This window comes from Deltaproteobacteria bacterium (assembly GCA_017302835.1).
Taxonomy (GTDB): domain Bacteria; phylum Bdellovibrionota; class Bdellovibrionia; order Bdellovibrionales; family Bdellovibrionaceae; genus UBA2316.
This window is the reverse complement of sequence record JAFLCC010000009.1, coordinates 1-57,671: the sequence shown is the minus strand read 5'-3', so window position 1 is coordinate 57,671 and position 57,671 is coordinate 1. Positions and strand designations below refer to the sequence as shown.

Below are 57,671 nucleotides of genomic sequence, written 5' to 3'. Positions count from 1 at the left end.
CAGTTGGAGATTTGGGATTGATTTCCATGGCAGGAGAAGGACAACAGCATCATGCCCAACATTCCTTTATTTATCTGTCTGAAGAATTTGTTTATGAAAAACCAAATCAGAATAAAGAAAGTCCGTTCACCATAGCATATAAAAGAAATACTTTATCGGAGTATGGTTTAAATGAACATGAAACTGCTAATGATAACCCCTCTTATAAAGGAATAGATAGAAAGGTAACCTATTATCACTGCATTTCCACAAATGAGTACCTTGGAGAAAATCCAGATGTACCTCAATTATTAATTAGACTTTGGGATGATATGGATTCTGCTGAAAAATGTCTCGAAAGTTTTACAATGTCCATCATTCCTCTATCTGAAATGGCAAAAGAAAATATATTAAATATTGCAAAGGCACTAACGATATATCTGAAAACCGAGAGAACCCAAGAAGCCAGGTATAATAAAGAAAAGTCCCAATTTATGATTGCCTCTCTACAAATGAAATTGAAATCGATATCGGAAAACTTACCGCCTAATAGATACATTAAAAAAACAGATGATGAATTAGTAAGATTCTCAGAAAATCTTAGCAAAGTACTAAAAGAAAAATAAAAAATAGTTCGTGCCAATTTTTGAAATTTTCATTGACCCGACTGATCAATGTTTGAATCCCAGCTTGATCAAATTTGTAAACCCAGTCCTAATTATCGCTTAGTAAACAATCCACATTTAATTATTTCTGCAGATAAATTTATAGGTTTAGAAAATACTGAACCAAGACCAACATTACCAAGGGTAACCGTCATCAAATTTTGATTTGATAATAAAGGATGCTTCATCAACTGAAACGATTCTTCTAATTTTACGACCCAAAATTATTTGATTACTCCAATCCTTTTATGCGATTTGGTGGTTTCATAGCCATAGCACTTAACATGAACTATGTGTGAAATGACAATATGAAAACACAAACTGCCGTTGCTTTTTTCGATGGAATCTGTCTATCTTGTTCTGCGGAGATCAATCATGACCGGAAATTACCCAGTGCTGGCAGAAAATCTCTTCAGCTCAGGTTTAATTATTAATTCATTAAAAACAGAGATGGCCATGGAGGTTCAAATTGTTTAAGCTTATTTTCTTAATCTTCTATTCTGGAGTAGCCATGGCAGTCACCGAACCAAAATATAGCGTTGAAAGCAAAAATGATCATTTCGAAATCCGACTTTACGAATCCACAACCGTCGCGGAAACTGTGGTTGAGGCCGATTTCGACGAGGCCGGGAACAAAGCCTTTCGAATTTTAGCCGACTATATTTTTGGCAAAAACAAATCGAAGGCGAAAATCAATATGACGGCACCTGTGGCTCAACAACCAACTTCTGAAAAAATTGAGATGACCGCTCCTGTTAGTCAAATCCAAGATTTGCGCGGACAGCTGGTTCAATTCACTATGCCGGACAGCTATACATTAGAGACACTTCCCGAACCTAATGATCCTCGAGTCCATTTAAGAAAAATTGAACCTCGTAGAGTCGCAGTTTATAGCTATTCAGGCTCTTGGTCAGAGAGTCGGTTTAAATCAAAACTTGCCGAATTTACATCAGAACTTTTAAAAAATAATGTAAAAACGATTGGCGCGCCTATCTTTGCCCGATTTAACTCTCCCTTTCAGATATGGTTTTTAAGACGAAATGAAATTTGGCTTGAGGTCGTTCGTTGATTTCCAGTCCAAATATCCTTATTGCTGGCGCCAACGGATAACCAACACAAAAAAACTTGGACCCCTTCGAAGATCAAAAAGCAGATGGTAGTCACCACCTGAATTTTCATTTTTAGAAGGCCTTCTTTGAACGCCATATCCTTTACAAACACAGCGATTTCTAATTCTTTAAATTTCCTATGCTCCCAAGCCACTCTTTGCCATGGACACCATCATCTCCAACGAAAAATAATTTATTTGAGCTTGTTGAACGCACATAATATGGATCCGAGCTTCTAATCCCTGGATTAGTATCATCAACCATATAGGTTCCTGTCGAAGAGCCGTCAGTTATCCAAAGCTCATTACCATGAACTCCGTCATCTAAAATCATTAGCATATGAGTTGGAAAAACGGCTATTGAGGTCGGTGCTGACTTAGCACTCGCTGAACCAGGATTGACATCTTTCACCATCACTGTGCCAGGAATTGTGCTAATTGGTGTTTGTCTTTTAACTATTTTTTTACACCCCTTGGAAGCATATTTCCATTCTCACGACAAAGACGGTAAACCTTCTTTTTGTTGATCTTAACTCCATACATTCTTCTCAAGTAGTGGGTGAGTTTTCGATATCCTCCACCATTCTGAATAAGCAACTCAAAAAAAATCAAGTGAGGCTCAACAAAAAACATGTAAAGCAACTAAAATAATTCTAGAAAATTATCTCGCAGACTGAAGTAAACTTGAGCAGATTAGATCGTATGAATAGTCTCTGACATCGCCAGATACCACTGCTTTAGCTTGTCGATTTCTGAAATCAATGCTTACATTGATTTCCAAATCAAATCTACCAGATATTGATTTTCGGATACCGCGAATTCTAAGAAAGTCCCCGTCAATTGTTGTACTAACCAATTCAAATTGACGACGCCATTGCTCAGAACCAGTTTTTTTGTCGTAATACCCAAGCTGTAAAACTCTTTCTGACTGAGATAGAAAACCTGGCTTAGACATAAAACTGAATACACGAAATACACTCCCAGAGCCGTCTAATTTTGATGTACAATCCAATTCCGATGCATGAGCAAGCATACCAAAAAACATAACTAAAACGATGGTCAAAAAATTTCTCATAAGTAACTCCCTAAGTTTATCCTTGGAGTTCAAATTTTTTTGAACTCCACCATTAACTATTGTTAAATTGCAAGGTGCTTATAACAGTTTTTTTTTGTGGCTGGCTATGAAACTGATTTGATTGAAATAATTTCCCACAAAGGCGTACAAAAGTTTGCCACCGAAACTTAATCCCGACCGTCCCACATAACAAATAACTGAAGGACAATTCTATGCTCGATGCCGTCGGATTTCCAGAGTTCAGATCCATGCACTCCATTGTCAGCTAAAAACAAAAAACCATTCGGCAATGACACTCTGAATTTCCACAATCCTTTAATCACGACACAACGACAACTAATTAGAAAAGCTTATTCAAAAAAATGGGATTGGACATATTCATTAAAGCTTGGAAAAATCTATAAATGATGAATTAATGGAAGATAACTATTTAGCTGAGGAATCTTGCGTGGCAATCATTATTTTATTTTCAATTTTTTTTAGGTATTCAAATTCAAATGAGTTAAACTTAAATAAAGAAACAACTCTTAAAAGAAGTCAAATGGAGGTCTCTTTGAAAGAAAAAGATGGAGAAGTTTGCTCACTACCTGAAAATGATGAAGCATTGAGAAAGATTTTATCCCCTGAGCAGTTTAAAATTACTAAGCAAAATGCAACAGAAGCACCGTTTAGCAATAAATATTGGAACAATAAACATCCTGGATTGTATGTAGATGTTATCTCTGGCGAAGCCTTGTTTAGCTCCAATGAAAAATTTGATTCTGGTAGTGGATGGCCCAGTTTTACTAAGCCATTACTTGAAGAAAGAATCCTAGAAAAGAAGGATGTTACTCATGGCTTAGAAAGAACAGAAGTCAGATCGAAAAAAGCAGATTCTCACTTAGGACATGTTTTTAACGACGGTCCAGGTTCTAATGGTCTGAGGTATTGTATTAACTCAGGATCTCTAAAATTTATTCCCTTAGAAAAGATGGAAGAAATGGGTTACAAGAAGTATGTTAAGCTTTTTTCAAAAGAAGAATTAGATAAAGCACTTAAAAAACCTTATAAGGAATAGTCCTAATATACGAAACAAAAATGTATCCTTTGTGGATTCAAACGCCAAACTTGAAGCCACAGATTTCGATGTAAATGATGGTATGGTAGGTTTTTCGTTATCTTAAAAAGGGCGGACTTCCCGGAGTATTCGTTGTCAAATCAGAACTTGAAAGAAAATCCTTATTAAAAGACTGGATCGACCTCACTGTGACCAGAGACATATTTCAGTTTTCTGATAAAAAATTAGATTCAGATATTGCTGAGGGTATTTTATTTCAAATAGCACACCTTCAAGAGGCCTCTGCGATAAACTTATCCCGGGCCCTTGGTAAAACCACAACAGTGATTCACCGTCACCTGAAGGCTTTACAAAAACTATTTGTAATTAATGAGGTTAAGCCCATTTCAAAATCTGCTGGTAAACCCATCTTTTATTTATGTGACGTCGGGTTGCTTGATTTTCTGAATGCGCCCTTGGCAAAAAAAATTGAAACTTGGATTTATCTAGAACTGAAATCTCAATTGAGTTACAAAGGAATTTTTGATGATAAGATTTACTTTTTCAAATCTTTACGAAGTCAACCAGTTCATTTTGTCAATCAGTCAGGACAATCATTGACCGCGGTTAAGGTGATTTTCTCAGAACATGTTGATCAGCGAGACCTACTTATTTTCGATTCTCTGAGAAAAAAATTTCCGACTTGTCAAATTAATCCGATCATTTTATTTGGTGGGGAAAACCGCTTTGTCTTAGAAAAAGTTCCCATTTATCCTTGGGAAAGTATTGTTTAAAATGGACCCAAGAACCAATCCCTATTCCCCTGGAGCTGGTACGCTCATGCCAGAGCTTGCTGGTCGAGATGAGATTATTGAAAAGATCAGAATTCAACTAGACCGATGTCGCGAAAAGAGTGATCTCTGAATGAAATTTATTAAATCAACAACCTCAAGAATTTATTTTCTTTTTAAGAACCTGATCCGCTTCATCAGTGCGATCCTGCTTGAGTAATTTTATGTGTTCGACCATAAGGTCAAGGGCTTGAAACAAAAAATTGAAATCAAATTTTTTTTTCGACTCTGAAATTCGAGTTTCTAGATGATGTGTAAAAATAGCGAGCGATTCAAACCCTACAGCTCGTGAACTTCCTTTTATTGAATGCAAGTTTCTTAATAATGTTTTTTGGTGTTCAAGGTTTTCAGCTTTCTCCATTTCCATTAAGCATATTTCCGTGGAAGCAGATAAATCGTTGAATTCTTCAAAAAATTGTTCTTGAAGCTCTTGAATTATTTTTTTATCCTGCTCGCTCATATAGATTTCCAATCATTTTATTAATAGTATTCGTATCTAAAAATAACAAAGTCCCGTGGCTTCCAGAAATGGCGGCCTTATTAAAAAAACCAATATTCATTGCCCATTTGTCCAATTCACGTATGACTGTTTCCTCTGTGGACTCGATATTATCGACAACCACTGCAAATCGCTGAATCTCTTTTTGTAATAGAATAATAATTGCCGTAGGAGAAATCTCGGACAGCTGTAGGGTAGAAATAAACTCACCTTCATAGAGCACATGAGCTTTTCCTTGACGATTAAGAATTCGCTGATCGCGGATGACATCTTTGGCTTTTTCCATAGTAAGGACTTCTTCAAAAGGAATTGTAAATCTACCGATCCCTGCCGAACTCGCGATGATCGTTTTGATAATTCGCAAAGATTGATTTTTAGGTATCTGAATCTCAAAGGTAGTGCCTTTACCCATTTCAGAACTGACAAGGACGCTGCCTCCGATCGCCTGAATGGATTTTTTTACCATGTCCATACCAACGCCTCGGCCAGATACTTCCGTGACGGCTTCTGCGGTGCTAAAACCTGCCTCAAAAATCAATGCATTTATTTGCTGAACACTCATTCCTTTAATTTGAGCCTCTGTTTTTAACTGTTTTTCAATGGCTTTTTGACCTACCCTCACAGGGTCGATACCCTTTCCATCATCGGAAATGGTAATTATGGATTTTTTATCGACCTCTTTGATTTGAATTATAATTCGACCTTCCTGGGACTTGCCCTTCGCTACCCTTTCGGCGGAGTGTTCAATTCCATGATCTACTGAATTTCTGAGCAAATGAACCATGGAATCAGATAGGGCCTGCAATGCGTTGTGATCGAATAAGGCGCTTTCACCAATCACATCGACACTGACTTTTTTATCAAGCTTCATGCTCAGGTCCCTTACATTACGCCTTAGAGAGGGCAACAGGCTATCAAAGGGTATCTTTAATAGCTCCGTCGCATTTTTTTGCATGCTCGATTGGGTCTTGTTCATTTCGCTCAAAATGCTAATTAGAAATCTCATATTTTGTTGGCTTTCCTTGTGGGAATTGCCCATAGCTTCAATTTTCTGCAGAAGAAGATTTCGTAGAATGGTCAGTTCACCAACCCCCTCCAAAAAGCTATTCAAAATGGTAACATCAACACTTATTTTACTAGCGTAGGCAGCTTCCCCCTCTAAGGGGGTTTGATTTGCCGTCGCTGTGCCTTTTAAAAATTCTTCGAAAGGTGTTAATTCGACTAACTCGCCCTGCTTTAGTTTTAAAAAAAAGTTTAACAAATGTGCTTGGGCAGACAAAAAGTTAGTGACTATCAGAGGTGTCATCTCCTCCATTCCATCACGAATTGGCAACAATCTCGCTTCGAAATCGTGATTAAAAATTGCCAAGTAGGCAAACCCAACACTGGCGGCTGTTCCTTTTAAGGTATGAAGAATGCGATAAATAGCTTGTATGTTTTCAATATTTTTAGGTGAGCTTTCAAGCTGTAAGAGTCGTTTTTCCAACTCAAAAACTTTCGGTATGGCCTCATCTGCGAAATCACGACCCATTTCCAATTTTTCTATGTTGTTAATCTTCGTTTTAGAAACTAAATTTGTTACCGCTTCAAGAATTGATTTTATCTCTATGGGTTTTGGGAAAAAACCCGAAATTTTTTCTCCAAATTCTTCTAAGCTTTGCTTTTCAACATTTCCTGATACAAGTAAAAAAGGAATATTGCCAAAACGTGAAGAGATTTCTTTCAACAAAGAAAGGCCATCCATATCTGGCATCTTATTATCACAGATGATGGCTCCGATATTGTCAAAATTCTTTTCAACATACGCTTTAGCTTGTAAAGAAGAACTGAAAGTAACCACTGGCCACTGATGGTTTTCCTCCAAAATATATTTGTAGAATTCCAAGATATCTGGTTCATCATCGATGCAAACGACTTCAAGGGTTTTAGATGGATCTTTTTTGCTGTTCTTCACAGTCTAATTCCTCGGAATGACTTTCAAAAATTTAAAGTCGAGGAATTTAATTTCCTGGTAAAAAAAGTTTACGATTTTAAATCGAATTTACTTTTTTTTTCGAAAGCTCCTAAACTTGGTCATGGTCTTGCCCTTGGTCATGTCCTTGTCCTTAGTCGTGGTCTTAGTCGTGATCTTGGTCATGGTCTTGCCCTTGGTCGTGGGGACTTTCGTCAGTTTATCTATTAATCGTTGGTCTCTTTCAGTAACAAGATTTACGACCAAACCTGGACGGCCAGCACGCGCCGTTCGACCCACTCTGTGTAAGTAGTTTTCCATTTGCTGTGGTAAATGGTAATTAATGACTCTTCCCACGTGTTCGAGATCAAGTCCTCTTCCTGCTAAATCCGTAGAAATAAGTAAATCGATTTTACCGTCGCGAAATTTTTTATAATTGGCCCGTCGTTCACTTTTGTCCATTTCACCACGGTAAACAGCGCAGAGGAAACCTTTATCTGTCAGCTCTTTAGCTAGTTTATCGCACTGTTCGCGGGTATTGACAAAAACCAAAGTTCCACCATTAACCGGCAGTCTCATCAGTCGATCAAACAGTGGCCACCGCTTTCCATCTTTTACCATCATGTTTTTGGTAACTAGGCTCGTTACGACCTTTCCACTTCCTGTGCTTCGATAAACTTCTGCGGAAGAAAATAAACTGTTCATCAATTCCTGAACAGCGGTAGAGATCGTTGCCGAGTACAAGGCCATTTGAACCGATGAGGGACAATTTTTTACAATCAATTTCGAGTCAGGTAAAAATCCTTGATCCATCATTTGATCCGCTTCATCAAACACAATCACCCGCACATCAGACAACTGAATTAATTTTCTATCGATAAGCTGAGCTAACCGACCAGGTGTCGCTAATAAAATCTCGAATTGTCCTTCTATATTTCGTCTTGCATGTTCAAAAGTCATTCCTCCCAGGGCTGGACGCACCCGTAAGCGCGTTTCATGGGTGAGGGATTTAAAAACCTTGGCCACTTGTTCACCTAATTCCCGAGTCGGTACCATCACAATAGCCCGAGGAGATGCTGGATTTTGAATAGGGTTCCCTTCTTCTGTTTCAATGGTTTTTAATTGATGTAACAAGGGCAGAGCATAGGCTAAGGTTTTTCCACTCCCCGTTTCTGAAACGCCAACTACCGATTGTCCTCCCATCAACATAGGAATGGTGTAAGCTTGTATCTCAGTGGGAGTAAAAATGAGTTTGGTTTTAAGAGTCTTGAGAAGTGATGGCAATAAACCTAAGTCAGTGAATGATTTCATAGAAATTCCTATTTTATCTAAATTTATTTTTTAAGATTATCTTTTAACCTTTACTTTAATTATCATTTTCATTTTCATTTTCATTGTTATTATCATTATTTCTTTAATTGAATTCCATTTTCTAAAACCTCAATGGTTCTCGTTTTATAGAGAGCTCCCAAGGCTATTTTAAATTTCTTTTTGCTCACACCAAAAAGTTTATAAATTTCATCTGGCTCGGTTTTATCCGTTAAAGGATAGAACCCATTATGACTTGATAATAACTCTAAAATTTTATCTTTAACATCATCAGCACCTTGATGACCCATTTGATTTAGTAACAAATCAATTTTTCCATCGTCTCTGACCTTGCTAACAAAACCGACCATCTCGTCGGCGTAGTTTAATTTTTTGAAAACCTCATTGGCATAGATTAAACCGATATGCTTTTGATTAACCACGGCCTTAAATCCTAAGGGAGTTCTATCAAATAAAATAAGATCTACTTTCTCATTTACTTTGTAGTCTGAAATCGTAGCGGTTTTTTTTAATTTTTTTTCCAACCTCATCGAGGCCGTAGTTCTATCTGCCTTATCAAGATAAACAAAAACCACAACCTTTTCTCCTGGCTTCACTTCCCAAATCTGCTCTGAAAAAGGTAAAAATAAATCTTTAGGCAGACCCCAATTTAAAAAAGCGCCCACGGACGTTGCACTCACGACCTCAAGAACCGCCACGCTACCTATTTTTATATCAGCCAAATTAGTCATGGCCCTATATAGCTTTCTTAGGTTCTCGACGCAATCCCTAATTACTTGATCCATCTGTTAAGGGCCCTTTTAGCCAACCATGAATAAATTGCTGAACGCTGGGATTTTGGCTGTTTTTTGTTTCCTCTGCAGAACCTGTTTCGATAACACTCTTATTGCCAATCAAAAATATCCTTCCGGCAAATTGATAGGCTCTCATTATGTCATGGGTCACAATGATCAGGGTGGCATTAATTTCATTTTTAATTTTTAAAATAAGCTCTGCCATTTCATCAGAGTTAATGGGATCTAGGCCCGCGGTGGGATCATCCAAAAATAAAATCTCTGGTTTGAGCGCGATAGAACGAGCCACTCCTAATCGAATTTTCATACCACCAGAGAGTTCAAAAGCCTCTAAGTCCTTTGCCTTTTCCAAATTGACCATTTTCAAACATTCCAAGGCCCTCGCTTGAACTTCTGCCTCATTCATTTGAGTGTGTTCTCGCAATGGATAGGCCACGTTTTCAATTGTGGACAACTCGTCAAAGAGGGCACTTTTCTGAAATTGCATTCCCACATGACGGGACAGATCGTGTCGTCCCATGACTGATAACTCATTCCATTTTTGACCGTAGCAGGTCACATAGCCTTCTTTGGGCTCAATTAATCCAGCCAGAGTTTTTAATAAAACCGTTTTCCCACCACCACTGGTGCCAATCAAAACGATGATTTCTCCTTCAAAAACAGACATTGATATATTTTTTAAAATAATTTCACCACCTAACTCGATAGTGACATTTTTGGACTCAATAATAGGCCGATTCATTGGTAACTCTACTTTCTTTTGACGTGTAAATTTTCTACACTCGCTTGCAAACAAAGAAAAGAAGACTATGATGCAAAATTATGAAAACTTTAGTCGGTTTTAGCTTCACAGAATGTATGATTCAACATCTTGAGACCACAGGCTTACATTTCATTAAAAATAATTTAACTCTAAAAAATGGCTATGTCGAGTACCTCTGTTTGCTAGATACTGAATTAGAAAATTTTCAAGGACTTAAAATTCAAGGTCTTGAAATCAGAGAAGTTCATGATGAAGTCCTCTACTTTTCGAGCAAAGATAACTCTCAAAAGAATGACCCAAAATGCTTCCAAGAATCCTACAAAGAGAAAAGAAATTTTACTCCCTTTGAACATGAATTCCCTTCTGATTACCTTGTTCCGCCCCATTACATGACACTTAATCCTAAATTTAAATTAATATCGATCTTAAATGAGTCTATGGCGGAAAGTGAATTAAAACTTTTCTTAAAACTGAGAAAAAATCATTCTCTCTGGGCGCTGGAACTGCAATGTCCACACTTTCAAAATTTTATCGAACAACATCCCAACGAACTTTTATTTCAATGGAAAAACAAGCCTGCCGTCCTCATTCATCTTGGGTCCACCTGTTTTGATTTGTTGATTACTTAAGTAATAAAGTTATCTTTTTAGCATCCCTACTGAAACCATCCACTGGTAACAGTCTTGAAGCATTTCTTGAAGACTTGATGGTTGATAATTCAATTCTTTAATGGCAGCGCTTGAATCAGAATAAACATGTTCACTTAAGATATCAATCGTATGGGGGGTTAGTGTCGGCTCCCTTTGAATGAACGTTGAAATCCAAAACTCAAGCGTTCCATAGGCTCTAAAAAGAAACTCAGGAAGTGCTGCAATGGGGCCTGGTTTTTTTAAGATTTTAGCAATCTCCTGAGCCACTAAAAGCCAAGAAACATCTGGGCCTCCTAGAATATAATGAGCCCCTCGCCGTCCTTTGTAATAGGCTTCAACATGAGCCCGAGCCACCTTCCTAGCATGACATACGCTCCCTCCACCCGGAGGCGCAAAGGGAAGAGGCAAACCTCTTTCTATTTCGAGAAACATTTTAGACCAAGTGGATTTATCATAGGCGCCAAAAACAGCTGAAGGGTGTAGGTAAACAATATCCAAACCTTTCTCTAGACCTTTATCAACTTCATCCTCTGCCAATTTTTTAGAGTGAACATAAGCATCTTTACACCAATTATTTTTTGGAAAATTTTCGGTTATTTTTCCAGGTTGGTGAAAATCATAGGTCACCACTGTTGACGTATAAATAAATCTCTTCACTTTCTTTTCTAAACAAACATCAATTAAATTCCTTGTTCCATCTTGATTGATTCCATATCTAGAATTTTCTTGTGAATGCGGCAAATGTGCCACGGAACCCGCTACATGAAAGACAGCATCTATGCCTTCGGGAATGGCCCTTCTTAAAGATTCTATATCTGTGATATCACCCAGTGCAAACTCAACATGACGGCATTTTCTAAGCTCACTTAAATTGGAATTAGACCGATGCAATGCTCGTATTTCCCAACCATCTTTATCTAGCTCTTCAATGACATGAGTCCCTATAAATCCCGTAGCTCCAGTAATAAATGCTTTCATCAAAATCCCTTTGAAAAATGGCTCCCTTTTTTAAGGGCTCACCACTGGAATCGTACAATTTTCTCGAGTCAAAAACAATTGTCATTTTTAACTTAATTGTCGGGTTATTTTGTTTCTATCAATGCGATCAGGCAGTATTTAACATTTCTTTTATTGGGAGCGATTTCTGATTGGAAAGGCCGACGGCCTGTATTATTGCTTTAAACTTCCTATGCAAAACTTTTTCCAGAAGAACCGAAAATGGTGGGCTCCTTCAAGGCTTGGAAAATGCCGTCACTGAACTTTGTTCCACTCGTTTACGAGTCCCATTTTTTTGATCCAATGTTGTAAATACTCTTCATCCACTGCAACATTCATGAGAATATCACGGATATCGCTCAGATGTTTTTCTGATTCACCCTCTCTGTAAAAATCAAGCTTCTTAATAATCAGATCTTCTGGAGAAGCAAGATAGACCTGAAGGTCCTCAGATATTTTTACTTTTTTTCTTCGTGCAAATTCAGAGATGTAGAACTCAGTTTCCTTATCAATAACAAGATCCACTTTGATTCCAGATTCTTGATGAATAAGATTAAAACTTCCTTTACGCTGAACTTCATCTTGTATAAGTTCGATGGGAGGGCAATAAAACTCAGAAAGTGGGAATAGCTTTTCAAAACCCAAAACTTGACGAGCACGAAGGCGTGCCACAAGATCTAAATCTCGCGTGAAGCGGGGTTGGCCATAATACATAGTCGCCATTGATCCCACCATAAAGTATTCGATTCCTGCTTTTTCAAATTTTAAAACGACCTCTCTTAAAACATCGAGCAACCCTATCATTTGGACTTTTCCTCATTCAGCTTTTTGAAATACTCAGCAGTCAATTTAAGAAGTTCTTTCTCTGACCGCTCCGGGTATAGATGTGAAAAGCGAGCTTTTTTAACTAAAAAGGCATCTTTAAACATTTCATTGGCTGTCTCAAGATTAGTTTGTTTTCTTTTTTTAAAAGATGAAGAAGAGCTTTGCATGTATTCAGTTCCATCGGTTTACTTAGTTCTTGACTGTAACTTGAAAAACAGTAATGGGGCAATAGAATGGTGTCAAGAGTGATTAAATTTGCCATTATACTGACTTCTTGCAAATAATCTCATTTCCGAAGTCAGTGATCCATTTTAGATTTATGTTGCCATCGAAGGAAGTCACCCAATGGTTGAATTCTCCATAGGCCACATTCACCTGGTCAGGCCCCCGCAAAAAATAGAATCTGTCCCAAAGTAATGAAACAAACTGCCTAAAATAAGACTTTGGTCAAAATCTTGGGGACTTTGGCTGTTTCAGAGATCAAAAACGAGTACCCTATTTTATATGAAAAAATTCTTTTTTTTAGGGATATCGAGTTTGTTGGTTCATGCCGCAGACAAACCGGCATGCGACGTTTCCGTTCTAACTCGCGATTGCCGCATTTTTGACTCATATCCAGCAGAAATCAAATTATCAGATGGAACATCTTTTCCAAATCCTCGTCATCCAAAAACAGATCCTCAAGGGATGGGGATGGGGATGGGGATGAAACCGGATCCAGCTAAAATGGCAGAGTATGATAACTCGTCAATGAGATTAATCCAAGCACGCAGGCAATTGGCTAATGTATTAAGCTCAGAAAAAAAAATGACTAGTGAATTTCAAATGAATGTTTTGACAGATCCTCATCTTGTTTTCTTCTCTTTCATCAACTTCGAAAAAAGCGGAAAATTATCTAAAAAACAATATTTGCTGGATATGCCTGTAAAGTTTTTCTGGCCACCTAACGGGAATCAACAAAAGTATCAAACTGTTTCGATAGATGAAATGGTTGAATTCATGAACTCTGAAAACGTCAGTCCTCAAACAAGAAGGGCTTTAAAGGATGTCATCGAGCTTCAAATAAAAACAAATTCGATATTAAGTGGCGCCTATAGCAATCCTGCCAGTAATGAAGCTCTGAATAGTCAGCAGGAACAACAAAAAGCCCATATGCAACAGCGCCGAGACAAGGCGAAAGAACTTTTTGACGTGGCCAAAAATTCCTTCAAAAAAAATTTTGAAAGAAATGCATCCAATAAAAATAAAAAAGCGCTTGATCAAACAATAGATGACTTAACGATTAAGTTTGAGGACGAAATTCCTCCAGACCTAAGAAAACCGTGTCAGAATGGGCCTAATGCTTATTACAATCCACCAACACACACCTTTGTTGTATGTGATTCTGTTTTAAATTACCCAGACAATCAGTTAGTTGGAATTATCGGGCATGAAATGGGTCACAGTATCAGTGCATGTAGCTTAAGTTTAGGTTTGGATAAAGTCGATCCTCAAATGCTGGATAGTTTGCTTTCTAAGAAGTCCGCGAATGCTAATCGAATTGATAATGAACTTCTAGAAGATCTCAAACGAGCGATGCCGCAAAATCATACCGTCCGTATTAATAATGACTACTTTATGAGTGAATCATTTAGAAGCTACACGGATAAAATTAAACTCTTCACGCCGATTGTGGAAAAGATTGATAAAGAAGACTATCCATTTGCAAAGGTCAAAGAGTGTATCGTTAAAAATTCAAATTTTCGAATCGTTTCAAAAGAAGATTCAACAAAGCTAACAAGCACAACCTCTCAAGTTTTTCAATCCCAGGGTTCGCCACTATCTGTTGAAGATCAAAGACAATTGCAATCAAGAAACGAACACTTTATCGAATGCCTAGGCGGATTTGATAAAGCCGACGAATCAGACGAAGCCATGGCTGACATGTGGGGTGCCTTAGCCATGGATGAGTACCTGACTGAACACCCACCCAAATCAGATCTTGAAAAAATCAGTTTGTATTCGTTTTTTGGAATCAGCTATTGCAACCACCACCAAGAAGAAGTTAAATACACCTCAAAAATTCGTCCACAACAGTTGTCGCTCTTCAGTCTTAAATCAATTGCAAAATCAGGTAAGATGCAAGATCAATTGCGTTTGAGTTTGGTTCATCCACCTCATGAAGTTAGATTGAACGACCTGTATTTTAGTCTTCCTAAGATCGCTGAGAGCTTAGATTGCAGTCCTGGTAAAAACACTCAGTGTTTCGATAAATTAAAAAACTTCTCACATCCGCATGAAACAGGAAATGACAATGCAAAAAGGGAGGGACAAACAAGATGAAAATATTTTTAACTATCTTTCTTCTGTCCTTGTCAACACTAGCGATTCATTTTCAAATTACAAACAATCGTGGCTATTTTAAAAACGGCTACAGTTTGTCAGATACGCCCTCAAAAATTGATAAGACGTATTTGTTGAATCATATTTCAAATGGAGAAGTTCTGAAGTTCACGGTCCTAACAGAAAAAACATTTCATTCGATGGAGTCTGATTTTCTTCAAATCGTGGAAGCATTAAAAATCGCCAATAAGCGCAAAATTGCAAATTGCAGCGAGTCCGTGACGATCAAAGTGCAAGGGAAAGAGAAATGGTTTTGTTCTAGCTTGCTCACAACTACCGATAGTAAAAAACTGGAGAGATGGTTAGATAGAGCGCGTTTCTACTCTGGCCTGAAAAATAATTTGCACCGGTAACAACGGCCTGTTAACTAGATAGAGATGTGTCGGACTGAGGTATCCCATTACAAAAATTAGAACGAATTCAATGGTTTAATTTTTTATCACTCTGGCCTTGTGCAGACAAGCCGGGCATGCATGCCTGGGTTGAGGCCGAAATTGAACCTAACCGATGGCAAGTGATAGAGCCGCAGATGGCGGATGGCCTGACCCAGACCCTTCCTCGATTTTATTTCCCTCTATCGCGAGCGACATTTCTGGAAAATAAAAATACTGAATTCGCAGAATCTATCTTGGCATTGATCGATCTGAAGTTTATCGCCTTACCAGCGCCCTAAGAGCAAGAGTCCGTCTTTGTCGATGCTAAAGACGCCGCTTTCTAGAAGCGTCCAGGAATCATTGCTCTGAAGCGGAAATAAATTCTAGAGGGCTGAAAATAGACATTGAATAAGGTCTAGATTATTGCTTTAAATTTCCGATGCTTTAATCTTGTTTATTCAGCTGATAGGTTAATTTAAAAGTTGAACCTAACAATCCCAAGTGCAGCTCAAGTTCTAGTTTTCTGTTCTGGTCAGTAAGAGTCGCCTTGGCCAGCTGGATATTTTTTCTAGAGTAGGTATGAGATTTATTATCACAACTAGGAGAACTAACGATTGCCGAGTCTCCATTCGAGCTAGGAATAATCGTACGAAAAGGAACCATTGCAGTTTCTGCAGGATTATATTTCTTTGGAATCGTTTCTTCACATTTTCCAACAGCGACAGGACTCAATTCAGCCACTATATATCTGCATATCGGGTTTTTATTTTTTGTAAAGTCAGCATGGTGACGGTATGAAACAGTACTTTCTCCTTGGGAAAAGTCTTCAACAACTTCTGGAAAAAATCGAATATCTAAGTCTCCAGAACAATTTGTTAACGGACCAAGACCATGAACTTGAAAGTTACCTTTCCAATAAGTATCACTTATTTTTGCAAGTACCGATTTAAAATTTTCTTGAGGAATCACCGATGAACTCACAGACGCATTTGCAGATGAACTCATCGCAGAAATAGATGAAATCGATTTGGGTAGTTTACTTCTTTTGTCATCAGCAGGATGAGGAAAATGCAAACGTCGATCACAACTATAACTCAAATAGGTTTGGTCAAAGGTAAGAACACCAATAGGTGTCCATCCAGAGCTAGCAAATCTATCCTTGGTGGTATCTGAAACCTCAATCATGAATTTTAGGACACCATTTTCTTTCATCGCTTCGGATATTTCGCTTCTAAAATCACTTTGACTATTTTTAATTGTTTCTTTAACAGGGCGATAACGTATAAAAATGGGAGCAACAGCAGTTTCATTTTCCAAGACTCCAATTTTTGCGAATGAAGAAATAGGTCTATAGGTCGGAGACGAGTCTGCTGTTAAAAAAGCTGGTCCAATTTTTGAGAAAACACCTAAAAGTTTGGCATCCAAAACCAATGGAGGACTATTGGTCAGTGCGACATCTAAAAATCGATCTGAATGGCTTCCACTTAAAATATCGACAGTGAATAGATTAGACGTTTTAATTTTTTCATTAGAATTCAGGGTAGGAAAAAGTTTGACAGCCAATCCAAATCCGCGAGAAGAATTTTTAGTGGTTCCATCTAAAGCCACGGAAGCCCTGGCGATCACAAGTCCATGACTGGCATTTTTAAAATAACCCGTATAAGGTGTATCTTCCGTTATATCCCAAGTACCAGACAAACAAATTCCATTTGCATGGACGAATTTTATAAAACCTTGAGGGTAATAATCATAACGATCTTTAAGCGTTCTTTTTGAAACTGAATCTAAATTATTTTTTAATAGTCCCCCTAAGGATTTAAAAGAAACTTCATAATGAGGTAGGTTTTGACTTTTATAAACATCGAACTCTTTGCTTTGTTCGGAAGTGCTTGGCACAAAATTTTTGTCTTGAATGACATCTATTAGCTCTTGAAAACTTGTACCTGTATATTCTGAAATCAGACCCGTATCAGAAGCATTTGTTCCGAGGGGTTCTGCAGAAGTTAGTTGGCTTGCTCCTATTGCTAAGAATATTAAACATAACAGCGAGTTTTGAAAAACTAATCTTTGAAAGAAAGGCCATGGAAAGAAAAATCTGTTCTGTTGGGTCGTCATATTAATTCTCCAAACAATGATATAGTGATTTAGATATAGTAATTTAGCGGCGTTCGAAGTCTATACTACAGAAAAATTATTTTTACCAATTAAATATAGTCACCTACACCAATATGAAATAAATGCCTATAAGAGTATGTTTGAAAAGGCTTGAAACACGTTTTAAGATTAATTTCTACAGCTGGAAATTAATTTCAGTAGATTTGGTTTGGTGTTCATCCACCTGACGACTTCAAACTTAGATCGTACAGGAACTGCGTGTTCTGTGAATTGCTTCCATAGCAACTCCCTCAACCGTATCATTTCCTGTTGAGTTGAATCAACTATGACTTCTTTCCCTTTCACATAAATACTTGGCAGTGGACCTTGCGTAAAATTCTCATCTTGGCCCAATGTAAAAAAAAGTTTTTTACTGGGTTGACTAATGTTTGCTAGTATTTTTTCCAATTTCTTATCGTTTTTACATTTCTTTAAAAATTTAAAATAGCCATTTTCAACGAATAAATCATCAACTAAATATAATAACATGTACAAAAATTCCCCGTGAAAATAGGCGTACATTTCCGATGGAGCGCTGTTGCGATCAAAATAGTTATAGTTAGGATGATGTAATTCTAAATAATTTTTAAAATCATTTTCAAGAAAATGAAAAAGTTCTTTATCAACTTCATTTTCTGAATTTGGTAACCAGTCATATTCCGCATGCGCTAGCTCATGAAAAATGGTTCCCATTCTTATCGTCCAATTATCTGGATTTGTTTTTCTAAGTTCATCCCAATTTTTAAGACGTCTTTTGTTCGATTTTTCATCACGAATTAAGTTTTCTGGTTTCACAACAAGGGCATTAAATATTTGAAAAAAGGCAGCTGCATTTTCCGAATTAATCAGACCCCATTGTTCCAACTTGGAAGGGGTCGCCAGCTTTGTTCCATGATTTTTTAAAACCCATTTTAAAAAATCTGTATTCACTGGAAGATTTTCTTGAACGGAATTTAAAAAATTATCATACCTCTGCGCATAAACCTCAGAGATAAAGAAGATGATGATAAAAAACAATTTAATAAATTTCATAAACATAAAATAGAAAACATTGCGAAAAGCTTGCCAAAGTTGGCCCCTCAATTGCCCTATGATTTCATATGAAAAAATAAGACCTTCGGAGGTTTATATGAACTTTTTTTCTGTAAAAAGAATAATCAGATGCATGACAGTTTTACACTTTGTAGTGGGACAAGTCACCTATGCAGGAGCCTTCAGTTCTACGATGAACAGTGGCAGCAGCATCATTGCCCCTGATCAAATACATAATGGAAATTGGTCACCTTCTAAATATATCGCTTCTGGATGGAGTGGTTACCATATCGTCGTGAAAACTCTGAAACAACGAGATTATATCCCCTACTATAGCGGTGAATCCTGTGATAGTAAGGGGAGCTGTAGCAGAGACAAAGCTTATCTTGGCCCTCTATGCAAAAGTGGCGACTGTAATTTTGAAAAAGAGGCTCAAATTTTTAAAATCGATGCTGGTACTGACCAAAAGGGGCAACGAGTGGCTCAAGAAACCATTATTGGTTTGGTTAAGTCATTTGATCATGGAAGTGTTGAGCAAACTTTAGTACAAAACCCCCAAGGGATCAACCTTCTGCGATTAGATGAAATTGAGGCCCAAGCTAAGTTACAAATTGATGAATCTCAAGTTCAAACTTTTTTCGGCTTCGACAAAAAGGGAACTCCTCGTCAATTGGGGCATATCGAGGAAGCTGATGCTCCTAAAATGTTTAATCAACCAGAATCAGTTTACCGGCACATTGATAATAAAGATCAATTTGTGACAACAGTTATTGAAAGAGTTATTCCGACAAATCAAACTGATACCAAAACTTCGGAAGGGATGCGGCGTGGAACTATGTGGTGTGACTCTGATTCGGTAAGATTGACTAAAGGTTTAGAAAAACTTTTTTTATATAATGACAAATATGACTTTCGTGACTGTAAAGGCATTGTTAAGCCCATCGATTCCATCACCACCACGGGTGGAATGTTTAAGCAGGCATTCACAGATAGAACCAGCTCTGTCGTCGCTATCAGAGACCCTGAAACGCGTGCCACCGGTTTATCATATAAATCTATCACCGATGTCTCCATCATTTCGGCAAATGGAACAGATTACAAAGCTCAATATAAGAAGGACGATAAGGATATCAATTTATTTTATTGGAACTCAAAACGGTTTAATTTGAATGAAATGCAAAATTGCCCTAGCACCCTCACACGACAAAGTGGAGAGTGCAACTATCCAAGGTCCAAGCTTTTGAGCTTTAATTGGCGCTTGGATCCTGACTTTGAGGGAATTTCAGATAGCGATTCTTGGTTTCTCGAAGTGTATTCAAAAAAGAGAGGTATGCTTTCATCAGAAAAAATTGAACTGGCTTCACAGCGTGTGGCCATGGTGGCTTACGAAAAAGTAGGTGAGGTCTACACTCGTGCTAATGGAACTGCCTGCGAAGAAAAAACGATTAAAACAAGTGGTTGGGGTAATGCAACCTATAATGAATATGTTAATCCCCAACATGAAAAAGGATATCATGGATATGGACCCATCAACTTAAATTACAATAAAGAATGCAATCCCTGGGTCAGCTCGACTCTTCACCTCTATATTTTAGTTCCACCAAAACTTAATGGCATCGAAGTTCCTGAGCTTACAAAACTAAAACTCATTGATAAAGCTTTAGCTGCCATCCCAGATCAAGCTCAATTGTCCACGGAGTTAGTGGAGATTGAAGATTATCTTGATAAGATTTTTATTATTTTAAAGAACAATGCAGCAAAGGATCCCGGTGTGATCACGTTGGAAGATGCTGTGGATGTGGGAACCGAGGAAGATCACCTGACCGCGCAACAAAAAATTTGGGATCTATTTGGAGATCTTAAAATTGTGGCCTCAAGTAAAACCCGAATTCCAGATACTTTTCCATCAGGAAATTCAGCTGTTATAATTAAAGACCATGCGAATAAAGGAGTTAAAAGTGAAACAGATTTATAGAATTAAAAATTGGGTCGTTGTCATAGGAATATTTAATTCAGTGTTTGGCGTCGAATTTAACGCCAGGGCTGGAGGATTAGACAAATCTACGGGCTCTTTTGGTCAGTTTTCACCGAAAGCTTTTGTAGAGGCCCCAAACCCTTGGAAAGTTTATCGCTTTAGCGGCCCTCATTCTAAAATGAATTTCCCGTGTGATTCTATGGGAAATGCTTGCACTCGAGAAAAAAATTACGGGGTTTTTGATGTGGTAGCTCAGAAAAGAAAATCCAGCATTGATGTTGGCGTAGGTACCCCCATGGGCGATATTTCTCGCCGCAAATCGGGAACTGAAACGAAAATTGAAATAAAACTTCCTAATAATCTAGCCGTTGCCAGAATTGACGGAACAAGCGCCTCGTCAAGACTTGGGTTTGATGCAGCATCTTCTTTAACGATGTCGATTAATGAAGGGCTTTACGGTGGAAATTTCACACTAGGTCATGTGGAAGGAAAAGATGCCGCTTGGGCCAGAATAAATCCCCATTCCTTTTATTTTCACCAAAATGACCAAAGCTATCTGGGTTTGACGATTGTAGAAAAACAAATGTTGTTAGGACAGGTCAGAAACTTTCTAAATAAAACCCCTATGACCCAAAATTTGCGTGAAGGCACCTATTGGTGCCTAAGCGATGAATGGAAAGTGAGTCGATCTACAATAGAGAAAATATTTAGTAATGATGAATTTGATATTGATAAGTGTAAAGGACAAGCCTTACTCAGTTCCAATACAAAACACTTTTTAACAGAGAAAGTTGGCTCTATTGAAGGCATTTCCTCCACTGCTCAGCACTATTTTTTAAATCGAGCCGACTCCATAGTGAAAGTTCAAGAACCCAATCTGTCCTATCATATTTCAACAAATACGGAATGGTTTTGTCCATTTGACTGTGATGGATCCCAATACAGTATATCAATGAACTCGGTGCAAACAAAGCCAGTTGTTAAGATTTCTTCAGATAAATGGAATTTCCAATCTTCATCTAAGTTCAAATTAAAAGTCGTTAGATTTAACAAAAAAGGGGTGGACGTGACCTCTCATTTAAGCTCGCTTACCTTAAAACAATTGGCCGAAGAGGCTCGCAATTATCAAGATGTGGTGGCGGTGCTGATTTCAGAGATTACCGACTCTCAAGGTAATGGATTCTCAAATGGACAGTGGACTCAACATACTTATGTCATGTTACCTCCGACTTTTAACAACGACAATATCCCTGAGAATTTTAAGAATATAGAAGATGGTCGAGTGATCTATAATTTAAAACTACTTGATGGTATTTTAGCAATGATGCCAGATCAAATTCAGTATTCGCCAGAACTTTTCGATGTTGAAGAAAAACTCGATGAGCTCATTTTATTTTTAGCCTTAAAACAAGGACTAGCGAAAAATAAACCGATTAAAGAAATTATCACAGCTCATCGTTTATTTGATATTTATATGCCAACTGATCCCACATCGGCGATCAACTGGAAAAACGGAGGCGATGGTCCAGGACAAGATGCTGGCAAAATTAATTGGATTTTGAACCAGCTAAAAGAATAGGCTTGAATGAAATATCTTTTTTCTGCATTCCCTGCATTACTTGTATTTTGCTTATTTTATAGGGAGTCGGAAGCAACCCCAACGATTTCACTTCCTCTCCTTAAAAAAAGCCTTAATAACGAGAACGCTCAACATAGTATAGGGCTCTTTATTGAATTACAAAAATGTTATGATAGCTTAAAAAAAACAGACCCTAAAAATGCCGCTTTCCTCGAAAGAGCCGTTGAAGAAATCACCGAAACTGTTTACATGGAACAATCTGGACAAAAAGTAACTCACTTTGATTTACTCAATCGAAAGCAAAATTTTGTTGAGACGGTACCCGTAAATGTGTTCAGCGAGATGGCAATGAAACTTGAGTCCATTCATAATCAATTTCAACAAATTTGTAAAAAGCCAGCACCCTTTAATATCGGTCATTCTCGGACAACGGATGCCATGATGTTTTATCAAAAACTTGTTTCTGATGACTTATGGTCGACGCAATTTTTAATGATTACCAAACTTTTAAATAATTCAAATTCTCCTCAACCTCCCATTATCAGAATTTCTCTAGAGAAACTTTTAAAATATTTTTTTTCTGAGTCAAACCAAAAGACTATTGAGTCCTATCTGAACATTGGCCTGGCTCTCATCGAAAAACCAATTGTTCGCTGGTCATTAATTCAATTTTTTAGCCTACCGAAAGAGGACCGCTTAAAACTTTTAAATGACACCTTTCAAGATATCAACCCCTATCAATTTTTATATCCATCCAGTGCTGATGAAAATGAAATTTATCCATTTGTAAATTTAAATATTAAAAACTTAAGCCATAAATCTTTTAGTTGTTTAGCCGGGCAGCCATTTAATTTTAACCCAACCGATAAACCTTTGAGTCAGATTTTTTCATTCTTATTTAATCAGCTCTCATCAAGATGTCCTGAATTTAATTTTACAGAAAAAATACTTTTACTTAATCAACATGATCGATTCAAAGATTGGACTCTTCCCTACTCCCTCAGAACCCAAATAAATGCAGCGTTGTTAAATGCGGAGGTACTGAAGCCTAAACTGATAGACTCAGAAAAGGCGAATACCGTTTTGATGAAATTTCTACCATGGATTGAGTTTAACACCTATCTAGTTAAACGACTAAGAGAAACAGATTTTCACCACTATTCAACAGCTGCCTTAACCTCTTGTTTGAGACTTCAAAATAAAATAAAAAAAGAATCGGCTTTAAGCATAACGATTTTAGCTGGCCTTGGTTACCAGATGCTTGATATCCAGTCTAAACTCAATGCAAATATTGGAACAAAAGAAATTATTAAAAATGCAAGCTTAGATTTAGACCTATGGGACCAAGGCGCCCGGTTTTGTTGGTAAGTAGTATCTGCTTTATTCAGCATTAGTACAACTCGAGACAAAAAAATTTCCGAGCTAACCTTGACCCCTTAGTATTTTCATCGAATACTTTTTATTACTAATAACCAAGAGGAGAATTCATGAACTTTAAATCGACTGCAATGTGTTTGGTTATTAATTGTTTTTGTTTTTCTGCATTTGCTGCAGAAGGTATTTCTTTTGTCGAACCCAAGAATTAGAGTGTCGTTGGCACCAAGTTTCATGTGAAAATGGCTCTTGAAGGGCGAAAGATTTGTGAAGCTGGAAAAAAGACCGCCGACAAGACCTGTGGCCACCATCACATTTTAATTGATAGTAAGCCAGTAGCCACTGGAGAAGCCATTATTAATGATGCTACCCATCTACATTTTGGTAAAGGGCAAACCGAGACAGATGTCACATTGGCTCCTGGAAAAAACATTACTCAAGGTGGATTAAAAAGATTGACAACCCTAATGTTCATTTGTGAATAGACGAATAGACCAATGATTTATTGTCGTAGGTAATTTAGAATTGAGGACACTCTCATGAAAAAGAAAATTAAAGTAGGAATCATCGGGTTTGGTCTTTCGGGAAAGTTTTTTCATACACCACTGCTTCAGGCCCATGGCGGTTATCAAATCGACATGGTCTGTTCCTCTGATACAGGCAAAGTAAAATCATCCCTTCCCGAAGTTCGAGTGACTCCAGATCCCTGCGAACTTATCGATCACCCTCATTTAGATCTTATCATTAATGCGGCCCCCAATTCTTTTCACTTTTCCTATTCAGAAGCAGCGCTAAAGAATGGAAAAAATGTGGTCATTGAAAAACCCTTTGTGAATTCTGTCAATGAAGGAAAACATTTAATTGAACTAGCCCAACGCACTGGAAAAGTCTTATCCATTTTTCATAATCGCAGATGGGATTCCGACTTTCTAACTGTGAAGAAATTAATTAAAGAGGGAAAATTAGGGCATATAAAACATTTTGAATCTCATTTTGATCGTTGGCGCCCAACGGTGCGTCCAGATCGTTGGCGAGAACAATCTTTAAAAGGCTCTGGTATTTTGTATGATTTAGGAACTCACCTTATCGACCAAGCTTTAAATATTTTTGGAAGTCCTGATCATTTGACTGCTGATATTTGTAACCAAAAGGATGGCTCTGTTAATGATGATTTTTTTCATATCATCTTAAAATACGGATCCACCAGAGTCCTGTTGCAGAGTTCATCCTTTTCCTCTTCAACGCCTCGATTTCAAATTTTTGGAGATCAGGCATGTTTTACCAAATTTGGACTTGATCCACAGGAAGAACAAATGAAACATGGGGTATCCGTTTTAAACTCCTCCTTTGGAATTGAAGAAGAAAAATATGATGGCCAGTTGGTCTTTCCAAACAATCAAAAAATTGAAAAAATTAAATCTGAAAAAGGCTCTTATCTCTGTTTCTATGATCTCCTCTATAAAAAGATAACCACTGGGCTCGGAGAACTTCCCGTTTCACCACAAGAAGCCTTAAGCGTCGCCAAAATTATCGAATTAGCATTTCAAAGTTCAACTGAAGGAAGAACTATTAGACTGCCTATAGAAGATAGGCTTGGCACAGAGTTGTCAGTTGATTTATAATCGCCTGGTGAAGCCTGCCACATACAAATTACGGGGCGACAAATACGTGTTGAAGCATTTTATGCCTCTTCCTTTGAATCATTTTAAAATTTTAATTTTTAACTTAATTTATTTTTTCTTCTTACTTAGTAAGAGTTTTGCTGGTTCAGCACCTGAAGAAAGTTTTAGCTGGAATGAATTTAAGATTAAACCTGTTATTTTAAAAAGCGGAAGATTCACTAAACATTGTTTTGATTTAAATCAAGATAGAAAACTGGACTTCTGCCAATTTGTTGACAAAGACAATTATATTTCGAGGATCGAGAAGGATTCCAATTTTACTGGAACCATTGACTGGATTGAAGAGTATGGATCAAATAAACACCCTCGGTTTGAAAGAAGAATTTATAAAAGCTCTAACCTTTCAGAAAAAACTGTCTTAAAATCATTCGCGGAAATTTCTTATTTGGAAACTCAACTTTTTACAAATAACAAATTAATTGAAACCCATGTTAAGCTCATTGTGACCCAAAATTCAGAATCGTGTTCAAAATCTCAATTACAAACTTTCTTTCAACAGATCTCCTCGCTTAATCAAAATTTAGCGTATGACAATGCTGGCTTTCTTAATACAAAATATGGACTTCGTATTCATAAATCTTGCATCGATGCACGAGGAGGGGCCCAGATTGCTTTAAAAGAGTACTCAGAAGCACTTCACTCAGGACTCCAGTGTCTTCAAAATCTGAACACCTCAAAGTCTAATGAACATGTAGTCAGATTCTTTGGTCTTTTTAATTCCCAACCAAAACCAAAAGTTGTATGCAACGAAGATAGTTTTAATTGGGCAGGTGCTAATGCACATGCAACTGCGAGTCCAGCCGATCAAGATCATCCTTTAATTTCAATGAATCCAAAAACCTGTAAGGAATGGAAAAGCAAATCTGCAAAAAATACTTATTTCCATGAACTCTTTCATAATCTGGGCTGCAAAGACATCGATATTTACTCATCGCAGCCCTACAATAAAGCTCTCTATGATTCTGCAAAAATTATAGTTGATGCTGAAGACTCTTCGATCAAACCAGCGATGGCGCCCTTGCTGGCAGCATAGAAAGCTCTATTGAAAATAGCAGATTAATTAAACGGAGTTGTGTTTGCTAATTCGTAAATTTTCGTTTCAGCAAGCTTTAAATCACGACGAAATTCTAAATTTCTAATTCGAGAGGATAAAAGCCTTTCAGAGGCACCTACCATATCTGGAGAATTTTTAATACCTCGCTTGTACTCACCCAATGTAATTTGGTAATACTCTTCAGAACGTGAAAGATTTTTTTCTTCAAGATCTAGCCGTTGGGATAAAGCCTCAATGAGGCTATAGGTGTCTTCAAATTCAGCCATTACCGCTAATTTTCGTCTTTTAAAGTCAATTTCTTTTTCTTCCTTTGCCAAACTTTTGTATCTGGTTAAGTTTTGAGTTTCCAAACCTGAAAATAAAGGTATTGAAAACTTGAGAACCAATAAATAATTATTATTCTGAGAATAGGCTTTCTCTTCGTTGTATAATTTACCATATTTAGCTTCCAAATCGATTTTTGGGAAATAGGCGGATTGAGCCATTCTCAGCTCTTCCTCTGCCGCAGCTACTTGTAAATTGGCTTCAACAAGTTCTATATTTTTTGATACCATTAAAGCTGATAGCTTGTCTTTAAGTCGTAATTCCTTTTTCAGTAACTTTTCCTCCCTAAACAAATGCCCCTTCACTCTCAGAGTTTTAGATTCACTTACAGAGAGCGCGGCATCACCTCTAGCTACTAACAAATTAAGCTGTCTGGATTTAACTTCGATTTCCTGATTCAGAAAAACAAGATCTGATTTTAAAGTAGATTCTCTGAGCTCAAATTCAATCACATCTCCCATAGAGGTAAAACCAGAATTTTTTTTTATAAGGGCCAACTTCATTTGTTCGGCATTCATAACCAGAGCTCGTTCTTTTAACGAGATGCTTTCAAGTAAAAATTGCAACTCATAGTAAAGACGACTAACTTCGCCTTGCAATTTAGATTGCAAAGACTCAAATTTCTTCACTTCCAACTGATGAAGAAGTTTTTCCTTATTAATTTCGGCGGAGTCGAAATTTCCTCGATATAAATTCCATTCAGCTTTCCCATAGACAAAAGTGTCCGATCTTTTTTCATCTTCAAGCTTGGCAAAAAGAGGCCCCGCTTCTAAAAAGAAGCTTGGCAATAAGGCCCCATATTTACTTTTTAAAAGAGATTCTTTACTTTGCAATGACTTTTTAGCTTGCTGTAATTCTAAGTTATTTTCCTCAGCCCAATGAAGCAATTGATTTAATGGCAAGCTCCCCTCATTTGGATGATCTGCAAATGAAGAAAAGATCCAAAGAAAACCAAACAAAAAAAACTTCAGAAATATAATTAAGTTATCTACTCTAAAATTAATTTGCATAAATACCCCCTGGCATCTTATTCAGGCTCGACAACAAAACTAAGTTTTTCTGTTTTTCCATTTCCCTTAATTTTTAACTCTAGGGTATAACGATGAACTCCCTTGGTATTAACTTTGGCTTGAAAAAAATCCCCAACCGGTTCCAGCTTTATTTCCAGGGGCTTGCTTTTTTTTGGAAACATGACTAAAGCCTCCAAATGAATATCTTTAAGTGGCAAAGATTTGAAATCATGATCAAAGGGGTAAAGCTTAAATTCTTCTTTGGTGGCTACCAATTCTAAATATAAATAATCCGTCCCTTTCACCCTCCCACCGTGAGGAGCCAAAGTATCTCCTGGAATTTTTTGGTGCCCCTCATGAGACCAAGAAATCTCTAAGGACGCCATGAACACTCCAAAAATTAAAAACATTAACAAAAAGGGCTTTAACTTCACAATTAATTTTTTCAAGATGACTCCTTTAAATTTAATTCTTCATGTACTACTTCAAATTTACTTCCTCAAAATGAATGTTTTTCTCTGCAGACTTTTTTCCAAATTTATAAAAAAAAGTTGGTGTTACAAACATGTCTAATAAAGTAGAACTCATCAGACCTCCAACAATGACAACCGCCACAGGATAAAGTATTTCTTTTCCTGGGGCACCAGCTGAAATCAAAAGAGGAAAGAGCCCCAGAATTGCAGTCAGGGTTGTCATCAAAACAGGCACCAATCTTTCCAAACTACCTCTAATAACCATTTCTTTGCTAAAAGTTTCGCCTTCAAATTTCATAAGGTGCAAGTAGTGAGAGATCATCATGATTCCATTTCTGCTAGCAATTCCACACAGCGTGATAAAGGCAACCATGGAGGCAATTGAAAAAATACGATCCGTAAAATACACAGCCAGCAGACTTCCAATCAAAGCCATGGGAATGTTTAATATAATTTGGAAGGCAATAAAAGCTGACTTAAAATGGGCATACAAAACTAAAAATGTCCCTACCATTGATAGAATTCCTAAAATAAAAATCAATCTACTGGCTGATTTTTGACTCTCAAATTGCCCTCCATATTCAAGATAATATCCCTCAGGTAACGGCACCCGTTCTTGAACTTTTGACTGAATTGCCTTCACCAAACTATCCAGATCCTTTCCCTTCGAGTTTCCTGAAACAACGATTCTTCTTTGTGAATTCTCACGGTGGATCTGATTTGGCCCTTCGGATTCATAAATATCTGCGACTTTCTCTAAGGTGACTTTACGACCATCAGGCATTATTTTTAGAACTGTTTTCTTCATGAGTTCTAAATTAGCTCTTGAAAAATCATCAAACCTCATCAAAACATCAAAAGTTTTTTGTTGTTCAAGAACTTGAGCCACCACTTCACCGTTCAAGGCTTTTTCTAAAGTTCCTGACAGCTCACCAAGAACAATGCCGTACTCTCCGGCGGCTTCTCTTAAAATTTGAATTTTAATTTGCGGAATTAATACTTGTTGTTCTATCTGAAGATCGGCGAGCCCCTCCGTCCCTTCAAGCGTTCGGTAAATCTCTGCGGCCTTGGTTCTAAGAACTTTTAAATCAGGACCAAAAATCTTAATAGCAATTTGGGCTTTCACCCCTGAGAGCAAATGATCCAACCGGTGAGATATGGGCTGACCCACATTTGTAAATACACCCTTCAAGCTTTCTAATTTATCTCTTAATTCAGCAATCACAACATCCTTGGATCTTCCACCGGTCTTAAAATCGACATCCAGTTCAGAATAATGAACTCCCTCTGCATGCTCATCTTGTTCTGCTCGCCCTGTTCTTCTGGATACAGATTTCACTTCAGAAACACTAAGAAGTAAGGTCTCTGCTTGGGTACCCACTTTATTTGATTCTTCTAGAGAAATCCCAGGCCGAGCCAGCACATTAATCGTCGCGGTTCCTTCATTAAATTTAGGCAAAAAATCTTTTCCTATATGGGGAATCAGAGCCAAAGACCCAACCAATAATCCGATAGCCAAGGAAAATACAATTTTGGGGTGATCCAAAGAGTGAACCAAAACAATGCGATCCCATCTCTTTAGTTTTTTAACAAGCCACGAATCTTCAACGCGAAGAAATTTTTCGTTGCCTAAAAAAAAGGAACACAGAATGGGGGTCACTGTCAAAGCCACAATGAGTGAGGCTATTAAAGAAATAATATAAGCAAGTCCCAGAGGAATAAAAAGTTGTCCTTCAATGCCACTGATGTAAAAAAGAGGAACAAAGACCAGAACCACGATCACTGTTGCAAACACAATAGAGTTGCGAACCTCCAGGGAGGCTTGATAAACCACCTGCCTGGTCGGTAAGGGTTTGGCACTCCTTCTATTTTCTTTTAATCTGCGAAAGACATTTTCAACATCGACAATGGCATCATCAACAACCTCTCCAATCGCAATGGCTAAGCCTCCCAAGGTCATGGTATTTACGGATAAACCAAAGAAATGAAATACGAGAGCTGTCATTAAAAAAGATAATGGAATTGCCGTGAGCGTGATGATGGTGGTTTTTATATTCAATAAGAAAACAAAAAGTATGATCATTACGAAGAGCGTTCCATCACGCAGAGCCTCTTTGACATTCCCAACAGCTGCCTCAATAAAATAAGCTTGTTTAAATAAATCTTTACTTAACTCCGCTCCTCGAGGAAGTGACTTTTCCAACTCTACCAATGCCGCATCCATTTTTTTAGTCAACTCGATGGTGTTGGCTCCAGGTTGTTTCTGGATACTCAAAATAACAGCAGGTTTGCCGTTCACGCTACTATCCCCCCTCTTCGTCTGGGCGCCCAACCTAACCTCGGCAATGTCTTTTACATAGATAGGACGACCTAAATGAAGTCCCACCACTGAATTCAAAATATCTTCTTCTGATTTGATGGTTCCGATATTTCGAATGAGATATTCCTTTTTATCCAGATCAATATACCCACCGGTCGTGTTCAAACTCACTTTCGCTAGATTTTTCTCGATCTCTTCTAAGGGAAGTTGTTTTTTTTGAATCTTTTCTGCAGATAAAAGAATCTGGTACTGTTTCACCCCTCCACCCATGGTCACCACCTGGGCCACTCCGGGAATGGCAAGAAGCCTAGGTCTTATTGTCCAATCAGCAAAAGTTCTTAATTCCAAAGGATTTACATTCCCTTTTGGGGAAGACAATCCAACCAACTGAATTTCACCCATGATCGAAGAAATAGGGCCCATAATGGGAATCACACCCTTCGGTAATTTTTCTTTTATGAGCTGTAATTTTTCTGCAACCAACTGACGATTTCTATAAATATCTGTCTTCCATTCGAACTCAACATAAACAACAGATAGGCCAATCCCAGAGGTAGATCTAACTCTTGCAATTCCAGGCAAACCATTTAGCACTGTTTCCAATGGCAAAGTAACCAAGGTTTCCACTTCTTCAGGCGCCAGTCCTGGAGCTTCCGTCATGAGACTCACGGTGGGCTTATTTAAATCAGGAAATACATCTACTGGCATTTGATTCAGGGTGAACAAACCATACCCTGCCATAAGAAAAGCTATGGATAAAACGAACACCCGATAGGTTAAGGAAAATCGTATTATTCTATCCAACATATTCAGATTCCCTTAATGATGACCACCATGATTTTTTTCTGTTTTTTCTATTTTTTTTAACTGAAGAGGCAACTCATAAACCGCAGTCCCTTTTAATTTCTTTCGCTGAGCTTTCACTTTCATTGTTCCTGGTTTCAGATTAAATCCCTCTGGCAACTCACAGGAATAATAATTATCAACGATAACACATATTCCCTTGTTCGTTTGATTTGATTGCATAACAGTCACTTCAAGCGCTGAATCTTTAACCGAAGAGTTCTTCCAATTCATGTCAAGAAGGTAAACTCTCATTTTATTCGATCCATCCATTACAACTTCTGTATGAAAAGCCCCTGGCATTCTTATATAGCCCCCATTTGGCCCTAATTTATCTTCACCATGAGAGTGCCCAATGGACGTAAAAAACAAAAAAAGAACGAGACTTAATTTCAGAAATGAACCTGAATACATATTTCCAAATCGATCAACCATGGTGTTCACCTTCATCGTTTCCTTATAGAAATTCATAATCTAAATAGTTTAGCACAGAACATTATAGTACAGTTTTATTGATTACAGTAAAGTGGAAAGAGAACTTAACGTCGCTGGCAAATATGAGGGTTACATGACTAACAGTTACCTCACAATCGATGGAAATACTCTTCATCCGATATATACTTACCCCCAAAACTTTCAAGCAACGGGGTCACCATTTGAATATCCATCCATGAAATACCTTTATTTTTGAGCCAATCAATCAGAAACAACAAACACATTTTGCTGACATTGGTAGTGTGATGAAACATGCTTTCTCCACTAAAAACTTGATGAACCAAAACTCCATACACCCCGCCCACCAACTGTGAACCTTCCCAACACTCTATCGAATGAGCAAAACCTGCTTCATGAAATTCTATATAGGCTTTTTTTAACTCAGGGATGATCCAAGTTCCTGGCTGATTATTTCTTTTCTGCAACTGACAATTCTCAATAACCTGGGGAAAAGCTTCGTTCACAGAAAAACGAAAGCGAAAACTATTTTTCTTAATAAATTTAATCAAACTCTCTGGAATATGTAGGTCACTAAAATCCAAAACACCTCTCTGCTCAGGAAAAAACCACAACAACGGCGCTCCCTGTTGTGGCCAAGGAAAAATCCCCTTTTCATAGGCGGCTAGAAGAGTGCCCACATTCAATTTTCCACCAATAGCCACTATATCTTCATGGCTTTCCAGGTAAGGAATTTGAGGAAAGGAAATAGTGGACTTAAAATGAGCCAACGACCCCGGTTTGAATTTGGTCATCGCAAGCACACATCGCAGTGACCGCACTCAGAATAGGGACCGCCAAAATACTTGTAGATTAAGCCAAGCCGGCACTGATCTTGATTCTGCGCTAACTGATACATTTCCAATAATTTTTTATTTTGATGTTGAAACAAAATCTTTTGATTTTCTTTAATAAAATCTTCGGAGTCCGGAGCTCGCAAAATTAAATCCTTCGGTTCTAATTCATTAAGTAAAGACAACGGCTGAACACATCCCCATCTGGCTAAGATATGATAGGCCGCCTCAACCCGGTAATCTCTTTTGTTTTTAAAGCTTAATTTTTCTCTTAAAAAATCAAAACCTTCTTGAAAGAATTGAGTTTTATAATTAGTTAACAAATCAAAAACACGTTGCAAGTATTCTTTCTCTGGGTAAGCCCACTTGATAAACTCCATCGAGATAGGCAAATCGTTTTCGCTATAAAATAAGAAAACTTGAGCCGGTAACCCATCCCTTCCGGCTCGCCCTATCTCTTGAAAATAAGACTCTATGGATCCAGGCAATTGCATATGAAATACTTGACGGATATTGGGTTTGTCGATGCCTAACCCAAACGCTGGTGTGGCCAGCATCAGCACCCTATCGTTTTTTTGAAAGAAATTTAGATTTTGCTTTCGCTGATCATTCTTTAGGTCTCCATGGTAGACCTTATGGGGAATTTTTCTTTTTTGTAATTCAACCGAAACTTTATGAAGACTTTCTATTAACAAAAAATAAATAATTTGTGAGCCTTCTTCGGTATTTAGTTTTTTTAACAGCAATTCCAGTTTGTCCTCGTTTTCGTAAGCTTCCGTCATTTCAACCTGCAAGTTGGCCCTTTCCATGCCTGCCCAAACGAGTTCAAAATCATTTTGAATACTTAATTTGTTAACGATATCTTTTTGTGTTTCTTCCGTCGCTGTTGCTGTGAGCGCCAAAAGGGGAGGGTTTTTTAAGATTTTGGAAAATTCAGAAATCTGCGAATAATCAGGCCTGAAATCGTGACCCCACTGACTGATACAATGGGCCTCATCCACGACAAGAAGATCAACTTTTACATTTTCAAGAGATTTGACAAAATCAGGTTTTCTAAATCTTTCAGGAGTCACAAAGATGAGCTGGTATTCACCTCTTGAAATTTTTTCATAGCGTTTCTGTTTTTCTTCTGCAGACAAACTAGAGTTTATAAAGGTGGCTCTAATTCCCAGATCTTGGGCTTTTTGTGTCTGATCTTGCATCAAAGCAATCAGAGGAGAAATAACCAATACTAAATCCTTTGTGATCTTCGCCGGAAGCTGATAGCATAAGCTTTTCCCAGCTCCCGTAGGCATGAGGCCCAAGACATTTTTCTTTTGAAAAACTAAATTGAGAATTTTTTCTTGCGAATGAATAAAGCCTAAATAGGGAAAATTTTGCTTTAAAATTTCAATTAATGGAGATATTGATTTTTGTGGCATAAACCTCTCTGTGAATCATTGTATCTTGCATTGGCTAAATCAAAAAATCTATGGAGCTTTGATTGCAAGTTAACGCAAAGTGATAACTTGAGCTATTACAATCTTCTTTTGCCCTGAATTCAATTTGATGATAGCCAGTAACTTTTAACAAAATCATACAAAAGGAACTAAAAAATGGCCAAAAAATGGGATATCAATATTGTCCGAAACATAGGTATTTCAGCTCACATTGACTCTGGTAAGACGACCTTATCCGAGAGAATTCTTTACTATGGTGGTAAAATCCACGCTATCCACGAAGTTAAAGGTAAAGATGGAGTTGGAGCGACCATGGATTCCATGGATCTTGAAAGAGAAAAAGGTATCACCATCCAATCGGCAGCTACGCAAGTTTATTGGAAAGAAAACATTATCAACTTAATCGACACTCCCGGGCACGTGGATTTCACAATCGAAGTGGAACGTTCTCTTCGCGTTCTCGATGGTGCCATTTTAGTTCTTTGCGGAGTAGCAGGAGTTCAATCTCAATCTATCACTGTTGATCGACAAATGAAACGATATGGAGTTCCTCGACTTGCCTTTGTTAACAAATTAGACCGTCAAGGCGCCAACCCATTTAGAGTGAAAGAAGCCTTAGTTGAAAAATTAAGACTAAACGCGGTCATGGCTCAAATACCTATTGGTTTGGAAGAGAATCATAGAGGCGCCGTAGATTTAGTTACCATGAAAGCCTATGTCAACGAAGGCTCTAGCGGTGAGATTGTAAAAGAAATTCCCATCCCTGAAGAATTATTAGACCAAGCTAAAAATTACCGTCATGAACTTATCGGTAAACTTGCTGATGTGGACGATGCTATTGGTGAAAAATTCCTGATGGAAGAAGAACCTACCGTTGAAGAAATGCATAAAGCCATTCGAAAAGGGGTTATTACCTTAAAACTAGTTCCCGTTTTTTGCGGATCCGCCTTTAAAAATAAAGGGGTTCAATTACTCTTAGATGCTGTGGCTCTTTATTTGCCAACTCCAGAAGAAAAAAGAGAAACGGCTCTTGATTTAGATAAAAATGAAGAAAAAATCGATCTATTCCCCAACAATGAAAAACCTCTAGTTGCTTTGGCGTTTAAACTTCAACAAACTCAATTTGGCCAGTTAACCTACATGAGAATTTATCAAGGTACGGTCAGCGTTGGTGACTTTATTACCAACACCACGGATAAAAAACGAGTTAAAGTGCCCAGACTGGTGAGAATGAATTCAGATAAAATGGATGAGATTCAGTCTTCCTATGCTGGCGATATCGTTGCCTTCTTCGGTGTGGATTGCGCCTCTGGTGATACTTTTACTGATGGTACGATTAATGTTTCTATGCAATCCATGCATGTTCCTGATGCCGTTATCTCCCTCGCCGTGGCTCCTAAAGACAAACAAGGTTCTAATAACTTTTCAAAAGCCTTACAAAAATTTAGAAAAGAAGACCCCACCTTTAGAGTTCATAGGGATGAAGAGTCTGCTGAAACCATTATCTCAGGAATGGGCGAACTCCATTTAGAAATTTATGTTGAGCGAATGAAGCGTGAATTTGCCTGTGAAGTGATCGTTGGACAGCCTCAAGTAGCCTACCGTGAGACAATCATGCAAGAAGGCCCTTATGACTACACTCACAAAAAACAATCAGGTGGTGCCGGTCAATTCGCTAAAGTTGTTGGACGAATTGAACCACTTCCTGCTGATGTGAAAGAAGTTTTTGCTTTTAAAAATGAAGTTGTGGGCGGACGTATTCCTAAGGAATTTATTCCTGCCGTTGAAGAAGGATTCCAAGAACAATGTCAAAAAGGTCCATTGATAGGATTTCCTATTGTTGGAGTTAATGTGATCCTGCAAGATGGTCAATATCATGATGTGGATTCAAGCTATATGGCGTTTAAAATTTGCGCCATGGCAGCTATGAGAGAGGCTTATCTCAAAGCTAAGCCTACGGTTCTAGAGCCCATTATGAAGCTTGAAACAACGGTGCCTGATGAGTATCAGGGTGCGGCTGTTGGGCAAATCAATCAACGTCGGGGAGTTATTGTTGGAACTACAAACTTTGAAGGAAACTGCGTGATTGAGGCGGAAGTACCATTAACAGAAATGTTTGGATACTCTACTGATTTGCGTTCAGCAACCAAGGGAAAAGGCGAATTCTCTATGGAGTTTGCAAAGTACTCTCCAGCACCAAGAAACATTCAAGAAGAATTAGCAAAAAAATACCAACAAAAACGTGCCGAAGAACAAAAGAAGTAAGATATAAGATAAAAGCTAGGGACTTTGTCCCTAGCTTCATTAGCTTTTAAACTTTTACTTACTTATTTATTTTAAATTTTTACAATGGTGTTTCTATTCCCAGGGGTTACGCCTAGGCCTCAAATCGAGGCCGCAGGAGGGAGACGACTGAGGCTTGGCAAGGCCAAGTCGCAGGGAGTTCGACCGACGAGAACGAAGAGTTGAGGCCTAGGCGTAACCCCTGGTGATAACTATATTTCTATAGTCTTGAAATCTAAAATCTGTTCGTCGTACTCCCAGAGCTTTCCCTGCTCAAGATCAAAATAGACTCCTAAAATATTGATTTCTCTTTCTATTAAGGCTTGCTTTACAAAAGGAAAACTATGCAGATTCTCCAAAGAAACTTTTATAGACTCTAGTTCGCAATGGCGACAAAGCGTCTCAGTATCTGCATCTGGAAATTTTTCTAAGACTTGGTTTTTGGCTTTTTCTGCAATCTTCATCCAAAGAGATATAAATGTTGTTTCTTTTTTATTATCAAGAAAAAGGGAGCGAATGCCACCACACTGACGGTGCCCCAGAATTAATATATTTTCTACTTTTAAATTCACAACAGCGAACTCAATCGCTGCACTGACTCCATGGACTCCACCTAGTTTTTCAAAGGGAGGAACCAAATTTGCCACATTTCTAACGATAAACAAATCCCCTGGGGAAGCGGAAGAAATAATTGCAGGATCCACACGTGAATCGCAACAACCAATAATTAAGGTCTTGGGGGTTTGGCCATCAGAAGACAATTTATGATAAATTGAGTTTTCGTTATCAAAGTATTTATCCTTAAATCTTTTAAATCCCGCTAATAATTTAATAATATCTTTTCTAGCCATTTTTCTCTTTAGGTTTTAGAAACTAAATAAATAATTCTTGTAATACTTCCAGCAAAAAAAGTTCCACCAAATACTAAAACAAGAATAAAATTGAAGGCAAAATAAACGATGTCCATTGCTTTTCGTGATTCTAATTGTTTAAATTTACTGATTTCTTTTCTTAATCCAAAAAATAAAATTAAACTACTGAAAATTAAAAACAAAATAGGATAATAGAAGTCCCAGAACATAATTCAACCTTTGTTAATCGTTTAATAATAATCTCTATTCTACTCTGACGAAACGTAGTTCTATCATAAATAGTTTTAAAAGTAGGAACATCATTATTCCCATCGCGCACCTGGTCAGATTCATTCTTCGTCATTGTCTGGTTTAATAATTTATTTAATGGCAGGAATTGCTGGTGAAAAATTGGCTTCAAAAAAAAGATAGTTAAAACCATAAACAAATACCAAAGTGAGGAGTGCTAACACTATAAAAAGACTAAACGTTTGAAGGACAATTTTATTTTTTTCTTCCATCCTGGCTACCTTTAATATGAAGTTGACCCTTAACTCCTAATTATTTATCTTACACTGCATCTTTAATACCTTTTTTAAATAGACAAATTGCTACCACCATAAAAACGTACGCAAAATGCAAGGATGAATTATGAATCAAATTATAGACAAAAAGGAACTCGCAAAAAAAGTATTTCAAGCCTGTTATTTACAAGGAACATTCAAACTAAGATCGGGACAAATTTCCCATGAATATTTTGATAAATACCGTTTCGAATCCCAACCCACCCTTCTTCGCTCCATGGCCTTTCATTTAAAAAATATGATCCCATCAGACACTCAGGCCCTTGCTGGACTTGAAATGGGGGGGATACCCATTGCCACAGCCCTTAGTCTAGAGACTGGACTTCCCGTCGTTTTTGTTCGAAAAACTCCCAAAGAATATGGAACCTGTTTATTCGCTGAAGGCATAGACATTCAGAATAAAAAACTTTGCCTTATCGAAGATGTGATCACGACTGGAGGACAGGTGCTCATTAGCACTCAAGACTTGCGCAACTCAGGGGCTCTAATCGATACGGTTCTTTGTGCCATACTAAGAGGAGAAAAAGAAAATTCAAAATTTAGCGAAGCCAAACTTAAAATTCAAACTCTCTTTACCTCTGACGATCTTAAAAACGCCTAGCTGTAAAAAACCATACTAAATATGAAAAAAAGCAAATGAAGCATTAATTTTTTTGTGTCTAGTTTTTTGTGTCTAAAATAATGACATTACAGGTGACTATTTGTCGCAAAATCCAAAAGCAACAAAATCAAATACTACCTCTATTCTTATAACCAAAATCAAGTTAAAATTCTAAGTATTTTCAAAGTTTTAACTCTGTCCGAGAACTCCTAGAAATGGGTCCAGGTAGTTCCATTGGCTTCCTGCTTGCTGATCTTACTTAATAGAGTGAGGTTTAAAATGAAAGTTTCTTCAACATCTTCAACATCTTCAAAACTTGTATTTTTTGCCTATTTCTCGCTCTTGCTCTTGTTCATTTTCCCAAATTTGGCAACAGCAAACAACTGCAGTAATTTGTATAGAAATTTCCATGACAGAGCGCCACTTCCAAGTAAAGATCCTGTTAATTCTAAAATTATTGGTTTGGAAAACTTACTTCTGGAGATTAAAAAGTTAGATTCTGATTTTGATAAGAAAAGTGATCAATCTGATACTGTCGACGAAATTCTCAGATTACAAAAAGAAAGAAAACAATCCAGACTGAATTCACTTAATTCGCGGCTCTCTAAGGTTCGGGCCGCATTTTCAAAGCCAGAAATTGAAGAATCCTATAATTCTAATAGTAGAGAAAACTTTCTTAAGCGTAAAATGAGTTTAGAAAGACAAATTGAAACGAAAGGAATAGAAATTTCAGATGAGTTACGTCAACTTTCTAATAATTTTAACTTGCATGAATCTCAAAATGGGATCGAACGTAAATCATATAGAAATGAACGACGTAACCTTATAAATCAAGTTCATGCCATTATTGATTCCATTGCAAAAGAAACAACGTTTGATGGAATTTTGAAAATGATGAATGATCCCCAGTTTCTAAAGAACATTGGTATTGAAAGGCAAAGTGTCATTCAAAAAATAATATTGAGTAAGATTAAGACCTCTGACTCCCTTGACCGTCCGGAAGAGTTTTATAATCAGATGCTTACTGATCTTAAACAAATGGCAGCCATTGAAACGTTCGACCAGAAATCTATAGCTCACGTTTTTTTAACTCGTATTATCCAGGATAAAAAACTGAATGACCAATCAACTTCTACTCTTATAAATAGGTTACTCGAAGTCATGCAGAAAATTGATACTTCCTACCTTCTTGGTTCTAATTTTTTCTATACTCAAATAGTCAATTTGTTACAAAATAAATCATGGATCTCATTTGGCGTTTTAATCAATAGAACCGTTAATTCGTTTAAGGAAAAACCCCCTGAAGATTCAACAGTTAATGCCATCTTAAACAATTTAAAGCAGGCTCAGTCATCATCGTTCTCTTTTTTAAAAATAGATCCAATAAATATTCTTGAAGCGGCATTTCGTCGCATCCGAACTTTTCATAGTAATAAGGAAATTCAAAATTCAGAAGTTTATTCTGAATTAACGATCCCGCTTTCATCAAGCGATCTTATCAAAGAAAACATTTTTGAAAATTTACAGGACCCAGAAACTGCGGAATTCACGGTTAATTATCTGGTATCGAGAAAAAACACAACATGGGCTGAGTCGTACTATTCTGTTGTATATCCAACGATTAGTTATCGCGTTGAATCCACCATTGAGTTTTATGAATCCGTATTGAAGGCCCGCTCTCAAGGAACCATCGACCAAAGAAGTCTGGTAATTTATGGACGATTTTTTCAATATCTTCATAAATTCTCTCCATTGGATAATCGCGTCCATCAAGGAAACGATGTCTTTTATTCTAATCAACAGAACTGGCAGAACAGGTATGATCAAATCCGCAATTTTTTTATGAGAAACTCTTTATAACCTATATTTTACTTATTTCTTTCTCTCCGACGACGTAGGCGATCCATGATAAGCAAGGTTCGCCTTTTTCAGTGCGGCTAAACAAACCATTTCCTCGGCCTTTTTTATTGGAGCCTTCCCAATAAATGTAGGTTTTTTTAAATCCAACTTCAGTCATGATTTCGCGAATTTCTGGAATTGACCAAATTCTCCAATCATAGGTAAAAACCTTTTCTATTTTCTTGGATCCCACTTTAAAATGAATGTAAAAAAGAGCCTCGTTACTAACCGGGTCATAGCCTGTTTGATCCCAATAATAGGTAAAATTTTTATGAACTATTTTATCGACAATGGCATCGTGGCATTGCCCTCCGCCAAAAACATCTACTAAAAAAATTCCGTCTTTATTTAGAGATTCATACACACGTTGAAAATATTCTTTAAGCTGAGCTCTTGTTTTAAATAAAAAATAAGAAAAATTCAGTGCTGCCGTCAAATCGGCCTTTGGCAATTCCACTCTGAGCACATCTCCCTCAATTAAATGTAATCTTTTCTGCTGCTCAGGTGATAATTTACGATAATAATTTGCTTTTCCGTATTCCATTGGCTCAGGATCCAAATCAACCCCATAGGCTTGATGGTTTTTATGAAGCTTTACCCACTGACTGGAAAGAGCAAAGGTTCCGCAAAAATCTTCCCTTAAAATTTTGGGTACTTTTCCTTTAATTTCTTTATAGGTATCTCGTAAAAACTCGACGTCGCCTTCTGGAGATTGTACAGCCTTCGTGTATAATTTGTATTTATCAAATACAAGATGGTTTTGTTTTTTCGTGACTCTTTTTTTAGTGCCTGATTCGATCATTTTTTTTCCTAAGGAATTTCATTTATTATTTCAAGTAGAGTATTTTTTATTTCACTTTTCTGTGGGACCGTGGCGTCCTCAAGATTTGGATGCAAACCAATTCCTGGAACATTTTTCGCAGCTATCACCCGAGGCCTAGCCAGTAAGTGATAGAACAGCTCTTGAACCACTCGGTACACAAGATGTTCACCAAAATTGGTGACCTCTGTGTCCTCGTTCACAAAAAGCACTCTCCCTGTTTTAACTACAGATTCTTTTACCATCTGCCAATCATAGGGATATATAGATCTTAAATCGATCACTTCAATCGAAATATTTTCTTGTTTTAACTCATCGGCAATCTCATTACATAAAAGCAAATGCCTGCCGTAGCTCACCAAGGTCAGCCTTTCTCCAGAACGAGTGATCTTGCCTTTTCCGATTGGCACTTCGTAATCTTTTACTTGGGGCCACTGGGGCTTCCATTTAGACCGATCCCCAATGGGTGCGTCAATCATTGCTTTCAACTCTTTTTCAGATGTTGGCTCTCCAGGAATCAGCTCTTCCCCCCGAACTCGCATCAAGGCTTTTGGTTTTAGAAATAAAACAGGATTAGGATCCTTTATCGCTGACAATAATAAGCCATAGGCATCCAAAGGATTTGATGGCATCACCACTTTCCATCCTTGCAGACGGCTGGCCCAGGAATCAAAAGAATGAGAGTGATAAATACTCCCACGTATGCCCGCTCCCACAGGGGTCATCACCACCATAGGTAAGTTGTACTGGCCATTTGTACACCACAAGGTGTTTCCCGCAATTTTTAGCAGATCCATCGTATTAAAAATATAATCGCAAAACTGAATCTCGGCCACACATCGGGATCCTGTCATGGCAATTCCCATAGCCATGCTGATAATGCCTCGTTCATCCAAGGGAGCATTCCAAGCGGTTTTCAATCCTTGGGTTGCCGTAAAAACCCCACCCAATGGAGCTCCTACGTCCTGACCAAAAACATCTTTAAGTTCTAAATTTTTCTCTGCATAATGCAGAGCCATTCGAATAGCTTGAGCCATATTTGCCACTAGAATTTTCTCCAATCTGAATTTTCATTGTTCGCATAAACATGATCCCAGATAGATTCAGCTCTGGGGGCGGCTTCACTCCGAGCTTCCTCAGCCATGGCAACCCCTTCTTCTTCATACTTCTTCCAAATATGGGAAATTTCTTTTTTCGAAATCATGCCTGCATCCAATAATTTTTTTTCAAATTCTTTGATGCAGTCTATTTCATTAGCAATGAAATTAGCACCACTTGCCGAAGAATGACCATAAAGCCTTGAAACCTGAGCTTCGATAAAACTAGGTTTTCCTGTGGATCTAATATAATCCATTTCTTCTTTTAAAGCTAAATAACTTTCAATGGGGTCATTTCCATTTACTACTCTAGATCTGATGTTAAAGGCTTTGGCTCTATCTGCAATTTGAGACTCGCCATGCTGGCCTTCAAAGTTCGTTGAGATTCCCCACCTGTTATTTTGAACTGTGATCAACAAAGGTAATTCTTGATTTTTTCTGGAGGCCCAAATCAGGCAACTCGCAAAGTCACCCTCTGCCGTGCCTGCATCTCCGCCAGAAACAATTGAAATTCTTTTAGTACCAGCTTTTTTCTGCGCATGGGCTGTGCCTAAAGAGATGCTATATTGAACTTCAATCGGAGAGGTCACAGGAGCCACATTCCATTTTGGAAAACAGTAATGTCCTGAAAAATTTCTTCCTCCGGTAGAAGGATCTGTTGCTCTATTCATCATCAAGCGAATCGCTTCTTTCATCTCCATCCCCATGGCCGTCAGGGTCGGAGTGCAGCGATAATGTAGGTGTAAATAATCGTACTTTAGGCCCTGTCCTTTTTGCACTAACAAACCTAAAGGTACGCCCCAAGCCTCTTCGCCTGGTCCACCGATCCAAAAATAAGACTCCCCTGCACGGTAAATCTTTATCAGTCGTTCCTCAAGAACTCTTGATTTAACCATTAACTCATGAATTTGAATCATCAAGGCTGGTGGGAGATTTTTAAGCTTTGAAGTGCTTTTTTTAGACGCCGCCATCAAGGCCTCCTTCAGTCTTATTCTTAAGGAAGCATTGAGGTGATGTCTAGTTAATTCTAGTTGAAAATCGAAACCTATTTACTATTTAGGGTTAAATTCTTACCATTTTCAAGTTGAATCAAATCTAAAAGAACCTGTACTGATTCGTTGATGTCGGCTCTTTTTAAGTATTCTTTGTTTCGTTCGTTTTTAGACAACCTTTTCTTGCTCTTTTTTTTCTCTTTTTCATTTTTATCTTTATCTTTTAAGACTTCAGAAACTTTTATTGTTTTTCCTTTTTCTTTAACTTTTTTTAATTCCTCAATAATTTTTTTAAAATCTGCATTTTTATCAACTCGAGCCTGGGATTGTTCTCTTAAAGATTTAATCCATTCTTCTTTTATTTCTTTCCACGCACCCTCACCTTCGGTCACGTAAGCTTCCTTTGAAATAAAGGGATCCACTTTCTTTGGCGGAAGAGAGTAATCTAATGATTTTTCACCAATCTCATCATTGCTGTAAGGACCAGGTAAAGTCACATCCGCAGAAACCCCTCGATGTTGGGTTGAATTTCCACCCGGAATAAAAAACATCCCCACCGTCACTTTGATAGCCCCCAACTGCCCAGGAATAGGCAACACACTCTGCACAGAGCCTTTCCCAAAAGTATGATCACCACCCACAATCACAGCCCGTTTATAATCTTGCAAAGCCCCGCTCACAATTTCTGAAGCCGAAGCACTGATTCTAGAAGTTAACACCACCATGGGGCCTGCCCAATCAACCATCTTATCCGTATCATCTAATACTTGTTCCGTTCCTTCTACTTTAGAAGATTGTTTAACTACATTTCCTGTTTTAAAAAAAAGTCCGGCAATATTAACAGCGTCATCTAAACTGCCACCACCGTTCATTGATAAATCCAGAACTAAACCATCTACTTTATTTTCACGAGCTTGTTTAAGCAATTTCTTCATATCATCAGCAGCACTCTTACCCCCACGTTTTGAATCTGCATAAAACGAAGGAAGATTGAGCAAACCAATTTTCTTTTTTTGCCCATTTATTTCTTTATCTAAATATTGAATCTGAGCGGCATCATCTTCAAGATTCACTTTGTCCCTAACCAAAGTGATATCTACCCTCTTTTTGCCATCACCTTGTTTTCTCAGAATCGTAAGTCTTACTTTAGTTCCTTTCGTGCCGCGAATCTTTTTGACAACATCTTTTAAATCCATATCGATGACATTATCCATGTCACCTTTTTCTTGACCAACGGCAATGATTTTATCTTGGGGCTCCACCAACCCCGATTTGGCTGCAGCACCTCCAGGAACTAACTGCTCGACAACCGTAAAGCCGTTCTCACTTGAAAGCGTGGCGCCGATACCTTCAAGAGACAAACTCATTTGGATTTGAAAATCTTCCAAAACGTCCTTCGAAAAGAAACTCGAATGTGGATCCAGGGATCTTGCAAAGCTATCCAGAAATCCAGAATACAAATCATCCAAGGATGTTTCCTGCATTCTCTTTACTGCTAAGTCATAATTCTTTTTAACTTTCTCTTTAGCCTCTTCTAGTTTCATATCCGTTGATAAATAATTTGAAACTTGAAAGTGGATGTATTTTTTTAAATACTCGTTAGCTTCATCATTTGTTTTGGCGAATTTCTTTTGTTCTGGATCATAAACAAATTCAGTTTTATCATCAAACTTGTAATCTTTTCCAAGAAATTTTTTGGCAAACTCGGCTCTGTCTTTTACCTTTTTTAGAAGTAAGTTCTGCGCTTCAACTAAAAAATCACATTGATTATTCTTAGTTTTATCAAATACATTTTTCATTAATTCGGCGACAAGATTAGAATCTTCTTGGGTAAAATAAATTTTAGATGGATCTAACTTTTTGATATGTTGATCGACAACTCTTTTCTCTAACTCTTTATCTCTTTTATTATAAGTCACATGATATTTTAGAAAACCATCTTCAATCATTCGAATATATCGGCATTCCATACCCTCTTTTTTTAGGAAAGTGATGGCTCCACTCGCAGGCCCCGTAGGACTTGGTATTTTTTTATCATCTTTTTCTAAATCTTTTTCAACTTGAGACAAAACCATCGTCGAAAAACACACGGTAACAATCCATATTGATAGCAGACGCCTCATTTTATCCCCTTTTAATATTCAAAAATATACCAATTCACTGTCGGATCATTTACTTAATTCTTGATAGATAATAAAGTAATTTCAGGATAAAACATAATCCAAAAGAGAAATATTAAAAACTTCTCGTTAAGACCATTGTCAGAATTTATCATTTGATCTAGATTATTGTTTCACAGGTATTACTTCACAGGTCCGGCAAAGTAAGTTGTTTTTCATTTAATGGAATGGTCTCGGCATTCACGCAATTAATCTCATGCTTAATGAATTGTCCATTTTGAGTTTCAATAACAAAAAAACAAATTTCAGGATAAGTTTTCTTTAAACTGGTCATTTCAGAAATAATCAAAGCTAAATTTTTTGGATCATCATCACTCATGCCAAATCGATGATGGGGATTAAAACCATAGATCTCAAATGCCTTTTCTACACTTTTTCGAATAGCCCTTTGTTTTAACTCAGCCGTAGATAAATCCAAATCATCATCACCTAACTCTTTTCTTATTTGGATATTAGAAACAGGATAAATGCTTAAATAATTCGGCTCTTGAGGAAGCCAACCAGAATCGACAAATTTCTTTATTCCCTTAACAATGGTTTCTGGATGGTGACCTCTGGCCGTGATTATAGAAATGGGACGTTGATTAAAACAGGCATGATAAAAACATTCCCAAGAGGGCCCCTTCCATTCATTATCGGCATAACCTAAAATTTGCGCAACATCCCTTACAAAAATTTGATCGTTATGGCCCAGCCTTTCAAGCTCATGGGCCTCGTGATCTCGAAAATGTTTAAAGGTCCCGGACTGATCACAAAATCTAATTTCATAATTCTTATACTTCCCCGTTTTTCCGATGGTGTGATGAACAGCCGCCCACTCTTGACTCGAAAGTGGTATTTCCACTCCACTTTCCTTATGAAACAAAATGAGTGGCGTCATTAAGCAAGCGATATTGTCATCAAAGTCAAAAAAGTAAAAACTCCTTCCACCCCTGGAATAGTTTCTATCCTGTTCTGGTTCTTTTATGATACTAAACTCAAGTTGGACTCGTTTCATCTGGACGTTTTATAGCACATTTATGTTGTTTTTTACAGATGACTAACGATTTTAGAGACTGTCTATTTTTTTGACATAAAAAATTATCATATCTCTATATTTGATTCTCATAACCATTGCTAACTCACTGCTTATTTATCCATTGGCCTTATTGTTGAATCTATGACTATAAAAAGTGAGGCAACCGATGAAATCAATTATGAGATTTTTAACTTTATCAAATATCTTAAATTATTCTCTTGTTTTTCTGTTTATTTCCTCTAACTCCATGGCTTTAGGTAACCAGCTCTATTCAAATAAGAAAAGACTCTTTAAAGAGTCCAAATTCAATCGATGTTTTTACTATGAGCCCGTGAGGAAATCGGCTAAGTTTGGTTGGCTCAACCAAAGCCAAGCTCAAAAAATTGCAAATATAAAAAGAAAACCCGTTTTTGCTCAAAATAGCCCTTCAGATTTAAGGCGAGTCTTTGTTCCCAAAGACTGGTGCAAAGGAAGCTAATCAAATGAGTTCTGGTAGGAACTCACCTTATTTTTTTTTTCTAATAATTATTTTTTTAGCTGGAAGCTCTTTTTTTGACACTTTAGACTCTTTAATTACCTTGGACTCTTTGGAAACTTTAGCGCCCTTGGAACCATTAATTTCCTTATTTTCCTTAAGGCTTTTTTCAGCTTTAGATGCTTTCTTTGGCTTAACCACTTTTGGAGGTTTTACTTTATCTTTTAAAACCTCAATGGCCATTTCCAGAGTGGCTTTCTCTATTTCTACGTTTTCAGGCAAAGAACCGTTTACTTTACCGACTTTAAAATAGGGACCATAAGGGCCATTAAATATCTGCACTTCTTCATTGGTCACAGGATGTATACCTAGGGATTTTACAGGAGTTTTATTGGCCCCTCGACCCTTTTTGGGGGCATTAACTAATTCAAGAGCCTGTTTCATATCTACTTGAAACATATCCGTGCCTTTTGGAATAGATCTAAAATCTCCATCATGAACAACATAGGGACCAAATCGACCTAAACCTACTTTTATATCTTTCCCTGTTTCTGGATGTGGACCTAAATTTATTGGCAAAGAAAGCAAACTTGTAGCCACTTGCAATGTTACGTTTTCAGGCAAAACATTTGGCGGCAAAGAGGCCCTTTTCGGTTTATCATTTTCCTCAGTAATATTTCCTAACTGAACATAGGGACCAAATCGACCACTTAAAACATAAATAGGTAAACCCGTTACTGGATCTTTGCCTAAACTATCCGCCCCATTAATTTTTTGATCGATCAGTTTTTCTGCCATTTCAGGGGTGATATCGGCTGGGGATTCACTTTCTGGCAAAGAGGCTGAAAATTCCTCGCCATCTCTTTTCGTACTTAAATACGCACCATACCTTCCAACATGAAACGTAAATTTATCCATTCCCTCTAGTTTGATAGTGCGCGCTTCTGTTGGATCAATTTTTTCTGATTGATCTTCAACCTGATGCTTTAAACCTTTATTTCCAAAATATACTTCCTTTAAATATTGTTCCCGATCTAAATCTCCACCAGCAATATTATCAAGCGAAGCTTCCATCCCAGAGGTAAAACCCAAGTCCACATATTCAGGAAAATAGTTTTTTAAAAGTTTTGATACGACCATGGCTGTAAAAGTAGGATAAAGAGCATTGAGCATTTTTTTGACGTAACCACGGTCAATAATAGTACCGATAACACTTGCATAGGTTGACGGCCGACCAATTCCCTCTTTTTCCATTGTCTGAACCAAGCTGGCCTCCGTAAATCTTGCGGGAGGTTTCGTCTCGTGAAAAGTGACTTCTGCTTGAAGTAATTTTAGATTGTCGCCTTTAAGCAATTTGGGAAGACGAACTTCTCTTTCTAATAATTCAGCCTCTGGATCATCTGATCCCTCGACATAAGCCCGAAGAAACCCAGGAAAATCAATCGTCATCCCTGAGGCTGAAAAAAGAGCTTCACCAGCTTTGATTTTACTTGAAACTTGTTTCTGACGACAATCCACCATTTGTGAAGCCATGGTCCTCATCCAAATGAGTTCATAAAGTTTAAATTGCGAGCCCGTCAATTCTGAGGCTTCAGGGTCAACAAATTGGGAACCCGCGGGCCTTATGGCCTCGTGGGCTTCTTGAGCTCCTTTAGATTTTTTTGCATCATAAACCCGAGGCCCTTCTGGCAAATACTCCTTACCATATTTTTTTAAAATGCAATCTCGAGCTGCTAGAATTGCCTCTTGAGAAAGAAAGGGAGAATCTGTTCTCATATAGGTAATAAACCCTTGCTCATAAAGCTTCTGAGCCACTTGCATCGTTTCTCTGGAGCTCAAACCTAGTTTTCTATTTGCCTCTTGCTGCAATGTCGAAGTGATGAAAGGCGCAGATGGTTTTCTTAAGACTGGTTTTTCCTCAATTTCATTGACGATCCAAGGCAAGTTTTTTGATTGAATTGTAATCTCTTTAGCTTTGGCTTCATCGATAACAATAACATTTTTATTTTCAATAAGTTTTCCAGTAAGACCATCAAAGTCTTTACCTATAGCTACTTTTTGATTTTTATATTCGGCTAGTTTGCTCTCAAAAGAAATTCCATTCTTTTCTAATTCGGCCCGAACACCCCAATATTCTGACTTTTTAAATTTGATTCGATCTAACTCTTTTTCCACGATCAAGCGTACAGCAACAGACTGAACTCTTCCCGCCGACAGTCCATAAGCCACTTTTTTCCATAGTAACGGCGATATCGTATATCCCACAAGTCGATCCAACACACGCCGAGCTTCCTGCGCCTTCACTAAATTAAAATCGATCTTACGCGTTTCTTTTAAAGATTTTTGAATAGCTTCTTTGGTGATTTCATTAAAGACCATTCTTTTTGTTGGCACTTTTGGATTTAAAACCTCAACTAAATGCCAGGATATACTTTCTCCCTCTCTATCTTCATCCGTTGCTAGAAATAGCTCGTTGGCCTCTGCTAATTTGTCCTTTAAGTTTTTTACCACCTTGATTTTATCTTTAGGAACACAGTAAAGAGGCTCAAAATTTTTATCCACATTGACACCCAATTGGGCCCATTTTTCTTTTTTAAATTTTTCAGGAATATCTTTGGATGATTGAGGAAGATCTCTAATATGTCCCATACATGATTCAACAATATAATCTTTACCTAAAAACTTTCTTATTGTTTTTGCTTTTGTCGGAGATTCAACAATAACAAGTTTAATACCACTTTTAGACTCTGATTTTGATTGAACCATTCTGTTAAGACCCCTTATCGACGTTGACCTAAGTTAAAAATCTTATTCACTTGACGCAAGTTCTAAATTTGACCTTGCGCTTCAATTCCTAGCTCTTTGCCTAGCTCTTTGCCTAGCTTCAAAAAAATTTCAGCTCTAAAACTAGCTCATTAATTTAAACATATTCCTTTCAATTAATCCTCCTATTTTCTACACTCAATTTATGAAATCCATTTTTGAATTTAAAAAAAGTATTTCGATTTTGTTTACGGATATTGATGACACTCTTACCTTAAATGGAAAATTAAATTCTGAAAGTTATCAAGCCCTCTGGAGATTGCAGGAAAAAAAAATCGATATTATTCCCATAACAGGTCGACCAGCGGGATGGTGTGAAATGATAGCTCGATTTTGGCCTGTAAAGGGAGTGATCGGCGAAAACGGAGCTTTTTATTTTAGTCATCAAGATGGCAAAATGAAGCGCGTTTACTTTAACTCACAAGCCGCTTCAGAAATTCATCTCAAAAAGTTAAAAAAGATTAAAAATGAAATTTTAAAAAAAGTTCCTGGATCTGCAGTTTCTTCTGATCAATTTTGTCGAATGCATGATTTGGCTATCGATTTTTGTGAAGACGTAAAACCTTTAACAAAAAAAAATATAGCATCCATCATTTCGATTTTTGAAAAACACGGAGCCACTGCTAAAGCTAGCAGCATCCATATAAACGGTTGGTTTGGTGAGTTTAATAAGCTAAAGATGGCTTTAAAATTTTTAAAAAATGAGTATTCACTAACTTCTTCCAAAAAAATCCAAGATATTTGTGCCTTCGTCGGGGATTCTCCCAATGATGAGCCCATGTTTGAATATTTTGAAAACTCTTTTGCCGTCAGTAATATAAAAGAATTTCTCAATCAAATAAAAAACCACCCGAACTATCTATCAGAAAAAAAAGGTGGTCTTGGTTTTTCAGAAATTGCAAAGGTGCTAATTAAAAATAAGTAAAATCTCTCCCCATTCAAAAAAAAACCTTTAATGCGAGTTCGAATTGTTATTTTTTCTGTCTTTTCTTGATCATTTTCTTCTTTTTAGAGATTCGTTTTGCCTTGTGCTTAGCACTTTTATTTCTTTTTTTATGTGTCTTTATCTTTGTAATCATAGATTCTCCTTAATTTTATTTTTTTAATTGAGTCAAAGCTGCAAATGGATTGTTAAATGGTTTCTGCGCTGGCTTTCCAGCGTTAACATTTTTATTTTGATAGCTTCCACCACCTGCTTGGGATTTTTCATTTCTTGGTTCATATTTATTCGCGACTTGGTCTTTCTTATGAACATTATTTACTTGAGAGCTTGATGACGGGCTCGGCCTATTTGCCTGAGTCTTAACCATGGGGTTAGGTACGGGCTTATTCATTGGTTTAGGCATCATTTTGGCCATTGGTTTCACCGATGTCTGTCTCTCGAATCTAACTTCAGCAGAAGGTGCCTCTAATTTCATAGTTAAAGCAATTTGATTTTTTTCAACATCGATTTTTAGCACACGAACTTTGACTTGATCCCCCGGATTTACAACCTTCCTTGGATCTTCAATAAACTTATGAGAAAGCTCTGAAATATGAACAAGTCCATCTTGATGAACCCCAATATCAACAAAGGCACCAAAATTAGTCACGTTTGTTACAATTCCTGGACATATCATGTCTTCTTTTAAATCTTTAACTTCAAAAATATCATCCCTGTATTGAAAAACTTTAAAGGGATCCCTTGGATCTCGTCCTGGTTTTTCTAATTCCTTAACGATATCATCAAAAGTGTATTCCCCAACTAGTTTGGCCCACTTCGTTCGATGCTCTAAAAGTTTCTTTGCGCCCTCTCCAATAAGATCACCTGTAGAAACATTCATATCCTGAGCCATATCCTTGATGGCCGCATATCTTTCAGGATGAATTCCTGTAGCGTCTAACAAAATCTTTCCACCCATGATTCTTAAAAATCCGGCAGCCTGCTCATAAACTTTGGAAGAGAACTTGGTCACTTTTAACAATTCAGAACGGTCAGAAAAAAGGCCCTTGGTTTTCCTGTGCTCAACAATATTTTGCGCCAATGAGGGGCCAATCCCTGAAACAAATGAAAGCAATGGCGCAGAGGCCGTATTTAGATCCACTCCAACTGCATTCACACAGGATTCCACAACCGCATCCAAGGATTTCTTCAGATGAGTTTGATTTACATCATGTTGATATTGACCAACGCCAATTGATTTTGGATCTACTTTTACTAGCTCAGCTAATGGATCTTGTAATCTTCTGGCAATACTAATTGCCCCTTTAACGGTCACATCCAAATCTGGAAATTCCTGTCTTGCAACTTCAGATGCAGAGTAAACTGACGCCCCCGATTCATTAACCATGATAACGGGGATATTTTTTCCTAATTCTAATAAAATTTTTCGCAAAAAAGCTTCTGTCTGTCTACCCGCAGTCCCATTTCCAACAGCGATGGCATCAATTTGAATTTGCTTTAGAACTTCAGAAAATAATTTCTTGGCTTTAGATTCTGCATCCTCACCCAAAGTATAGAGAACTGTATGAGAAATAAATGTCCCACTTTTATCAATTAGTGCTACCTTACATCCAGTTCTGAGGCCTGGATCTACACCTAAGACACATCTTGAGCCAAATGGTGAACTCAATAGTAATTTTCTTACATTTTCAGCAAACACCTTAATCGAATCCTCATCAGATTTTTCTTTCAAAGCCCGATGAACTTCATTGGTGATTGATGGAATCACATAGACATTAAGAGCGACCTTTGCACAATTGGCCAAGAAATCGCCAATAGGCGCTTCCGGATTGTTGGTAGAAAAGGAAACATATTTTTTTAACAAGAGTTCATCTTCACCCTTTATATCTAAACTTAGCTCTTCCTCTTGCCAGCCCCTTCTCATTGCCATGTATCTATGTGAATTTTTGGTTTCCAATAAACTTTTTACAAATTCTTCAAACTCCTTATACATTTCGTATTTAGAATGAGGTTTATACCCTTTGGCAGATTTTGAAATAATTTTTCCTAAATCAAAATAATTCTTTTGCACTTGGATTCTTAAATCAGCATCATTGGCAATTTTTTCAACAAGAATATCCTGAGCTCCCTTGAGGGCGTCTTCATAAGTTTGAATTTTTTGACTTGGATTTATAAAAGCCTTGGCTTTCATTTCCATAGTCAAACTATCCTGAATGATCCCATGTCCCACTTCCCAAAGCCAATTTGCTAATGGGTCTAGCCCTGCTTCTCTGGCAATCGTTGCTTTTGTTTTCTTTTTCTTTTTAAAGGGTCTATAGATTTCTTCTAGCTCTCCAAGATCCCACGAAATTTCAATTCTTTTTTTAATTTCTTCAGTTAGATTGCCCTGATCTCCAATTTCCTTAATCAAAAAAGCTTTTCTTTTGATAACCTCTTGGCAAGTTTCACTGGCCTCAATAATGCTCCGTATTTGGACTTCATCCAAATTTCCAGTTTTTTCCTTTCTATATCTTGCGATAAAGGGAACGGTACCACCTTCAGCCGTTAATTCTAAAACGGCCGATGCGGATTTTAAACTTATTGTTGGTAAAAATTTTGCGAAATATCCCTGGAGAGCTTGATCCATAATCTCCTCAAAAATGTAATTGTAAAATAATTATTATTTATGCCGGTACATGATTAAACCATGTGTTGGGTCATAGGGAGAAACCCCAACCGTAACTCTGTCCCCAACAACAACTCGAATGTTAAACCTTCTCATTTTGCCACACAACTTCGCAGAAATCTCAACCTTATTATCTAATAAGATTTTATAAATTCCGCCAGCTAAGGCATCCATAACTCTTCCGTCTACTTGTGCTAAATCATCTTTTGCCATTGATTATTTTCTAGGTGAGTTCTCGTTGAATTGCAACAACCTTTTTTATTCTGGCAAAAATATAATTATTACCAGAATGAATATTAAGATTTATAATTACTTATCAGTATTTTCTTTCCGTCTTTAAATAAAACTTCAAGCCTGTCATTTTCACTTGATAAAATCCATCCCCACCCTAAAATCTTGTGCATTAATGGCTGATTGGACTCAAACACGTCTCTCATATTGTAATCCACAGGCTTGACTGCCTTAAATTTTTCAAACAAATCAGCCCATTTTGCATTTTGATCAATCTCGGCCTTTTCTAACTTTGTAAGCTTAGGCTTTTTAGGCTCTACAATTTTTTTAACTTTTTCTGTTTTGACTTTTTCTGTTTTGACTTTTTCTACTTTGCCAATTTTTAAAAGACTTGATTTGTCAGAATTTACTTTTTGTTCAACGACGGAACTGGCGGGAAGATTTTCCTTATCCAAACTCTTAATCGTATCTTTAGTATCTTTTTTAAGAACTTTTTTAAGTTTTTTATCTTTAACTTGAGTCACCAAATCCTTGTCCGCTTTAAAAGAAACAGACTCCGTTTTTCCCTTTGAAGTTTTAGGTGAAGAAGCCATTTTTCCAGTCTGAAGGTTAGCACCAGGCTTCTTAGAAACCTTCGCGCTTTTTACAGATTTTGAATTACCAACACCTTTCACTGTCCCTTTTTGAGGATTTTTTGTTTTTATGGAGCTCGATTTAGCTCCAACGCTTTGATTTATTTTTTTGACTTTTAATACTTTTTTTACTTTTGATGCTTTTTTGGCCATTAACAGCATCCTCCTTTATTGCAGTTATCAATGACTTTCACTATACTAGCTTGTAAGTACTTGTAACTATTTTAAATTAGTTTACTGCAGAGCAATAGCATAAAAGGATTTTATGAAATGAACATCATCCAACTGACTGAACTTATCAATCTCGATCCCCAAAATTTAATATATGTATCGGGTCCAAAAAGTGGACTCATCTCTGGGGTTTCTATTCCAGAAAATATAGCTAAAAACACCTTGGTTTTTATTTCAAAAGATGAGCACTTACAAAGCTGTATCAAAGAAAAAGCAAGCGTCGTTATTGCCACAAAAACCTTGATTCAAAATGAAAAAGTTTATCCCTTTACTTTATTCTCCGTAAATAATCTTAAAGACAGCATGCGCCTAGTCCTCCCGCTGTTTGACAGCAAGTTAGAAAGATTTAATTTTTCGATCCACTCAACAGCTGTCATTTCTGAATCAGCTCAGCTTGGGAAAAATTGTAAAATTGGCCCTTACTCTGTCATCGGCAACAATGTCATCATCAAAGAGAATGTCATCATTGGCGCTCATTGTATTATTGAAAGCGATTCAAAAGTTGGCTCGAGCAGTATCTTGCATGGTTTTGTCTTTTTGGGTTCTCAGTGTGAAATTGGCTCTAACTGCGAGATTCACCCACACACAACTGTTGGGTCCGATGGCTTTGGATATACTACTGATAGGAATTACCAGCATCACAAAATTCCTCAGCTGGGAAAAGTGATCATCGAAGACAACGTGGAGATTGGGGCCAATTGCTGTTTTGACAGAGCCACCCTTTCGAGAACTCTGATAAAAAAAGGAACCAAAATCGATAACCTCTGTCATATCGCGCACAATTGTACTATCGGAGAAAACTCATTAATTGCCGCAGGTTTTTTTGTCGCAGGCTCCTCAGCCTTAGGTGATAACTTTACTTCCGGAGGCAACAGCGTCGTTTCAACTCATATTAAGATCTGTCCCAATGTGACCTTGGCTGGAAGATCGACAGTCACGAAGGATATCACAGAACCGGGTCAATATGGAGGATACCCTTTACAAAAGCTCAAAGACGCATTAAAAACAATTTCAAGCATTGGCAAGCTCGTTGAAATGCGAAAAACAATCTCAAGTATTTATAAACATTTAAATCTTACCGAAAAAATAGAGGAAACCAAATGACCTACGAATTCTACAAAGTTTTACATTTCTGCGCCTTAATTTTAACCTTCACTTCTCTTATTGGGAGTTTTTCGCTTCGTTATTTTGTGACATCAGAAACTGATTTAACAAAAAATATGACCAAAAAGTTTAGCATGGGTCATGGAATAGGTTTGACCTTAGTTCTTATTTCTGGCTTTGGATTGGCTGCCAGATTAGGTTATTTATCAGACTTTCCAGGATGGATTTACGTAAAAATAGCTCTTTGGCTCATTGCTGGCGGCATGGCAGCACTTATTAAAAGAAAAAAACTGAGCACCTTGATTACTTATCTGATTATTATTTCCTTACCACTGATTGGCTCTATTTTAGCTGTGAATAAATTATTTTAGTCCTAGATTTCTGTTCTAAGGATTAGGGGTCTGTGGGATATCGCTAGCTAATCGAAATCCAAACAACAGGCCATTCCAACTGTTGTAATATTGATCTTTAATTTGATAAAAATCAGGAGAGTCAAATCCTTTAAGAACGACTTTTTCGAAAGGTCGCAGGTTAGAAACCTCGCCCTGACCGAAGTGATTGTAAGTCGCTTCACTAATATTTCCGAACAAATCATACACTGGCTGTCCTTTTACAAAAGTTGGATTCAAAAGACCTACCGGATTAAGCTTTGTTTTGGCCAAATGACCCCTCCAAGTCCATCCAAATGAACCGATAGATCTAATTTTTTTTCCTGAATATAGCTGGTTAAATTCATTGTAATCTAAATTACCTTCGTTTCTTGCAACATATTCCCATTCCGCGACTGTCGGTAATCGATATTTTTTCCCGAAATAATGATTTGGAAATGCCGATGAAAGCTCACTTTGAATATTTTTATTGTTCATTGAAGATAAAGTGTTTAGAGCTTCTAACCAGCCAAAGATCTCCAATTCTGAATGATTTGTGACTGGAAGTCGCTCATCATCCCTATTTACAAAATTTTTAGGGTCCAGATTAAATTCACTTCTTTTTTCAATACTCATATATTCATTTGTTAAATCTGCAACTTTTTTCCACATACCTCGAGTTGTCGGAATTGACATAATCTCAAAAGGTTTTGTAAGGGTCACAGTAACCTGACGGTCACCCGCAACCATTCTAAATGTTTTGTTAACTCGTACACTTACAAACGAAGGATTAAACGCTGAAGGCTGGTTTCCCTTAAAAACTCTTTTAAAAAACTTAACAAGGCCGCCATTAACCTCAGGACTGTCCATTGTTACCATGAAATTTCCAGATGGATTCAATTCATTTTGATTTTTCCCACCATAATTTGCATCATCAGTGTCGGGGTTTTCAAGTGCACCTTTTAGCGCAGCTCCCTGTGCCTGCAGAAATCCTAATCGAGTTTCCGCCACAGCTAATTCAGGAGAAAGTGATCTTAAACTATCTTCCATCTCACTAAAAATTTTACCAGCAGCCTCAATGTTTCTGTGATACGTAAGAATCATTTCAGAAAATTGAATTTGAGCCTCTCTTAAAGATGCCACTACGACATCGGGAAAATTCTTAGTTAATTCTGAATTTTCCTCAAGAAGGTTAAGTATTTCTTTAGCTTTAGCCATTAATTTTATCGAGAGATTGGATGCCGCCGCTTTATGTTTTTCGGCTGAAGTCAACGCTGTTCTTAAGATGGCACTACAAGTACCTAAATTTTCTTGACATCTTCCGAGCTCCTCAGAGAGTGTTTTAATTCTTTTGCTATCCTCTACTTTTTTTTCCAATTCTTTTTGTGTTTCATCAGCAACTTTTTTAAATCTCGATAAAACCATTGGAATCGATTTCAATGCATAAGATACTTTATTCTCCTTACCTTCTTTGCCAATAACTTCAATAATTTTCTTGTACTCGTCAGTTAGGGCCTATACCTCGGCTGAAAGAACATTAGATATTAGATATTCAAGATGTGATTCAGGACTTCTCAAAAGTGCGTCCTTGATTCTAGAACCTACCGATGAATGAGCGTTTTCTTGGCTATAATAAAATTTACAGCCTCTAGTAGATTCAGAAAAAGAAGTCGATACAAAGCTTAAGACGATTATCAGAACGGGAAGTTTTGAAATAATTGGCAAAGTAAAATATTTAGAAAAGGTAGGCATTTTTTTACTCCAGAATGATGGGTCCTCCTAGGGGTATGCCAAAACAGTGCCAAATTTATGGGCTTATGATCATTAAATTGGAAGAATAATGCTCAACAATTATCAAAAAAATAATGTATAAGATGACTTTTGACGGCCATGATTGTCACATGTACGAAGCCTAAACAGGTACGTGCCTCTTTCTTCTTTTTGTGGGGATAGGGGTTTAATTGGATTCAGGGTCATACTTCCATTGCAGGGCAAAACGGCTGTTTAGGTAGCCAACTTTTTGCATTATTTTAAGCTTAAAATACTCCATGT

The 57,671-nt window shown here is 37.4% G+C and carries 52 protein-coding genes (1 of these 52 running past the window's edge); 21 read left to right on the top strand and 31 right to left on the bottom strand.

The genetic code is table 11. The annotated features are described in order from the left end of the window. Window positions 1-605, top strand: partial view of a hypothetical protein gene (locus J0M15_11235; protein ID MBN8537617.1) — the 3' portion only. Its footprint begins 364 nt before the window's first position; 605 of the gene's 969 nt are visible here — the last part of the coding sequence; the start codon falls outside the window, past its left edge; the stop codon is at window positions 603-605. Window positions 606-1,155: 550 nt separating this feature from the next. Then, the gene (locus J0M15_11230; GenBank protein MBN8537616.1) at window positions 1,156-1,713 is read left to right on the top strand and encodes a heme-binding protein; all 558 of its coding nucleotides are present in this window, start codon (window positions 1,156-1,158) and stop codon (window positions 1,711-1,713) included. Between the two features lie 160 nt (window positions 1,714-1,873). Here the strand turns inward: J0M15_11230 and J0M15_11225 are convergent, their stop codons facing one another. The 4 genes from J0M15_11225 to J0M15_11210 all read right to left on the bottom strand — a co-directional run bounded on the left by J0M15_11225 (window position 1,874) and on the right by J0M15_11210 (window position 3,123). Then, window positions 1,874-2,167: a hypothetical protein gene (locus J0M15_11225; protein ID MBN8537615.1), complete on the bottom strand. Its 294-nt coding sequence runs from the start codon at window positions 2,165-2,167 to the stop codon at window positions 1,874-1,876. Window positions 2,168-2,208: 41 nt separating this feature from the next. Continuing rightward, window positions 2,209-2,385 carry a transposase gene (locus tag J0M15_11220; GenBank protein MBN8537614.1) on the bottom strand — a complete coding sequence of 59 codons (177 nt, stop codon included), beginning with the start codon at window positions 2,383-2,385 and terminating at the stop codon, window positions 2,209-2,211. 28 nt (window positions 2,386-2,413) lie between these two features. Continuing rightward, complete coding sequence (locus J0M15_11215) at window positions 2,414-2,827, bottom strand: hypothetical protein (protein ID MBN8537613.1); 414 nt, start codon at window positions 2,825-2,827, stop codon at window positions 2,414-2,416. Window positions 2,828-2,994: 167 nt separating this feature from the next. Continuing rightward, complete coding sequence (locus J0M15_11210; protein ID MBN8537612.1) at window positions 2,995-3,123, bottom strand: hypothetical protein; 129 nt, start codon at window positions 3,121-3,123, stop codon at window positions 2,995-2,997. 119 nt (window positions 3,124-3,242) lie between these two features. Here J0M15_11210 and msrB point away from each other — a divergent pair, with 119 nt between their 5' ends. Together msrB and J0M15_11200 are read left to right on the top strand one after the other, a co-directional pair. Next, window positions 3,243-3,884: a peptide-methionine (R)-S-oxide reductase MsrB gene (msrB, locus tag J0M15_11205; GenBank protein ID MBN8537611.1), complete on the top strand. Its 642-nt coding sequence runs from the start codon at window positions 3,243-3,245 to the stop codon at window positions 3,882-3,884. A gap of 188 nt (window positions 3,885-4,072) precedes the next feature. Further along, window positions 4,073-4,657, top strand: coding sequence for a hypothetical protein (locus J0M15_11200; protein MBN8537610.1), 585 nt, complete (start codon window positions 4,073-4,075; stop codon window positions 4,655-4,657). 154 nt (window positions 4,658-4,811) lie between these two features. Here J0M15_11200 and J0M15_11195 read toward each other — a convergent pair whose 3' ends face one another. From J0M15_11195 to J0M15_11175, 5 genes are all read right to left on the bottom strand, one after another. Beyond that, window positions 4,812-5,174 (bottom strand): Hpt domain-containing protein, encoded by a 363-nt coding sequence (locus J0M15_11195; protein MBN8537609.1) that lies wholly within the window; start codon window positions 5,172-5,174, stop codon window positions 4,812-4,814. After that, window positions 5,158-7,167: a response regulator gene (locus J0M15_11190; protein ID MBN8537608.1), complete on the bottom strand. Its 2,010-nt coding sequence runs from the start codon at window positions 7,165-7,167 to the stop codon at window positions 5,158-5,160. The genes J0M15_11195 and J0M15_11190 overlap by 17 nt, the downstream gene beginning before the upstream one ends. A gap of 87 nt (window positions 7,168-7,254) precedes the next feature. Beyond that, window positions 7,255-8,475, bottom strand: a complete 1,221-nt coding sequence (locus tag J0M15_11185; GenBank protein ID MBN8537607.1) for a DEAD/DEAH box helicase — start codon at window positions 8,473-8,475, stop codon at window positions 7,255-7,257. A 95-nt stretch (window positions 8,476-8,570) separates the two neighbouring features. Further along, on the bottom strand, window positions 8,571-9,278 hold the full coding sequence (locus J0M15_11180; protein MBN8537606.1) for a GntR family transcriptional regulator: 708 nt from the start codon (window positions 9,276-9,278) through the stop codon (window positions 8,571-8,573). Further along, window positions 9,262-10,029, bottom strand: a complete 768-nt coding sequence (locus J0M15_11175) for an ATP-binding cassette domain-containing protein (GenBank protein MBN8537605.1) — start codon at window positions 10,027-10,029, stop codon at window positions 9,262-9,264. The genes J0M15_11180 and J0M15_11175 overlap by 17 nt, the downstream gene beginning before the upstream one ends. A gap of 80 nt (window positions 10,030-10,109) precedes the next feature. Between J0M15_11175 and J0M15_11170 the strand changes: the two genes are divergently transcribed. After that, the gene (locus tag J0M15_11170) at window positions 10,110-10,679 is read left to right on the top strand and encodes a hypothetical protein (GenBank protein MBN8537604.1); all 570 of its coding nucleotides are present in this window, start codon (window positions 10,110-10,112) and stop codon (window positions 10,677-10,679) included. Between the two features lie 9 nt (window positions 10,680-10,688). On the opposite strand, the gene J0M15_11165 is transcribed toward J0M15_11170, so the two are convergent. Then, the gene (locus J0M15_11165; protein MBN8537603.1) at window positions 10,689-11,678 is read right to left on the bottom strand and encodes an NAD-dependent epimerase/dehydratase family protein; all 990 of its coding nucleotides are present in this window, start codon (window positions 11,676-11,678) and stop codon (window positions 10,689-10,691) included. A 273-nt stretch (window positions 11,679-11,951) separates the two neighbouring features. Then, on the bottom strand, window positions 11,952-12,500 hold the full coding sequence (locus J0M15_11160; GenBank protein ID MBN8537602.1) for a hypothetical protein: 549 nt from the start codon (window positions 12,498-12,500) through the stop codon (window positions 11,952-11,954). A 525-nt stretch (window positions 12,501-13,025) separates the two neighbouring features. On the opposite strand from J0M15_11160, the gene J0M15_11155 reads away from it, so the two are divergent. The 3 genes from J0M15_11155 to J0M15_11145 all read left to right on the top strand — a co-directional run bounded on the left by J0M15_11155 (window position 13,026) and on the right by J0M15_11145 (window position 15,576). Beyond that, window positions 13,026-14,843, top strand: coding sequence for a hypothetical protein (locus tag J0M15_11155; GenBank protein ID MBN8537601.1), 1,818 nt, complete (start codon window positions 13,026-13,028; stop codon window positions 14,841-14,843). Next, window positions 14,840-15,256, top strand: coding sequence for a hypothetical protein (locus J0M15_11150; GenBank protein MBN8537600.1), 417 nt, complete (start codon window positions 14,840-14,842; stop codon window positions 15,254-15,256). Before J0M15_11155 ends, J0M15_11150 begins: the two co-directional genes overlap by 4 nt. A gap of 116 nt (window positions 15,257-15,372) precedes the next feature. After that, window positions 15,373-15,576, top strand: coding sequence for a hypothetical protein (locus tag J0M15_11145; protein ID MBN8537599.1), 204 nt, complete (start codon window positions 15,373-15,375; stop codon window positions 15,574-15,576). A 145-nt stretch (window positions 15,577-15,721) separates the two neighbouring features. Here the strand turns inward: J0M15_11145 and J0M15_11140 are convergent, their stop codons facing one another. Together J0M15_11140 and J0M15_11135 are read right to left on the bottom strand one after the other, a co-directional pair. Continuing rightward, window positions 15,722-17,392 carry a hypothetical protein gene (locus tag J0M15_11140; GenBank protein ID MBN8537598.1) on the bottom strand — a complete coding sequence of 557 codons (1,671 nt, stop codon included), beginning with the start codon at window positions 17,390-17,392 and terminating at the stop codon, window positions 15,722-15,724. Between the two features lie 168 nt (window positions 17,393-17,560). Next, a complete protein-coding gene (locus tag J0M15_11135) occupies window positions 17,561-18,463 on the bottom strand; it encodes a hypothetical protein (GenBank protein ID MBN8537597.1) in 903 nt (300 codons plus the stop codon). Window positions 18,464-18,560: 97 nt separating this feature from the next. On the opposite strand from J0M15_11135, the gene J0M15_11130 reads away from it, so the two are divergent. The 6 genes from J0M15_11130 to J0M15_11105 all read left to right on the top strand — a co-directional run bounded on the left by J0M15_11130 (window position 18,561) and on the right by J0M15_11105 (window position 26,106). Continuing rightward, window positions 18,561-20,438, top strand: a complete 1,878-nt coding sequence (locus J0M15_11130; GenBank protein MBN8537596.1) for a hypothetical protein — start codon at window positions 18,561-18,563, stop codon at window positions 20,436-20,438. After that, window positions 20,422-22,017 carry a hypothetical protein gene (locus J0M15_11125; GenBank protein MBN8537595.1) on the top strand — a complete coding sequence of 532 codons (1,596 nt, stop codon included), beginning with the start codon at window positions 20,422-20,424 and terminating at the stop codon, window positions 22,015-22,017. The genes J0M15_11130 and J0M15_11125 overlap by 17 nt, the downstream gene beginning before the upstream one ends. A 6-nt stretch (window positions 22,018-22,023) precedes the next feature. Beyond that, the gene (locus tag J0M15_11120; protein MBN8537594.1) at window positions 22,024-23,385 is read left to right on the top strand and encodes a hypothetical protein; all 1,362 of its coding nucleotides are present in this window, start codon (window positions 22,024-22,026) and stop codon (window positions 23,383-23,385) included. A 242-nt stretch (window positions 23,386-23,627) separates the two neighbouring features. Next, window positions 23,628-23,876 (top strand): DUF4399 domain-containing protein, encoded by a 249-nt coding sequence (locus J0M15_11115; GenBank protein ID MBN8537593.1) that lies wholly within the window; start codon window positions 23,628-23,630, stop codon window positions 23,874-23,876. Window positions 23,877-23,930: 54 nt separating this feature from the next. Beyond that, window positions 23,931-25,013 (top strand): oxidoreductase, encoded by a 1,083-nt coding sequence (locus tag J0M15_11110; GenBank protein MBN8537592.1) that lies wholly within the window; start codon window positions 23,931-23,933, stop codon window positions 25,011-25,013. 46 nt (window positions 25,014-25,059) lie between these two features. Next, window positions 25,060-26,106, top strand: coding sequence for a hypothetical protein (locus J0M15_11105; GenBank protein MBN8537591.1), 1,047 nt, complete (start codon window positions 25,060-25,062; stop codon window positions 26,104-26,106). Between the two features lie 23 nt (window positions 26,107-26,129). Here the strand turns inward: J0M15_11105 and J0M15_11100 are convergent, their stop codons facing one another. From J0M15_11100 to J0M15_11075, 6 genes are all read right to left on the bottom strand, one after another. Next, on the bottom strand, window positions 26,130-27,461 hold the full coding sequence (locus J0M15_11100; GenBank protein ID MBN8537590.1) for a TolC family protein: 1,332 nt from the start codon (window positions 27,459-27,461) through the stop codon (window positions 26,130-26,132). A gap of 17 nt (window positions 27,462-27,478) precedes the next feature. Beyond that, the gene (locus J0M15_11095) at window positions 27,479-27,910 is read right to left on the bottom strand and encodes a hypothetical protein (GenBank protein MBN8537589.1); all 432 of its coding nucleotides are present in this window, start codon (window positions 27,908-27,910) and stop codon (window positions 27,479-27,481) included. Window positions 27,911-27,941: 31 nt separating this feature from the next. Next, window positions 27,942-31,061 carry an efflux RND transporter permease subunit gene (locus tag J0M15_11090; protein MBN8537588.1) on the bottom strand — a complete coding sequence of 1,040 codons (3,120 nt, stop codon included), beginning with the start codon at window positions 31,059-31,061 and terminating at the stop codon, window positions 27,942-27,944. 12 nt (window positions 31,062-31,073) lie between these two features. Beyond that, a complete protein-coding gene (locus J0M15_11085; protein ID MBN8537587.1) occupies window positions 31,074-31,547 on the bottom strand; it encodes a hypothetical protein in 474 nt (157 codons plus the stop codon). 134 nt (window positions 31,548-31,681) lie between these two features. Then, window positions 31,682-32,344 carry a leucyl/phenylalanyl-tRNA--protein transferase gene (locus J0M15_11080; GenBank protein ID MBN8537586.1) on the bottom strand — a complete coding sequence of 221 codons (663 nt, stop codon included), beginning with the start codon at window positions 32,342-32,344 and terminating at the stop codon, window positions 31,682-31,684. Continuing rightward, on the bottom strand, window positions 32,341-33,789 hold the full coding sequence (locus J0M15_11075; GenBank protein ID MBN8537585.1) for a RecQ family ATP-dependent DNA helicase: 1,449 nt from the start codon (window positions 33,787-33,789) through the stop codon (window positions 32,341-32,343). The genes J0M15_11080 and J0M15_11075 overlap by 4 nt, the downstream gene beginning before the upstream one ends. 189 nt (window positions 33,790-33,978) lie before the next feature. Between J0M15_11075 and J0M15_11070 the strand changes: the two genes are divergently transcribed. Next, complete coding sequence (locus J0M15_11070) at window positions 33,979-36,087, top strand: elongation factor G (GenBank protein MBN8537584.1); 2,109 nt, start codon at window positions 33,979-33,981, stop codon at window positions 36,085-36,087. Window positions 36,088-36,317: 230 nt separating this feature from the next. Here the strand turns inward: J0M15_11070 and J0M15_11065 are convergent, their stop codons facing one another. Then, window positions 36,318-36,956 (bottom strand): carbonic anhydrase, encoded by a 639-nt coding sequence (locus J0M15_11065; protein ID MBN8537583.1) that lies wholly within the window; start codon window positions 36,954-36,956, stop codon window positions 36,318-36,320. An 8-nt stretch (window positions 36,957-36,964) separates the two neighbouring features. Then, window positions 36,965-37,186, bottom strand: a complete 222-nt coding sequence (locus J0M15_11060; GenBank protein ID MBN8537582.1) for a hypothetical protein — start codon at window positions 37,184-37,186, stop codon at window positions 36,965-36,967. A 433-nt stretch (window positions 37,187-37,619) separates the two neighbouring features. On the opposite strand from J0M15_11060, the gene pyrE reads away from it, so the two are divergent. Beyond that, window positions 37,620-38,141: an orotate phosphoribosyltransferase gene (pyrE, locus tag J0M15_11055; GenBank protein ID MBN8537581.1), complete on the top strand. Its 522-nt coding sequence runs from the start codon at window positions 37,620-37,622 to the stop codon at window positions 38,139-38,141. 279 nt (window positions 38,142-38,420) lie between these two features. Beyond that, window positions 38,421-40,001: a hypothetical protein gene (locus J0M15_11050; protein ID MBN8537580.1), complete on the top strand. Its 1,581-nt coding sequence runs from the start codon at window positions 38,421-38,423 to the stop codon at window positions 39,999-40,001. Window position 40,002: 1 nt separating this feature from the next. Here J0M15_11050 and J0M15_11045 read toward each other — a convergent pair whose 3' ends face one another. The 5 genes from J0M15_11045 to J0M15_11025 all read right to left on the bottom strand — a co-directional run bounded on the left by J0M15_11045 (window position 40,003) and on the right by J0M15_11025 (window position 46,126). Continuing rightward, a complete protein-coding gene (locus J0M15_11045) occupies window positions 40,003-40,842 on the bottom strand; it encodes a class I SAM-dependent methyltransferase (protein MBN8537579.1) in 840 nt (279 codons plus the stop codon). Window positions 40,843-40,850: 8 nt separating this feature from the next. Beyond that, window positions 40,851-41,906, bottom strand: coding sequence for an alpha-ketoacid dehydrogenase subunit beta (locus J0M15_11040; protein MBN8537578.1), 1,056 nt, complete (start codon window positions 41,904-41,906; stop codon window positions 40,851-40,853). Continuing rightward, window positions 41,906-42,928, bottom strand: coding sequence for a thiamine pyrophosphate-dependent dehydrogenase E1 component subunit alpha (locus J0M15_11035; protein ID MBN8537577.1), 1,023 nt, complete (start codon window positions 42,926-42,928; stop codon window positions 41,906-41,908). Before J0M15_11035 ends, J0M15_11040 begins: the two co-directional genes overlap by 1 nt. Before the next feature lie 74 nt (window positions 42,929-43,002). Then, window positions 43,003-45,024 carry a carboxy terminal-processing peptidase gene (locus J0M15_11030; GenBank protein ID MBN8537576.1) on the bottom strand — a complete coding sequence of 674 codons (2,022 nt, stop codon included), beginning with the start codon at window positions 45,022-45,024 and terminating at the stop codon, window positions 43,003-43,005. A gap of 232 nt (window positions 45,025-45,256) precedes the next feature. After that, window positions 45,257-46,126, bottom strand: coding sequence for a hypothetical protein (locus J0M15_11025; protein MBN8537575.1), 870 nt, complete (start codon window positions 46,124-46,126; stop codon window positions 45,257-45,259). Between the two features lie 187 nt (window positions 46,127-46,313). Between J0M15_11025 and J0M15_11020 the strand changes: the two genes are divergently transcribed. Beyond that, window positions 46,314-46,625: a hypothetical protein gene (locus tag J0M15_11020; GenBank protein MBN8537574.1), complete on the top strand. Its 312-nt coding sequence runs from the start codon at window positions 46,314-46,316 to the stop codon at window positions 46,623-46,625. Window positions 46,626-46,652: 27 nt separating this feature from the next. Here the strand turns inward: J0M15_11020 and topA are convergent, their stop codons facing one another. Continuing rightward, window positions 46,653-49,388, bottom strand: a complete 2,736-nt coding sequence (gene topA, locus J0M15_11015; protein MBN8537573.1) for a type I DNA topoisomerase — start codon at window positions 49,386-49,388, stop codon at window positions 46,653-46,655. A gap of 202 nt (window positions 49,389-49,590) precedes the next feature. Between topA and J0M15_11010 the strand changes: the two genes are divergently transcribed. Further along, window positions 49,591-50,370 carry an HAD-IIB family hydrolase gene (locus J0M15_11010; protein MBN8537572.1) on the top strand — a complete coding sequence of 260 codons (780 nt, stop codon included), beginning with the start codon at window positions 49,591-49,593 and terminating at the stop codon, window positions 50,368-50,370. Window positions 50,371-50,539: 169 nt separating this feature from the next. Here J0M15_11010 and J0M15_11005 read toward each other — a convergent pair whose 3' ends face one another. From J0M15_11005 to J0M15_10995, 3 genes are all read right to left on the bottom strand, one after another. After that, the gene (locus tag J0M15_11005; GenBank protein ID MBN8537571.1) at window positions 50,540-53,014 is read right to left on the bottom strand and encodes an RNA-binding transcriptional accessory protein; all 2,475 of its coding nucleotides are present in this window, start codon (window positions 53,012-53,014) and stop codon (window positions 50,540-50,542) included. 33 nt (window positions 53,015-53,047) lie between these two features. Beyond that, window positions 53,048-53,266 carry a translation initiation factor IF-1 gene (gene infA, locus J0M15_11000; GenBank protein ID MBN8537570.1) on the bottom strand — a complete coding sequence of 73 codons (219 nt, stop codon included), beginning with the start codon at window positions 53,264-53,266 and terminating at the stop codon, window positions 53,048-53,050. Between the two features lie 83 nt (window positions 53,267-53,349). Further along, window positions 53,350-54,069: a hypothetical protein gene (locus tag J0M15_10995; protein MBN8537569.1), complete on the bottom strand. Its 720-nt coding sequence runs from the start codon at window positions 54,067-54,069 to the stop codon at window positions 53,350-53,352. Window positions 54,070-54,186: 117 nt separating this feature from the next. On the opposite strand from J0M15_10995, the gene lpxD reads away from it, so the two are divergent. Together lpxD and J0M15_10985 are read left to right on the top strand one after the other, a co-directional pair. Next, complete coding sequence (gene lpxD / locus J0M15_10990) at window positions 54,187-55,251, top strand: UDP-3-O-(3-hydroxymyristoyl)glucosamine N-acyltransferase (GenBank protein MBN8537568.1); 1,065 nt, start codon at window positions 54,187-54,189, stop codon at window positions 55,249-55,251. Beyond that, on the top strand, window positions 55,248-55,622 hold the full coding sequence (locus tag J0M15_10985) for a hypothetical protein (GenBank protein ID MBN8537567.1): 375 nt from the start codon (window positions 55,248-55,250) through the stop codon (window positions 55,620-55,622). Before lpxD ends, J0M15_10985 begins: the two co-directional genes overlap by 4 nt. 15 nt (window positions 55,623-55,637) lie before the next feature. On the opposite strand, the gene J0M15_10980 is transcribed toward J0M15_10985, so the two are convergent. After that, window positions 55,638-57,044: an SUMF1/EgtB/PvdO family nonheme iron enzyme gene (locus tag J0M15_10980; protein ID MBN8537566.1), complete on the bottom strand. Its 1,407-nt coding sequence runs from the start codon at window positions 57,042-57,044 to the stop codon at window positions 55,638-55,640. Between the last annotated feature and the right edge of the window lie 627 nt (window positions 57,045-57,671).

Excerpts from the sequence above, each read along its gene's own strand:
- J0M15_11025 (MBN8537575.1), bottom strand. The coding sequence starts at position 46,126 with ATGAAACGAGTCCAACTTGAGTTTAGTATCATAAAAGAACCAGAACAG.
- J0M15_11180 (MBN8537606.1), bottom strand. The coding sequence starts at position 9,278 with ATGGATCAAGTAATTAGGGATTGCGTCGAGAACCTAAGAAAGCTATAT.
- J0M15_11035 (MBN8537577.1), bottom strand. The coding sequence starts at position 42,928 with ATGGCGGCGTCTAAAAAAAGCACTTCAAAGCTTAAAAATCTCCCACCA.
- J0M15_11060 (MBN8537582.1), bottom strand. The coding sequence starts at position 37,186 with ATGTTCTGGGACTTCTATTATCCTATTTTGTTTTTAATTTTCAGTAGT.
- lpxD (MBN8537568.1), top strand. The coding sequence starts at position 54,187 with ATGAACATCATCCAACTGACTGAACTTATCAATCTCGATCCCCAAAAT.
- J0M15_11130 (MBN8537596.1), top strand. The coding sequence starts at position 18,561 with ATGAACTTTTTTTCTGTAAAAAGAATAATCAGATGCATGACAGTTTTA.
- J0M15_11220 (MBN8537614.1), bottom strand. The coding sequence starts at position 2,385 with ATGTTTTTTGTTGAGCCTCACTTGATTTTTTTTGAGTTGCTTATTCAG.
- J0M15_11020 (MBN8537574.1), top strand. The coding sequence starts at position 46,314 with ATGAAATCAATTATGAGATTTTTAACTTTATCAAATATCTTAAATTAT.
- J0M15_11065 (MBN8537583.1), bottom strand. The coding sequence starts at position 36,956 with ATGGCTAGAAAAGATATTATTAAATTATTAGCGGGATTTAAAAGATTT.
- J0M15_11185 (MBN8537607.1), bottom strand. The coding sequence starts at position 8,475 with ATGAAATCATTCACTGACTTAGGTTTATTGCCATCACTTCTCAAGACT.
- J0M15_11005 (MBN8537571.1), bottom strand. The coding sequence starts at position 53,014 with ATGGATCAAGCTCTCCAGGGATATTTCGCAAAATTTTTACCAACAATA.
- J0M15_11135 (MBN8537597.1), bottom strand. The coding sequence starts at position 18,463 with ATGAAATTTATTAAATTGTTTTTTATCATCATCTTCTTTATCTCTGAG.
- J0M15_11145 (MBN8537599.1), top strand. The coding sequence starts at position 15,373 with ATGCATGCCTGGGTTGAGGCCGAAATTGAACCTAACCGATGGCAAGTG.
- J0M15_11140 (MBN8537598.1), bottom strand. The coding sequence starts at position 17,392 with ATGACGACCCAACAGAACAGATTTTTCTTTCCATGGCCTTTCTTTCAA.
- J0M15_11090 (MBN8537588.1), bottom strand. The coding sequence starts at position 31,061 with ATGTTGGATAGAATAATACGATTTTCCTTAACCTATCGGGTGTTCGTT.
- J0M15_11010 (MBN8537572.1), top strand. The coding sequence starts at position 49,591 with ATGAAATCCATTTTTGAATTTAAAAAAAGTATTTCGATTTTGTTTACG.
- J0M15_11050 (MBN8537580.1), top strand. The coding sequence starts at position 38,421 with ATGAAAGTTTCTTCAACATCTTCAACATCTTCAAAACTTGTATTTTTT.
- J0M15_11230 (MBN8537616.1), top strand. The coding sequence starts at position 1,156 with ATGGCAGTCACCGAACCAAAATATAGCGTTGAAAGCAAAAATGATCAT.
- J0M15_11165 (MBN8537603.1), bottom strand. The coding sequence starts at position 11,678 with ATGAAAGCATTTATTACTGGAGCTACGGGATTTATAGGGACTCATGTC.
- topA (MBN8537573.1), bottom strand. The coding sequence starts at position 49,388 with ATGGTTCAATCAAAATCAGAGTCTAAAAGTGGTATTAAACTTGTTATT.
- J0M15_11225 (MBN8537615.1), bottom strand. The coding sequence starts at position 2,167 with ATGGTGAAAGATGTCAATCCTGGTTCAGCGAGTGCTAAGTCAGCACCG.
- J0M15_10980 (MBN8537566.1), bottom strand. The coding sequence starts at position 57,044 with ATGGTTTTATCGAGATTTAAAAAAGTTGCTGATGAAACACAAAAAGAA.
- J0M15_11045 (MBN8537579.1), bottom strand. The coding sequence starts at position 40,842 with ATGATCGAATCAGGCACTAAAAAAAGAGTCACGAAAAAACAAAACCAT.
- J0M15_11080 (MBN8537586.1), bottom strand. The coding sequence starts at position 32,344 with ATGACCAAATTCAAACCGGGGTCGTTGGCTCATTTTAAGTCCACTATT.
- J0M15_11175 (MBN8537605.1), bottom strand. The coding sequence starts at position 10,029 with ATGAATCGGCCTATTATTGAGTCCAAAAATGTCACTATCGAGTTAGGT.
- J0M15_11070 (MBN8537584.1), top strand. The coding sequence starts at position 33,979 with ATGGCCAAAAAATGGGATATCAATATTGTCCGAAACATAGGTATTTCA.
- J0M15_10995 (MBN8537569.1), bottom strand. The coding sequence starts at position 54,069 with ATGGCCAAAAAAGCATCAAAAGTAAAAAAAGTATTAAAAGTCAAAAAA.
- J0M15_11155 (MBN8537601.1), top strand. The coding sequence starts at position 13,026 with ATGAAAAAATTCTTTTTTTTAGGGATATCGAGTTTGTTGGTTCATGCC.
- J0M15_11030 (MBN8537576.1), bottom strand. The coding sequence starts at position 45,024 with ATGGTTTTGTCTCAAGTTGAAAAAGATTTAGAAAAAGATGATAAAAAA.
- J0M15_11085 (MBN8537587.1), bottom strand. The coding sequence starts at position 31,547 with ATGAAGGTGAACACCATGGTTGATCGATTTGGAAATATGTATTCAGGT.
- J0M15_11160 (MBN8537602.1), bottom strand. The coding sequence starts at position 12,500 with ATGATAGGGTTGCTCGATGTTTTAAGAGAGGTCGTTTTAAAATTTGAA.
- J0M15_11110 (MBN8537592.1), top strand. The coding sequence starts at position 23,931 with ATGAAAAAGAAAATTAAAGTAGGAATCATCGGGTTTGGTCTTTCGGGA.
- J0M15_11195 (MBN8537609.1), bottom strand. The coding sequence starts at position 5,174 with ATGAGCGAGCAGGATAAAAAAATAATTCAAGAGCTTCAAGAACAATTT.
- J0M15_11170 (MBN8537604.1), top strand. The coding sequence starts at position 10,110 with ATGAAAACTTTAGTCGGTTTTAGCTTCACAGAATGTATGATTCAACAT.
- infA (MBN8537570.1), bottom strand. The coding sequence starts at position 53,266 with ATGGCAAAAGATGATTTAGCACAAGTAGACGGAAGAGTTATGGATGCC.
- msrB (MBN8537611.1), top strand. The coding sequence starts at position 3,243 with ATGGAAGATAACTATTTAGCTGAGGAATCTTGCGTGGCAATCATTATT.
- J0M15_11215 (MBN8537613.1), bottom strand. The coding sequence starts at position 2,827 with ATGAGAAATTTTTTGACCATCGTTTTAGTTATGTTTTTTGGTATGCTT.
- J0M15_10985 (MBN8537567.1), top strand. The coding sequence starts at position 55,248 with ATGACCTACGAATTCTACAAAGTTTTACATTTCTGCGCCTTAATTTTA.
- J0M15_11120 (MBN8537594.1), top strand. The coding sequence starts at position 22,024 with ATGAAATATCTTTTTTCTGCATTCCCTGCATTACTTGTATTTTGCTTA.
- J0M15_11150 (MBN8537600.1), top strand. The coding sequence starts at position 14,840 with ATGAAAATATTTTTAACTATCTTTCTTCTGTCCTTGTCAACACTAGCG.
- J0M15_11100 (MBN8537590.1), bottom strand. The coding sequence starts at position 27,461 with ATGCAAATTAATTTTAGAGTAGATAACTTAATTATATTTCTGAAGTTT.